Origin of the sequence: Thioclava sp. F28-4 (genome assembly GCF_002020045.1) — a bacterium.
Taxonomy (GTDB): domain Bacteria; phylum Pseudomonadota; class Alphaproteobacteria; order Rhodobacterales; family Rhodobacteraceae; genus Thioclava; species Thioclava sediminum.
The window spans coordinates 673,699-727,120 of the sequence record NZ_MPZQ01000001.1 but is presented as its reverse complement, the minus strand read 5'-3'; the positions used below and the strand labels follow the sequence as shown (position 1 = coordinate 727,120).

The window sequence follows — 53,422 nt, the reverse complement described above, 5'->3', positions numbered from 1 at the left end:
GCGCGCCCGGTGTGGGCGCGATCCGTCTGCGTCTGGTCGCCGTGAAGCAGGGCGCGCCCGAGTTCGCCTATAAGGGAGAAGACGGCAAATACCTGCCCGAGGTCCTGCTCGATCTCGACTACTGGGCGTTGATGCCGATCTGAACCCGGCTCGAGAGACTCACTCGCGGGGGCAGGGCGCCCGCGAGCGTTAACATGTGATCACGCACAGAATTTATGTGATCACAAAGCGAATTTTTCGCCGCTCTTTATGCGTAAATGACAGGTTTTCAAGCTTGCCCCCCGTGACTTGGGAGAAATTTACGCTACTAAAAGAGCCAATTCCGGCCAGCTCCGCGCCAGCGCGTGCCTCCGATTGAGGCCGACGAGAGCGCCGAGCCCAGCGAAAAGGGACCGATCATGGCTGAAGCGAAACAGGTTGAGCGTCCGCTTTCCCCGCACCTTCAAATTTACCGCCCGCAGATGACGTCTTTCTCGTCGATCATGACGCGGATCACCGGCAACGGCATCATCGTCGGTGTGCTGCTGCTCGTCTGGTGGCTTCTCGCCGCCGCGACCAGCCCCGACTACTTCAACTTCGTGAACGCGATCGCGACCTCGTGGTTCGGCGATCTCGTCTTCACCCTGTCGCTGCTGGGCGTTTGGTATCACTACCTCGCCGGCATCCGGCACCTCATCTTCGATGCGGGCAAGTACATGGACATCAAATCCGCCGAGATGCTCGGCTGGATCTGCACCATCGGTTCGGTCGTACTGACCGTGCTGACCCTCATCATCATCCAATTCTGACGGAGGCCCTCATGCGTTACCTCACCGACCGCAAGCGCGCCGTGGGCAAGGGCGCCTCGGGCACCGGCCCCGAGCATCACTGGTGGATGTCGGCCTCGGCCGTTGCTCTCGCCTTCATGATCCCGACCTGGCTCTATATCGTCGGCACCACGCTCGGCGCCGATCAGCAGACCGTGATCACGACCTTCTCGAAGCCCTTCCCGGCCATCCTGACCGCGCTGGTCGTGATCGTCGGCATGCGCCACTTCGCGAAGGGCACCGAGATCTGGATCGAGGACTACATCCACGGCACCGCCGCAAAGGCGACCAAGATCGCGATGCATTCGCTGGCTTACGTGATCATGGCGACCGCACTCTATGCACTCGGCAAGATGGTCTTCATCGGCCTTCTGCTGGGCAACTGAACGGGACGAGATAATGGCTGCTTACGAATACGAAACGCATAATTACGACGTGGTCGTGGTCGGCGCCGGTGGCTCGGGTCTGCGCGCCACGCTCGGCATGGCCGAACAGGGCCTGCGCACCGCCTGCGTGACCAAGGTCTTCCCGACCCGCTCGCACACGGTGGCCGCACAGGGCGGCATCGCCGCGTCCTTGGGCAACATGGGCCCGGACAGCTGGCAGTGGCACATGTACGACACGATCAAGGGCTCGGACTGGCTCGGCGATAATGACGCGATGGAATACCTCGCGCGGCACGCCCCCAAGGCTGTCTACGAGCTGGAACATTACGGCGTGCCGTTCTCGCGCACCGAAGAGGGCAAGATCTACCAGCGTCCCTTCGGCGGCCACACCACCGAATACGGTGAAGGCCCGCCCGTGCAGCGTACCTGTGCCGCCGCGGACCGCACCGGTCACGCGATCCTGCACACGCTCTACGGTCAGTCGCTGAAGAACAACGCCGAGTTCTACATCGAGTATTTCGCGATCGACCTGATCATGTCCGATGACGGGCAGTGTCAGGGCGTCGTCTGCTGGAAGCTCGACGACGGCACGATGCACGTCTTCAACGCGAAGATGGTGGTGCTGGCGACCGGCGGTTACGGCCGCGCCTATTTCTCGGCCACCTCGGCCCATACCTGCACCGGCGACGGTGGCGGCATGGTCGCGCGGGCCGGTCTCGCACTGCAGGACATGGAATTCGTGCAGTTCCACCCGACCGGTATCTACGGTTCGGGCTGCCTGATCACCGAAGGCGCACGCGGCGAGGGTGGTTACCTGACCAACTCCGAAGGCGAGCGCTTCATGGAGCGTTACGCCCCGACCTATAAGGATCTGGCGTCGCGCGACGTGGTGTCTCGCTGCATGACGATGGAGATCCGCGAAGGCCGCGGCGTGGGCGAGCACAAGGACCACATCTTCCTCAACCTCAGCCACCTTCCGCCGGAAGCTCTGGCCGAGCGTCTGCCGGGCATTTCGGAATCGGCGAAGATCTTCGCCGGCGTCGACGTCACGAAAGAGCCGATCCCGGTTCTGCCGACCGTTCACTACAACATGGGCGGCATTCCGACGAACTACCACGGCGAGGTCATCAACCCGAAAGAGGGCGATCCCGATGCGATCGTGCCCGGCCTGATGGCCGTGGGCGAGGCGGGTTCGGCGTCTGTGCACGGTGCGAACCGTCTGGGCTCCAACTCGCTGATCGACCTTGTGGTCTTCGGCCGCGCCGCCGCGATCCGCGCCGGTGAGGTCGTCGATCCGAACAGCTCCAACCCGGATATCCCGAAAGCCAAGATCGACGCGATCTTCGAGCGCTTCGACAAGGTGCGCTACGCCGATGGCGGCACGCCGACGGCTCAACTGCGCGACGAGATGCAGCGCACGATGCAGGCGGATGCGGCGGTGTTCCGCACCGACAAGACGCTGGCAGAGGGTGTCGAGAAGATGAAGGCGGTCGCCGCAAAGCTCGACGATCTCAAGGTCACCGACCGGTCGTTGGTCTGGAACTCGGACCTGATGGAAACGCTCGAGCTCGAGAACCTGATGCCGAACGCGCTGGCGACCATCGTCGGCGCCGAGGCGCGCAAGGAAAGCCGCGGGGCGCACGCCCACGAGGACTATCCCGATCGCGACGACACCGAATGGCGCAAGCACTCGATCATGCATGTCGAAGGCGCGAATGTCGATCTGACCTTCCGCCCGGTCCACATGGACCCGCTGACCCCCGAGGATCAGGGCGGGATCGAGATCAAGAAGATCGCGCCGAAGAAGCGGGTCTACTGATGCGTCACGCACCGGCATATGGGCTTCTCGCGGCAGGGCTTGGCCTTGCCGCCTGCGGCCCTATTCCGGTCGAGCAGGCCGAGCGCCAGTGCTACGCCCAGTTCGCGCCCAAACCGCCCATCTCGGGCGAGGCGGGCATGGGGGTGACCAATGACGGCTTCCGCTCGAACCTGAAGGTCGAGCTCAATGTCGGGGCCTATGTGCAGGGCGATCCCTCTGCGGCCTACGACTCCTGCGTTTACAGAAAATCCGGCCGAATGCCCACGCGGCCGCTCTATTCGTACTGACGGAAAGGGGACCAACCATGGTTCAGTTCACGCTTCCGAAGAATTCCAAGATCCGCGTCGGCAAGACCTGGCCGAAGCCGGATGGCAAGAATATCCGCAAGTTCCAGATCTATCGCTGGGACCCGGATACCGGGGAGAACCCGCGTCTCGACACTTATTTCATCGACATGGATAAGTGCGGTCCGATGGTTCTCGACGCGCTCTTGAAGATCAAGAACGAGATCGACCCGACGCTGACCTTCCGCCGCTCCTGCCGCGAAGGTATCTGTGGCTCCTGCGCGATGAACATCGACGGGATCAATACGCTGGCCTGTATCTACGGCCTCGACGAGATCAAGGGCGACGTGAAGATCTACCCGCTGCCGCACATGCCGGTGGTGAAAGACCTGATCCCCGACCTGACCATGTTCTACGCCCAGCACGCGTCGATCATGCCGTGGCTCGAGACCAAGACGAACCGTCCCGAGAAGGAATGGCGTCAGTCGATCGAAGACCGCAAGAAGCTCGACGGTCTGTATGAATGCGTCATGTGCGCATCCTGCTCGACCTCCTGCCCGAGCTACTGGTGGAACGGCGACAAATACCTCGGCCCGGCAGCGCTGCTGCACGCCTATCGCTGGATCATCGACTCGCGCGACGAAGCGACGGCTGAGCGTCTCGATCAGCTCGAAGACCCCTTCAAGCTCTATCGTTGCCACACGATCATGAACTGCACCAAGACCTGCCCGAAAGGTCTGAACCCCGCGAAAGCGATCGCCGAGATCAAGCGGATGCAGGTCAACCGGGTCGTCTGATCCGATGTACATATTGGGGTGAGCTTATGGTTCACCCCAACGTTTTGTGGAAAGGGCGGCGCGAGCCGCCCTTTTTGCTGCGTTGCGGCAAATGCATATCGCACATGCAGCATTTTGGGTTTGAATCCGCGCGAAAACCCCTAAATCGGGTGTCAGGGAGGAACTCGAAACGTGACTGGAGAGAGTTCCATGGTCGACATCGTCAAATTCCCCAAAGGGGCGCAACCGATCCAGGTGGCCGAAGAGCATCTGGCCTACTACACCCCTGAGAAGTCCACGCCCGTATTCATCCCGACTGCGAAGACCGAAAATACCGACGGTCTCGAAGCGGTCGAGCTGATGTACGAGTATTACACCGCGGCTTGAGCGGTGACCTCCCGAATAGTTCTGTCGTGACTACCCCGGCTTCGGTCGGGGTTTTTCTTTGCGCCTTTCGCTCTTGGCCGGGGCAGGGCAGAGTGGCCGCAACAAGGAGGGAGCCCCATGCATCCGACGCCCGAGCACGCCGCGCCCGAAGACGCCCAAGCCTGCCGCGATATCGCGCCGGTGATCTGTTACCCGACCGATGCGCTGCCTGCGCCGGACCTGTCCGCCTATCGCGCCGCGCGTGAGGGCTGGGAGAAGGTCGCCGATCTGCGCGTGCCCCCGCGCGAGGCGCTAGCCTTCGACGTGCCCGCCGGGCATTTCTTCCGCATCGCTTCGGTCGAGGGGCCGCAGGTGGGCGATCTGAACCTGTTCTCGGCGGACCTGTCCGAGCGGTTCTATTCCGGCAAGACCCGCGCGCTGCATGGCACGCATCTGAGCCGCGGCGACCGGATGTGGTCGGGCTTTCCGGCGATGCGCCCGCTGGCGACGATCACCGAGGATACGCTCGACTGGTATGGCATCGACGCATTCGGCGGCTCGCTCCATGACGTGATCGGCACGCGCTGCGATCCCTACACGCATTGCCTGCTGTCCGATGGCGGGCAGTATCACCATTGCTGCCATTCAAACCTGACCCGCGCACTGGCCGAAGCCCGCGAGCTGCCGCTGCGCGAGGCGGAGGCGCTGGTGCATGACGTGCTCAACGTCTTCATGTGCACCGGCTTCACCCGCGACACCGGGCAGTATTTCATGAAGGCGAGCCCGGTGCGCCCCGGCGATTACCTCGAATTCTTCGCGGAGTCCGATCTGCTGGGCGTGCTCTCGGCCTGTCCGGGCGGGGATTGCTCGTCCGAGCACAGCTCGGATACGGCCGCCTGCTACCCGCTGGGCGTCGAAATCTACCGTCCGAAATCAGCGCCCGAGGGCTGGGCGCCGCCTGCGCCCAACGCCTACGACCGCAGCCACGGGCTTTAACGGTTCGAGGTCAGCGAGACGAAGACTTCCTCCAGCCCCGGCTGTTCGCTCGCGATGTCGCGAATCTCGACATCGGCTGCGCGCAGCGCATCGAGGATATCCTCCGCCGAGGTGTCGGTGCGCGAATAGGAAAACGCCATCTGGCCGCCCGGGCGGGTCTCCATGGTGACGCCTTCGGGTAGGCGAATCTCTTGGCTGACCTCATTGCGCGGCTCGACCACCAGCGCCTTGCGGTCCATCCGCTTGAGCAGGTTTGGCGTGGTGTCGCGCACGATCAGCTCTCCATTGTTGATGATCGCGATCTCGTCGCACATCTCCTCGGCTTCCTCGAGGTAGTGGGTCGTGAGGATGATCGTCATGCCCTGCTCGTTGAGCTTGCGGACATTGCGCCACAGCATCGCGCGCAGCTCGATATCGACGCCTGCGGTGGGCTCGTCCAGTACTAGGATCTGCGGCCGATGCACCAGCGCCTTGGCCAGCAGAAGCCGCCGCTTCATCCCGCCTGAAAGGTTGCGCGCATAGGCCTCGGCCTTGTCCGACAGCCCCACCAGTTCGAGAATCTCATCGGTCCAGCGCTCGGATTTCGGGACGCCGTAGAGGCCTGCCTGCATCTCCAGCGCCGCGCGCGGCGTGAAGAACGGATCCATGTTCAGCTCCTGCGGCATCACCCCGATCGCGGCGCGCGACTGGCGCGGGTTCACATCCTGATCGAATCCCCATATCATGACGCGCCCGTCGGTTTTCTTCACCAGACCCGCAAGAATATTGATCAGCGTCGACTTGCCCGCCCCGTTTGGCCCAAGCAGCCCGAAGATCGAGCCTTCGGGGATCGACAGGTCGAGCCCCTTCAGCGCTTCCTTCGGTTCCTGCTTCTTGCCGCCTGCATAGGTCTTGCGCAGCCCGGTAACTTCGATTGCCTGCTGTTCCAACTTGCCCCGCCTTTCGCGATTGCTAGAATGAAGCCCAAATTCAGGGCGCGGTTTTCGTGCCTTATATAGACGGAGCATCCATGACTGCCACCCATTCGCCTAATGCCCCCGAGGCACCCGAGACCGAGGTCGTCACCACCTGGAAGGTCGCCTGCGATGGCGGCGAGGGGGCGTTGGGTCATCCGCGCGTCTGGCTGTCGATCCCGCGTGACACCGGTTTCGTCGAATGCGGCTATTGCGACAAGAAATATGTGATCGACCGCGATCACGCGCATGACGATCACTGAACCACTTTTGCCAGCAGAGCGTGCGGCGCGGGTGAAAGCCAGCGCGGCGCGGCTCGACTTCGAGGATCCGTCGCTGTTTCGCGACGCCTTCGCGCGGCTCTTCGCGGTCCATCCCGAGCTTGATCAGGTGCTGCCCAACAGCGAAGGCGGGCAGCAGCTGAAATATGCCGCGATGATGGAGGTGATCCTCTCCACGCTCGATCCACCCGAGGAGCAGGAGCTGGAACTGCCCGGCCTCGGCCAGATGCATGTGCTGTTCGGCGCCGAGCCGGACTATTACACGTGGCTGTCAGAGGCGGTGATCGCAGGCCTCGCGGCCAAGCTGGGCGATCACTGGACGCCCGAACTGGCCGCCGACTGGGCCGAGTTGTTCAGCTTAGTCTCGGCGCAGATGATGGCCGGGGCCGCGGCGCTGGAAGATCAGCTCTAGGCACCGGTCTGCCTTCCGCGCCTCACTTATCCTTCTTCGCCGCCGCCTTCATCCGTTCGAGCAGCGCAGCCTTCGGGTCTTTCTTCCCGTACGGCGTCTTGTCACTGCCATAGGCGTTGTGCTCGGCATGTTTGGGCGTGTTCTTCGGCGGCCTTGCGCCACCCATTTTGGAATAATCCATCGGTTCGATCCTTTGCGGTTGCCGCTTGAGATGGGGGATTTCAGGGGTTCTGGCAAGAGGGCGCTTCGCTATGAGGGACGCGCCCGAGCCTCGGGTGGGCGCTTTGATCCCTTGGAGCTCCGCTTCCAGCATCCCCGATCCTCTTCCCCTCCGCACCCCCCTGTGGCACAACCGGGGCCAACGCGCGAAGGAGGGCTCTCGCAATGGCATTCGGCAAAGGCTGTCACCTGCATCTTATCGACGGTTCGGCCTTCATTTTCCGCGCCTATCACGCGCTGCCGCCGCTGACGCGCAAGTCCGACGGGCTGCCGATCGGGGCGGTCGCGGGCTTTTGCAACATGCTGTGGAAGTACATCGAAGACGCCAACGGCTCGGACGCGCCGACCCATGCGGCGGTGATCTTCGACAAGGGCAGCCACACCTTCCGCAACGACCTCTACGATCAATACAAGGCCAATCGCGACGAGATGCCCGAGGAGCTGCGCCCGCAGATCCCGCTGACCCGTGACGCGACCAAGGCCTTCAACATCGCCTGCGAGGAACTGGCCGGCTACGAGGCCGACGACATTATCGCGACGCTGGCGCGGCAGGGCCGCGAGGCGGGCGGCCGCGTGACGATCATCTCCTCGGACAAGGACCTGATGCAGCTCGTCGGCGGCGGGGTCGAGATGTTCGATGCGATGAAGAACCGCGCCATCGGCGTCGAGGAGGTCGAGGCCAAGTTCGGCGTCGGCCCCGAGCGCGTGATCGACGTGCAGGCGCTGGCGGGCGACTCGGTCGACAACATCCCCGGCGCGCCCGGGATCGGCGTGAAGACGGCGGCGCTGCTGATCAACGAATATGGCGATCTGGACACGCTGCTGGAGCGCGCCTCCGAGATCAAGCAACCCAAGCGCCGCGAGACGCTGATCGAGAAGGCCGACCAGATTCGCCTCTCGAAGCAGCTGGTGACGCTCGACGATCAGACACCCATCGAGTTCACGCTCGACGATCTGGAAATCCGCGAGCCGGACGTGGACACGCTGATGGGCTTCCTCAACGAGATGGAATTCCGCACGCTGACGCGCCGTGTGGCGGAGAAATTCGGTGCCGAGCCGCCGGCCGCGCCCGAGGTCTCTGACGTGCCCGCCAGCCATGACAACGCTACGCCCGAGGTCGAGCAGCCGCCCTTCGATCCTGACAGCTATGTCTGCATCCGCGACGCCGAGACGCTGACGCAATGGCTCGATGAGGCCCGCGCGAAAGGCTGGGTTGCGGTCGATACCGAGACCACCTCGCTCAACGAGATGCAGGCCGAACTGGTGGGCGTATCGCTTGCCATCGAGGCGGGGAAAGCGGCGTATCTGCCGCTCGGGCATAGCAAAGGCGAAGGCGATCTGTTCGGCGGAGCCGAGCGCGCCGAGGGGCAGATGGACCTCAACGAGGCGCTCGCGCTGCTCAAGCCGGTGCTCGAGGATCCGGCGATCCTCAAGATCGGCCAGAACATGAAGTACGACTTTAAGATCTTCGCCCGTCACGGCATCCGCGTCGCGCCCATCGACGACACGATGCTGATGTCCTACGCGATGTTCTCGGGGCTGCACGGCCACGGGATGGATGCGCTTTCGGATCGCTACCTCAACCACCAGCCGATCCCGATCAAGGAGCTGATCGGCTCCGGCAAGAGCCAGATCACCTTCGACAAGGTCGAGATCGACAAGGCCACCCGCTACGCCGCTGAAGATGCCGATATCACGCTCCGCCTCTGGCAGCAGTTCAAGCCGCGTCTGCATCGCGAACAGGTCACCACCGTCTACGAGACGCTGGAGCGCCCGATGGTCCCGGTGCTGGCCGATATGGAAATGGCTGGCGTGAAGGTCGACGCCTCGGTGCTGTCCCGCATGTCCAACGCTTTCGCGCAGAAGATGGCGCAGCTCGAGGACGAGATCGCCGAGATCGCGGGCCAGCCCTTCAATGTCGGCTCGCCGAAACAGCTGGGCGAGATCCTGTTCGACACGATGGGCGTCGAGGGCGGCAAGAAGGGCAAGACCGGAGCCTATGGCACCGGGGCGGACGTGCTCGAAGACGTGACGACGATGGAAGACACCAACCCGCAGGCTGCGAAGCTGGCGGCGCGGGTGCTCGATTGGCGGCAGATCTCGAAGCTGAAATCGACCTATACGGATGCGCTGCAAACGCATGTGAACCCGGAGACGGGCCGCGTTCACACCTCCTATTCGATCGCGGGCGCGAATACCGGGCGTCTGGCTTCGACCGATCCGAACCTGCAGAACATCCCCGTGCGCTCCGAGGAAGGCCGCCGTATCCGCGAGGCGTTTGTCGCGCGCGACGGCTGCAAGATCGTCTCGCTCGACTATTCCCAGATCGAACTGCGCATCCTCGCCCATGTCGCGGACCTTCCCGAGATGCGCGAAGCCTTCAAGGACGGCCTGGACATTCACGCGGCCACCGCGTCGGAGATGTTCGACGTGCCGCTCGACCAGATGACGCCCGAAATCCGCCGTCAGGCGAAGGCGATCAATTTCGGGGTGATCTACGGGATTTCCGGCTTCGGTCTCGCGCGCAACCTGCGCATCCCACGCTCTGAGGCGCAGGGCTTCATCGACCGCTATTTCGAGCGCTTCCCCGGCATCCGCAAATACATGGACGACACCGTGGCCTTCGCGAAAGAGCACAAATTCGTCCAGACCCTGTTCGGGCGCAAGATCCACACGCCGGATATCGGCGCGAAGGGACCGTCGGCGGGCTTTGCCAAGCGCGCCGCGATCAACGCGCCGATCCAGGGGGCCGCGGCCGATATCATCCGCCGCGCGATGGTGCGGATGCCCGAGGCGATCGAGGGCATTCCCGCGCGGATGCTGCTACAGGTGCATGACGAATTGATCTTCGAGGTCGAGGATGCGGCCGTCGACGACCTGATCAAGACCGCCCGGGCCACGATGGAAGGCGCGGCGGAGCCTGTGATGAAACTCACGGTGCCGCTGGTCGTCGATGCGGGGCAGGGCGATAGCTGGGCCGCAGCTCACTGAGCTGCGGGCTGACGCACCAGCAGATTGGTCACGCGCCGTGCAAACGGCGCGACGATCAGCACCGATGGGTAGGAGAGCATCCAGCTGGACACCCAGCTTGCCACCCACAGCGCCGTGAAGTCTTCCACCATCCCCGTCGCGCGGTAGGTCGCGATGCCCGAGACCAGAAACGACATGATCCCCGACAGGATCAGGCTGAAAATGAAATGCGCGTAGCGGGCGGGGATCATCAGGTCTCCTCCTTGGGCCGGAAAGTCAGTCGCTCGCATTTTGGTGATTGGACGTGAGGAGGCAACGCACAAACCTGTGTGTTCATCCGCGCAGAGACACCGTCCCGCATTGACCCTGCCGTCCGGCAATGTTGAGACTGCGCATGCCTCCGGCGGGGATATTTGCGCCAAGCCGAATTGCACGCTTGGTCTTCGGCTTGGTCCAAATATCCCCCGCGGAGCGTCCCAACCGCGCCTCAGGCGCCGAGAACCGAGAAGAGCGCCCATGCCCCACGATCATCACCACCACCACAATCTGGACGATGCCAGTGACAACCGTGTGCTCTGGGCGGTGGTCGTCAATGTCGTGCTTACCTTTGCGCAGGTCTTCGGCGGGGCGATCGCGGGCTCGATGGCGCTGATCGCGGACGGGGTGCACAACTTCTCGGACGCGGCGGCGCTGGTGCTGGCCTTCGGGGCGCGCAAACTGGCCAAGCGCGGGGCGGATGCGGCGATGAGCTTCGGCTGGTCGCGCGCCGAGGTCATCGCGGCTTTCGTCAATTACATCGCGCTGATCCTGATTTCGGTCTGGCTGGTCGTCGAGGCCGTGGGGCGCATGATCCACCCGCCGCAGGTCGATGGCTGGATCGTGGTCTGGCTGGCGACGCTGGCGTTGATCATCGATCTGGCGACGGCCGCGCTGACCTATGCGCTTTCCAAGCACAGCCTGAACATCCGTGCGGCCTTCCTGCACAACCTCGCCGATGCCGGGGCCTCGGTCGCGGTGATCGTCGGCGGTATCGTGATCCTGCTTTACGATTGGCGGCTGGTCGATCCGATCCTGACCATCGGCATCTCGGTCTTCATCCTGTGGCATGTCGCGACCGATCTGAAACCGGTGCTGCGCATCCTGATGTTGGGCGCGCCGCCCGAGAAGGATTGCACGGAAGTGCAGGGCGCGCTGGGCGAGGTCGAGGGCGTTTCGAGCGTCCACCACGTCCACCTGTGGCAGATCGACGAGAAGCGTGTCTCCGTCGAGGCGCATCTGGTGCTGGACGAGGGACGGGATTACGCCACGGTCATCGCGCGGGCCAAGGATATGCTGGCGCATCAGTTCGGCATCCACCACGCGACGCTGGAGCCGGAAAGCGCGAGCCTTGGTTGCGCCGATCACGCGGACCATGACGACCACGAAGATCATGGGCACGCAGATCACGGGCACTCAGATCATGCCCACGCGGGCCATCCGGCGCATTAAGTTAGCGCGGAAGCCAGCCCAGCGTTTCGCGCGTCTCCGCCTGCGGGGTGTATTCCGCTGACGCGTAGCCGTCATAGCCATCGGCATCGAGCGTCGCGAAGACACCTTCCAGATCGATCTTGCCCGAACCGGGGCCGCCGCGCCCCGGGGCGTCGGCAAATTGCACATGGGCCGCACGGTGACCATGTTTCGCCCAAGCTCCCGCCACATCGCCGGTCAACATCTGCGCGTGATAGGCATCGAATTGCAGATGCAGGTTCGGGGCGGCGACCGCATCGAGGATATCCGCCGCGAGATCGAAACCGTTCAGGAAATAGCCCGGCATGTCGATCGGGTTGATCGGTTCGATCGTCAGGCGCCGTTTCGGTGCGCGCGCCGCCGCCCATTTCAGGTTCTCGATATAGGTCGCACGGGCCTCCGCCCCCTCGGCCTTGCCCGCCATGATGTGGATGACGCGCGGCTTCAGGATGTCGGCGAAGCGCATCGCGCGGTCGAAATCGCGGCGGAAGCGGTCTTCCAGCCCCGGCACGGCGGCAAAGCCTCGATCGCCGCCCGTATAGTTCGGCGGTGGCACGTTCATCAGCACGAAGCTCAGGTCGTGGCGGATCAACTCGTGGCGCATCTCCTGCGCGGAGGCGTCGTAGGGAAACAGCACCTCGACCGCATCGAAGCCGGCCTGTTTCGCCGCTTTGAACCGCTCCATGAAGGGAAGTTCAGTGAAGAGGAAGGTCAGGTTCGCGGCGAATTTCGGCACGTTACAGTTCCGCCGCGCGCAGGATCGGGAAAAAGCTGCCCGCGGAGATAACGCCCGTCCACGCCTCGCCCTCATGCTCGCGGGTCACGGCCAGATCGACGAGCCGGTAGAAGCTCTTGCGATCGATCAAAGCCTCCAGCCCGCGGCGCACATGCAGGTAAGGGCGGGGCTCGCCATCCTCGCTATGTTCCACCCGGATCGCGTGCTCCGCATCGGCCAGAACCACGTCGCCCACATTGGTCGTGAATCGAATCGACTGATCGTCGCCTTCGCCCTCGGTTGTGAAATCGACGGCGATGAAAGGCGCGTCCTCGACCCGGATACCGACCTTCTCGACCGGGGTGACGAGGTAGTATTTCCCGTCCTCCAGTTTCAGAATCGATGAAAACAGTCGCACCAGCGCCTCGCGCCCGATCGGAGTGCCGAGATAGAACCAAGTCCCGTCGCGGCGGATCTCCATATCGAGATCGCCACAGAAGGGCGGATCCCACAAATGCACGGGCGGGGGGCCCTTTTTGCTGGCTTTCTTGGCCGCATCGGCTAGCCCGTCTGCCGTCGGGGAATGGGTCGAAACTGTCTGTTTGTGATCCGTCATGTAAATTTGGCCGTTGGTCGGAGCGTGGATATCTGCTTTGCTGGGAAAGATAGGCATCAACGGGGAGAATGTCATGGCCGAGCCCGAAAAGCTGATGGAAGATATCGAACGACTTGGCGGCAAGCTCGCACAGGCGCGCGCGTCGATCGACCGGCGTTTCATCGGGCAGGACCAGGTGGTGGAGCTGGTTTTGGCCGCGATGCTGTCTGGCGGGCATGCGCTTCTGGTGGGCCTGCCGGGCTTGGGCAAGACGCTTCTGGTCGAGACGCTGTCCACCGTGATGGGGCTGGGCTCGAACCGCATCCAGTTCACGCCCGACCTGATGCCCGCCGATATTCTGGGCTCCGAAGTTCTGGAAACCGCGCCCGATGGCAGCCGCGCGTTCCGCTTCCTCGAAGGTCCGGTCTTCTGCCAGCTGCTGATGGCCGACGAGATCAACCGCGCCTCGCCCCGGACCCAGTCCGCGCTCTTGCAGGCGATGCAGGAGCGCGAGGTCACCATCGCGGGCGAGCATCGCCCGCTTGGCCCGCCCTTCCACGTCCTCGCCACGCAGAACCCAATCGAGCAGGAGGGCACCTATCCGCTGCCCGAAGCCCAGCTCGACCGTTTCCTTGTGCAGATCGACGTCGACTACCCGGATCGCGAGACCGAGCGCTCGATCCTGCTGGCGACCACCGGCGTCGCGGCGGAGGGCGCGCATACCGTCTTCACCCCGGCCGAGCTGATCGAGGCGCAAGGGATCGTGCGGCAAATGCCAGTGGGCGAGAAGGTCGTCGATGCGATCCTCGATCTGGTGCGGCTATGCCGCCCGCGCGAGGCCGAGGCGCCCGATTTCATCCGCGATGCGCTGGCCTGGGGGCCGGGGCCGCGGGCCGCGCAGGCGCTGATGCTGACCGTGCGGGCACGTGCTCTGATCAATGGCCGCCTCGCGCCGACGCTGGACGACGTGCAGGCGATGGCCCGCCCGGTGCTGATCCACCGCATGGCGCTGAGCTTCGCGGCCCGCGCCCGAGGCGAGACGCTGGGCGATCTGATCGACCGCGCCGTGGCAGAGGTCACCGGGCCGCGCGCCGCCGGTGCCGCCGCTTGAGCGCAACCTCCGATACCGCAGCGCCGGGGCAGGCCCCCGCGCTGAGCCTGCGCCGCGAGGCGGAAGGGGCGGCCTCTGCGCTGCCCCCGCTGCTGGTCGCGGCAGAGCATCTGGCGGCGACCGTCCAGATGGGCGCGCATGGCCGCAGGCGCGCGGGATCGGGCGAGGAATTCTGGCAATACCGTCCCGCCCATGCGGGCGACGAGCTGCGCTTCGTCGATTGGCGGCGCTCGGCGCGCTCGGACAGCCAATATGTGCGCCAGCGGGAATGGCAGCTGGCGCAATCGGTCCATCTCTGGGTCGATGATGCGGCCTCGATGCGCTTCACCGGGGCCGAGAGCGGGCGCAATGCGCGCGCCACCAAATCAGAGCGCGCCCGTGTTCTGGGCCTCGCGCTTGCGGTGCTGATGGTGCGCGGCGGCGAGCGCGTCGGGCTGACCGGCCCGCTCGCGCCGCCACGTCCGGGCCGCGCGCAGCTGATGGAGCTTGCAGGCCTTCTGTCGCGCGAGGCGGGCGTGCAGGACTACGGCGCACCCGAAATTGCTGGCGTCACGCCGCAGTCGCGGGTGGTGCTCCTGTCGGATTTCTTCGGCGATCTCGGACCGATCGAAGCCGCGCTGGGCCGTCTGGCCGATCGCGGTGTGTCGGGCGTGATGATGCAGGTGCTCGACCCCGACGAAGAGGCCTTCCCCTATGATGGGCGCACGATCTTCCAGTCGATGACCGGCTCATTAATCCATGAGACCCGCAAGGCGGGCGATCTGCGCGCGCGTTATCTGGATCGGCTGGCTGCGCGGCGCGATCAGCTCGCCCGGCTGGCGCGCAGCGCGGGCTGGCAATTCTCGACCCATCACACGGGCGATCCGGCGCAGGCTGCGCTGCTGTGGCTTTATTCCGCGCTCGAGAGGGGGCGCTGATGTGGATGCTCGGCCCCATCGGCTTCACCGCGCCCTGGCTCTTGCTGGGGCTGGCTGCGTTGCCGATCATCTGGCTGATCCTGCGCGCGGTGCCGCCCGCGCCGATCCGCAGGCGCTTTCCGGGCGTCGCGCTGCTTTTGGGCCTCAAGGACGAGGAAGTGCAGGCCGCGCGCACGCCGTGGTGGCTGCTGGCGCTGCGTCTGCTGGCGCTGGCTGCGGCGATCATCGGCTTTGCCGGGCCGGTGCTGAATCCGCAGCGGGCCGTGCCCGGCACCGGGCCGCTCCTGATCGTGGCTGACGGTAGCTGGGCCTCCGCGCGCGACTGGCCGCGCCGGGTGGAGCGGATGACGTCGGCGCTGAAGGATGCGCAACAGGCGGGACGTCCGGCGGCAGTGATCTCGCTGACCGATCCGCCGCCCACGCAGGTGAGTTTCACGGATGCGGGCGCGCTGATCCAGTCGCTGCCCGGCATCCAGCCGCAGCCTTGGGCCCCGCAGAGCTTCGACGCCGCAAACCTGCCCGAGGGGAATTTCGAGACGCTCTGGCTGTCGGACGGCTTGGCCCGCGACAGCCGCGCCGGTGTTCTGAATGCGCTGGAAGCGCGCGGTCCGGTCAAGGTCTGGCAGCCGCAATTGCCGGTCTTGGCGCTGGGGGCGGCCCGGATCGAGGATGGCGCGCTCGTCGTGCCGGCGCTCGCCTCCTCCATCCCGCCCAGCCCGCGCGATGTCGCGGCCGTGGGGCGGGACCCGGCGGGGATCGAGCGGGAACTGGCCAGCCAGCCGCTGCAATTCACCGACAGCCGCGAGACCGAGCTGCGCTTCGATCTGCCGCCCGAGCTGCGCAACCGGATCAGCCGGATCGAGATCACTGGCATGCGCTCGGCAGGCGCAGTCAGCCTGACCGACGACGCGGTGAAGCGCCGCAAGGTCGCGATCCTGTCGGGCGCGCGCGACCGCGAGGGGCTGGAGCTGCTCTCGCCCACCCATTACCTGCATCAGGCGCTCGCCCCCACGGCGGACCTGATCGAGGGTACGCTCGCCGATGTGCTGACCGCCGATCCGGACGTGATCATCCTCGCCGATATGGCCGATCTGCCGGAGCAATCGAAACTGCACGACTGGGTCGAAAAGGGCGGGCTGCTGATCCGTTTCGCAGGGCCCCGCATGGCCAATGCCGATCTCGATGCCGATACGCTTCTGCCGGTGCAGCTGCGCGCGGGCGGCCGCTCGCTGGGCGGCACGATGAGCTGGGGCGATCCGCGCGCGCTGGCACCTTTCCCGGAGAACTCGCCCTTCGCCGGGCTGCAAGTGCCCGACGATGTGACCGTGAAGGCGCAGGTCATGGCCGAGCCCACGCCGGACCTCTCCGAGCACACCATTGCCGCGCTGACCGATGGCACGCCGCTCGTGACCCGCGCCAAGATGGGGCAGGGGGCGGTCGTGCTGTTCCATGTCACCGCGAATGCCGAATGGTCGACGCTGCCGCTGTCGCTTCTGTTCCCGCAGATGTTGGAGCGGCTCGCGGTCTCTGCCCGGCCCGCCGCGCCGGAAGAGGCTGATCTCGCGGGCCAGACCTGGGTACCGCAGAAGCTGCTCGACGGGTTCGGGCGGTTGCAGGACGCAGGCGCCGCCGCGGGGGTTCCGGGCGAGGAGCTGGCCAAGGCCGAGCCGGGGCCGAAACTGCGCCCGGGCATCTACACCGCTGAGGATCGCTCAGTCGCGCTGAACGCCCTGCCGCGCGGCGCGACGCTGTCCCCGGCAAGCTGGCCCGCCAATGTCCCGGTCGAAGGGGCCTTCGAGCAGCGCGAGATGCCGCTGAAAGGCTGGCTGCTGGCCGCGGCGCTGGCGGCGCTGCTGATCGATATCCTCGCGACGCTGGCGCTCTCGGGCAAGCTTTGGGGGCCGCGCGCGATGAAGGCCGCCGCTTTTGGAGCCGCCCTGATCCTCGCCAGCTTCGCGCCGCCGCAAGCCCATGCCGAGGATATGGATCCGGCGCGCGCAATCGAGGCTGCGTCCAACGTGGTTCTGGCCGCGATGCCCACCGGCGATGCCGAGGTGGACCGGGTGTCCATGGCGGGGCTGAAGGGGCTGTCGCAGGTCCTCAATCGCCGCACCACGGTCGAGCCCTCCGCGCCGATGATGGTCGACCTCGAGAACGACGATCTGGCCGTCTTCACCTTCATCTACTGGCCGATCACCGCAGATCAGCCTGCGCCGAGCCCGATGGAATATGCCAAGCTCAACCGCTACCTGCGCGGCGGCGGCATGATCCTGTTCGACACGCGCGACGCAGATATCGCGGGCTTCGGCGAGGCGACCCCCGCGGGCAAACGCCTGCAGGCGCTGGCCGCGCCCTTGGACATTCCGCCGCTCGCGCCGATCCCCGACGATCACGTGCTGACCCGCACTTTCTACCTGCTGCAGGATTTCCCCGGCCGCTATGACGGCACGATCTGGGTGGAGGCCCCGCCCGCCGATGCCGAACGCGCCGAGGGGATGCCGTTTCGCAACCTCAATGACGGGGTGACGCCGGTGGTGATCGGCGGCAATGACTGGGCCTCGGCCTGGGCCGTCGACGATCGCGGGATGCCGATGTTCCCGGTGGGCCGTGGCCGCACCGGCGAGCGTCAGCGCGAGATCGCGGATCGCTTCGGGGTGAACCTGATCATGCATGTGCTGACCGGTAATTATAAATCCGATCAGGTCCATGTACCTGCGCTTCTCGAAAGGCTGGGGCAATGAACGGGATGTCGATCATCTTCGCACCGCTTCTGCCGTGGCCTGTGATCGCGGGCGCAGGCGTGGTGGCTGTCGTGCTGCTGGCGCTGGCGCTGTGGCGCGGGCTGAAGGGCTGGGCGCTGCGGGCCTTGGCCGCGCTGGTGCTGCTGGCCGCCATCGCGCAGCCCTCCTTGCAGCGCGAACAGACCGCGCCGCTGTCCAATATCGTGCTGCTGATCGACGACCGTTCCTCGTCGCAGAAACTCTCGGATCGTGTCGCGCAGACCGATACCGCCCTGACGCGTCTGCAGGCGCAACTCGACGCGATGCCCAATGTGGAGACACGCCGGATCACCGTTCCAGACGGGGCCGACAATGCGGGCACCGAGCTGGGCTCGACCCTGGCCGAGGCGCTCGCCGCCGAGCCCCGCGCGCGGGTCGCGGGCGCGCTGATGGTCACCGACGGGCAGGCCCATGATGCGCAGCTCGCCCCCGATCTGCCCGCGCCGCTGCAGGTGCTGCTGACCGGCAAGCGCAGCGACTGGGATCGGCGTATCCTGATCGAGACCGCGCCGTCCTTCGGGATCATCGGCGAGGAGACCGATATCCGCCTCAAGGTCGAGGATATGGGCAACGTGCCCGAAAGCGCGGGCGGCACGGCCGATCTGACCATCTCGATCGATGGCAAGGATCCGAAAAGCTACACGGTGCGCACCGACCGCGATCTGGAACTGCCGCTGACGCTGACCCATGGCGGGCAGAACGTGGTGCAGTTCACGCTGTCGCCGACCGAGGGCGAGCTGACCGATCGCAACAACGTCGCCACCGTGCAGATCAACGGCGTGCGCGACCGGCTGCGGGTGCTCTTGGTCTCCGGCCAGCCCCATGCGGGCGAGCGGACATGGCGCAACCTTTTGAAATCGGACGCAGGCGTGGACCTCGTGCATTTCACAATCCTGCGCCCGCCCGAAAAGCAAGACGGTGTGCCGGTGACGGAACTGTCGCTCATCGCCTTCCCGACGCAGGAACTGTTCGTCGACAAGATCGACGAGTTCGACCTGATCATTTTCGACCGCTACGGCGCGCGGGGCATTCTGCCGTCCGCGTATTTCGACAATATCAAGGATTACGTCGAGCGCGGGGGCGCGATCCTCGTGGCCGCCGGTCCGGAATTCGCGACCGTCGAGAGCCTCTATCAGACCAGCCTTGGCGACATCATGCCCGCGCGCCCCACGGGTCGTGTGATGTCGGAAAGCTTCCTGCCGCGTCCGACCGATCTGGGGCTGCGCCATCCGGTGACCGCGGGACTGGAAGGGGCGCCCGCGCCCGCGGGCGAGCAGGATACGGCCGCCGAGAATGACGGCCCGCATTGGGGCCACTGGCTGCGCCAGATCGAACTGACGAACCCCACGGGCGAGGTCGTGATGTCCGGCGCCGAGGGCAAGCCGCTTCTGGTGCTCTCGCGCGAAGGCGAGGGGCGCGTGGCGCTGCTGGCCTCCGATCAGGCATGGCTCTGGGATCGCGGCTATGACGGCGGCGGGCCGCAGCTCGAATTGCTGCGCCGGATCGCGCATTGGGAGATGAAAGAGCCGGAACTCGAGGAAGAGGCGCTCTATGCCGAGATCGATCCCGGCGCGCTCTCGATGCGGATCATCCGCCGCACGATGGAAGACACCGCGCCGCCGGTGACCGTGACGCTACCCGATGGCTCGACGCAAGAGGTGCCGCTGACCGAGACAGCACCCGGCCGCTTCACCGCGCGTTGGACCGCGCCCGAGGCGGGGCTCTACCGCCTCAAGGACGGCGATCTCGAACGTGTCGTGGCGTTGGGGCCTGCAAGCCCGCGCGAGTTCGAGCAGACGATCGCCAGCGGCGATCCCCTCTCCGCCGTGGTCGAGGCGTCGAATGGCGGCGTGACGCGGCTCGAGGACGGGGTGCCCGCCATCCGCGAAGTTCGCGCGGGTCGCCCGACATCGGGGCGCGGCTGGATCGGCATCACGCCGCGCGGCGCGACCGCAACCACCGACATCCGGGTGCAGCCGCTGCTGCCCGCCTGGGCCTGGCTGATCCTGGCGGCCCTGCTGACCGTGGGCGCGTGGCTGATCGAAGGGCGCAACCGGCGCGGCGGCGACAAGGGCGGGCCGACTGCAGCGTGATCCCTGCGGGGATTGCCCGGACACCGCTTCGCGTGTAGCAGGTGTTAGCGGTATCGGAATGAGGAGGCCCCCGATGATCCTGAGTTGTGGCGAAGCCCTGATCGACATGCTCCCGCGCGAAAGCGCGCAAGGCGAGGCGGCCTTTGCGCCCTATCCGGGCGGTGCGGTGTTCAACACCGCGATTGCGCTGGGGCGATTGGGAGCGCGCTCGGGGTTTCTGTCGGGGCTGTCCGAAGACCTGTTCGGCCAGATGCTCATCCGCTCGCTCTCCGATAGCGGGGTGGATGCGGGGCTTGCAGTGCGCTCGGCCCGACCCACGACGCTCGCCTTCGTCACGCTCACCGACGGCCATGCGAGTTACGCTTTCTACGACGAGAACACCGCAGGCAGGATGCTGAAGATCGAGGACATGCCCGCGATCCCGGCAGAGGTGAAGGCGATGTTCTTCGGCGGCATCTCGCTGCCGGTCGAGCCCTGCGGTGCGGCCTATGAGGCGCTGATGCTGCGCGAGGCCGAGAGCCGCGTGACGATGATCGACCCGAATATCCGCCCCGGTTTCATCGGCGACGAGGCGGCCTATCGCGCGCGGCTGGAACGGATGTTCACTGTCGCCGATATCGTGAAGGTCTCGGACGAGGATCTGCGCTGGATCGAAGGACCGGGCACCATCGCCGATCTCGCGCGCGGGCTGCTCGCGAAAGGGCCGAAGCTGGTCTTCGTCACCGAAGGTGCGACCGGCGCGCATGGCTTCTCGAAACACTGCGAGGTCTTCGTGCCCGCGCGCAAAGTCGAGGTCATCGACACGGTCGGCGCAGGCGATACTTTCAACGCAGGCGTTCTGGCCGCGCTGGACCGTGCCGAGGCGCTCGACAAAGGCGCGCTCGCACGCGCCGAGGAAGGGCTGATCTCGGATTGCCTCAAACTGGGCGTCGCCGCCGCTGCGGTGGTCGTCAGCCGGGCAGGGGCCAACCCGCCCTGGGCGGACGAACTGGCATGAGGGCGCTGATCCAGCGGGTCTCCGAGGCCTCGGTCACCGTCGACGGCAATCGCATCTCCGAGATCGGGCCGGGCCTTCTGATCCTGTGCTGCGCGATGCAGGGCGATGACGAGAAAGTGGCCGAGAAGCTGGCCGAGCGGGTCTCGAAACTGCGCATCTTCAAGGACGAGGCGGGCAAGATGAACCGCGCGGTGGGTGACATTGGCGGTGCCTGTCTGGTGGTCAGCCAGTTCACGCTGGCGGCTGATACGTCGCGCGGCAACCGCCCCGGTTTCTCTGCGGCAGCCCCGCCCGAAGAGGGCGATCGGCTGTATCAGCATTTCGCCCGTCACCTCGAATCTCTGGGCCTGCCGGTTCAGACCGGGGAGTTTGGTGCGGATATGAAAGTGGCGCTCCTGAATGACGGACCGGTCACGATCTGGATGGACAGCGCCGACCGTCCCTGAGCGCCGCGTGGGCGGTCTTGCCCCCCTGAAAAACGCGGGCTATTGCAGGCCATGGCCAAGCTCTACTTCCATTATTCCACGATGAACGCGGGCAAGAGCACGATCCTCTTGCAAGCCTCCCACAACTATATCGAACGCGGGATGGAGACCTTCCTCGTGACCGCGCGGCTCGACAATCGCGCAGGCGACGGGCGCATCGCGAGCCGGATCGGCATCGGTGCGGAGGCGGCCTGTTTTTCCGAAGAGACCGACATGTTCGCGCTGATCGAGGCGCGGCTGGCGGATGGCCCCTGTGCCTGCATCTTCGTGGACGAGGCGCAGTTCCTGACCGAGACGCAGGTCTGGCAGATCGCCCGCGCGGTCGATGACCTGCGCGTGCCGGTGATGTGCTACGGGCTGCGGGTGGATTTTCAGGGCAAGCTGTTCCCCGGCTCGGCGGCGCTGCTGGCGCTGGCCGACGAGATGCGCGAAGTCCGTACGATCTGCCATTGCGGCAAGAAGGCCACGATGGTGGTGCGGATGGGCCCGGACGGACAGGCGCTGCGCGACGGCGATCAGGTGCAGATCGGCGGCAACGAGACCTATGTCAGCCTCTGCCGCCGCCACTGGCGCAAAGCGATGGGCGAGGCGTAAGCCTCAGATCTTCTCGAGAACGACCGAGCCCACCGAATAGCCCGCCCCGAAGGAACAGATCAGCCCGATCTCGCCCGGTTTGAAATCGTCGGAATATTTCGAAAACGCGATGATCGACCCGGCGGAGGACGTGTTGGCGTAATCCTGCAGGATATTGGGCTGCTCGCCCGGCTCGGGATCGCGGCCCAAGACTTTCTTGCCGACGAAGTCGTTCATCGTCTTGTTCGCCTGATGCAGCCAGAGGCGGTGCAGATCCTCGGGTTTCACCTCCGCGTCGGCGAGATGGCCGAGGATGTGCTGCGCGACCATCGGCATCACTTCCTTGAAGACCTTCCGGCCCTCCTGCATGAACTGCATGTCGCGGCGGTCGGCCACGCCATCGGGACGTGTGCGGCGCAGGAAGCCATTGTTATTGCGGATGTTGTTGGAAAACTCCGTCGCGCAGCGGGTGGAGCGGATCAGGAAGCCATGCGGCGCATCCTCGCGCCGTTCGATCAGCGTCGCGGTCGCCACATCGCCAAAGATGAAATGGCAGTCGCGGTCACGCCATTCGAGGTGGCCCGAGGTGATCTCGGGGTTCACGACCAGCGCGCGCCGCACGGAGCCGGTGCGGATCATGTCGGCGGCGGCCTGAATGCCGAAGGTGGCCGAGGAACAGGCGACGTTCATATCGAAAGCGAACCCGCCCGCGCCGAGAAGCTTCTGGATCTCGATGGCGACGGCGGGGTAGGCGCGCTCCATATTCGAGGCCGCGCAGATCACGAGGTCTATGTCCTCGCCTTTACGCCCGGCCTGCGCCAGCGCCTTGTTGCAGGCATCGAGCGCGATCTCGGCCATGATGCCCGGCTCGTCATCCGAGCGCTGGCGCAAGCGCGGATACATGCGCGTGGGGTCCAGCACGCCTTCCTTGTCCATCACGTAGCGCTGCTCGATCCCGGAGGCTTTCAGGATGAACTCGACCGAGCTATGCGGCTTGGCCTCGATCTCGCCCGCGGCGATGGCCTCTGCGTTCTCGGCGTTGAACAGATCGGCATAGGCGTTGAACGCCTCGACCAGTTCGGCATTCGTGATGACGTGTTCCGGCGTATAGACCCCGGTCCCGGTAATGACGGCTTGATGCATCGGATCCTCCTTGGCAGAGCCTCCCGCCAAGGAGGTGAAAGGTCAAGACGACACGCGATTGGGCGGCGTGTTGCCGTCACGAAAGGCGATGAGATTGTCGACCGCCATGTGGCCCATGTCGTCACGCACCTCAAGAGCGGCGGTGCCCAGATGCGGAAGCAACGTGACGTTATCCAGCGCGCGCAGAGCCTCGGGGACCTCCGGCTCGCGCTCATAGACGTCGAGGCCCGCGCCCGCGATCACGTTGCCCTGCATTGCGGCCACCAGTGCCGCCTCGTCGACGATATCGCCGCGCGCGATGTTGATCAGATGCGCATGCGGCTGCATCTTCGCGATCTCCGCCGCGCCGATCAGGTGATGCGTAGCCGGGCTTGCGGGCACCGCAATCACCACGAAATCGGAAGTTGCGAGCAGCTCGTCCTGGCTCAGATGCGTCGCGGGGAAGCCCGGATCGACGGGGGTGCGCTTGGTGTAGGCGACCTCCATGCCGAAGCCGAAATGGCAGCGTTTCGCAATCGCAGTGCCGATGCGGCCCAGACCGATGATGCCGACCTTCTTGCCCGAGACGTGCTGGCCAAGGAATTGCGTTGGCGTCCAGCCGGTCCAGTCGCCGCGCCGCACGAAGCGCTCGCCCGCCGAGGCACGTCGCGCGCTCATCAGGATCAGCATCATCGCGATATCGGCGGTCGCATCGGTCACCGCGCCCGGCGTGTTGGTCACCGTGATGCCCTTTGCCTCGGCGGCGGCCACGTCAATATGGTTATAGCCCACCCCGAAGTTGGCCACGATCCTCGCGCGGGGGCTACCCTCGAAGGCCGCTGCCGTCACCTTGTCGCCCAAGGTCACAAGAAGCGCATCGTATTCGGCCAGCGCCTGCCGCGCCTCGTCTTCGGTCATCGGCGCGGCCCCGTTGCGGAAGGTCACGTCGAATTCCTTCGCCACACGGGCCTCGACCTCGTCCGTCAGCTTGCGGGTTACGAGGAGCTTCATCAGAACATCCTCCCGCCGATAGGCACGTCCTTGTCGGGCGTCAGCAGCACGACCTCGCCTGCCTCGTCCGGCACGCCCAAAACCAGCGCCTCGGACATGAACGGCCCGATCTGGCGCGGCGGGAAGTTGACCACGCCGAAGACCAGCTTGCCGACAAGCTCCTCGGGCGCGTAATGCACCGTGATCTGGGCGGAGCTTTTCTTCACGCCGATCTCGGGGCCGTAATCGACCCAGAGCTTGATCGCGGGCTTGCGCGCCTCGGGGAAGGGCTCGGCCTCGGTGATCCGGCCACAGCGGATGTCGACCTTCATGAAGTCGTCGAAGGAGATGGTCATTTCCCCAGCTCCCGGTTGCGCGCGATATTCGCCGCGACCGCTTTGCGCATCAGGGGCGGCATGCCGGTCTCGGGGTCCATCAGAACCTCCAGCGCCGCTGCCGTCGTCCCGCCGGGAGAGGTCACGTTCTCGCGCAGCTTCGAGGGTGTCTCGTCGCTATCCTCGGCCAGTTGCCCCGCACCGCCCACGGTCGCCTTGGCGAGCCGCAGCGCCAGATCAGGGTCGAGCCCCTCGGCCTCGCCCGCCGCCGCCATCACCTCGATCAGGTGGAAGACATAGGCCGGGCCCGAGCCGGAGACGCCGATCACGGCGTTCATCTGTTCCTCATCGTCGAGCCGCACGACCTGACCCACGCCGGTCATCAGCGCATCCGCGGTGTCCAGATCGTCGTTGGTCGCGTTCGGATTGCCGACGATCGCGGTCACGCCGCGGCCGATCGCGGCAGGCGTGTTGGGCATCGCGCGCACGAGTCGGGCCTGCTTGCCCAGCATCTTCTCGTAGCCCTCGATGGTGATCCCGGCGGCGACGGTGACAAACAGCGTATCGCCCTCGGCCATGGCCGAGAGTTGCGGCAGCGCGTCGGCCATCATCTGCGGCTTCACCGCGACCAGAACGACAGCCGGATTCTCGGGCAGATCGGCGTTGAGATTCACGCCGGCCTCTTTCAGCCAGTCGGACGGATTCGGATCGACCACCCAGACCGAGGCTGCGGGCAGGCCGCCCTTCAACAGCCCCTGAAGGATCGCGCCGCCCATGCGTCCGCAGCCCAGAATGACGAGGCCGCGGTCGGAAATCTTGTCAAAGCTCATGCTTCCCCCTTTTGGTTCGGGGGGAGATTAGGCGCGCCCGTAGGCCTCCGCAATGGCCACCTGCATCGCGTCTTCGGGATCGCGCTCGCCCCAGGTCGCCAGCTGGAAGGCCGGGTAGAACCGCTCGGAGGAGACGACAGCCGCGCCGATCAGCCGGTCGATCTGCTCCGGCCCGGGCAGCTGCCCGCCCGAGAGCACCAGCCCGTGCCGCCAGACCATCAGCCGCTGATCGGGCCAGAAGGTGAAGGCGCCGGTCCAGACCCGGTCGTTGATGCGGTTGAGAAGCTCGTAAAGCGCGCCTTCGCGGGCCGGCGGCGGGTCCATCTCGAAGGTGCAGATCAGCCGCAGGGTTTCGTCCATCGGCGACCAGGCCAGCGTGATCGAATAGGTCCGCCACTGACCCTCGACCGCCATTGCGATCTGGTCATCGGTGACCCGGTCGAATTCCCATTCATGGGCTTCGGCCAGCGTCTCGACGATGTCGATCGGGTGGAGTTCCTCGGCGTACAGATAGTCTTCGCTCAGTGCCATGCTCGTATCCCCCTGCCTTTTTAGATGCCCGGGGTGCAGCTCCCCTAGGGCTTGTCGGCTTTACAAGGAACGGCGGTAGCAGCCGCCTGTCCCTACAAGATATCGTGTAGGCAGGTTGCTATTGTGTAAAGCAATTTCTGGTGGATAAGCCGGGTGGCCCCCACGAAATCTGGGGATAGTTCATCCACAATGCGGGGCGGATTGCGGATTGCTACACGCTAAGCATTTGAGATTGTTCGGAAACGCAAAGAGCGCCCGAAGAACGGGCGCTTTTTGAGGCGGTTTGGTGGAGCCTAGGGGGATCGAACCCCTGACCTCGTCATTGCGAACGACGCGCTCTCCCAGCTGAGCTAAGGCCCCGAACCGTGGCGTGGTATTTCGCGCAAGGCGCGGGCGTTGTCAAGCGGCCCGCCCGCGCCCCGCGCGAAATTTTCTGCCGATCCGCGTTATGCGGGCACCGAGATTTTCGACTTCACGAAATTCACCAGATCGCCTGCCGGGCGGGCGCCTGCGGCGCGGGCGACCTCGCGGCCCTTGGCGAACAGGATGAAGGCGGGAATGCCCTGAATCCGGTAGCGCTGAGTCGCGGTGGGGTTCACCTGCGTGCTGATCTTCGCCAGCCGCACATGCGGTGTCAGCTTCTCGGCGGCCATGTTGAACTGCGGCGCCATCGCCTTGCACGGGCCGCACCACGGCGCCCAGAAATCGACCAGCAGCGGCAGATCGTCCTTTTCGGCCTTGGCGAGCGTCTTGAAGTCGACTTCGGTCACCTTGTGCGAGACGAGCCAGCCGCCGCAGGTGCCGCATTTCGGGTTCGCGCCCAGCTTCTCGGCGGGAACGCGGTTGGCCTGCCCGCAATCGAGGCAGGTCACACGGTAGCTTTGAGAGGATTGGGTCATGTCACCCCTCCTTTACATTGGGTTGCAAGATATATCGGGAACCCACTTCGGCTTTGCAAGGAGACGACATGACGCGCTGGAAAGAGCTGAGCCCCGAACGCCAGATGGACCTTCGCGCCGCCTATGACATCGAGATGGCGCGGCAAACCAATACCTGTTCGCTCGACGAGAAGATCGCGCGCTTCGCCGAATGGCTCGCCCCGCAGGGCATCGCCTTCGGGATGGACGATCTCGCGAAAGGCTGACTCGCTCAGCGGCTCTTCAGGTAGAAGAGCGTTCCCCCGACGATCACCGCAGCGAGCACCGCCAGCGCGATCTTCCATGCCGACCACGGACGATCCCCGCGCACGCGGCCCGTCTGGGCGTTCACGACGAAGCGGTAGGAGCGGCCACGGAACTTGTAGGCGGCGGTCCAGATCGGCAGCAGGATATGCTTGAAGGTCTCGGCCGAGAACTGCGGGTCCATCGCGCCGATCCGCTGTTCGTCGCCGCCGATATCGCGGCGAATGTCGGTCTGGATGACGCGGATCATCTCGGCCTGGGCTGCGTGATGGCCCTCCTGCAGTTGCACGGTGTAGCCCTCGGCGGTGAAGCCCGCGAGATAGTCGCGCCGATAGGGTTCGAGCGCGGTCAGGTCCCACGGGCGCAGCGCCTGCACGTATTCGGGCGGCAGCGAGCGCGCGGCGTAGATCACCACATCGTCGAAATCGCGCGCCACCTGACCCGAGACCGGCGTCCAGCGGATGCGGCGGACCTGTTCGGTGCGCGGGCCTTTGTCGGTCTGCACGGTGCGGGTCTCGTAATAGGCATCGCCCCGCTGGCCGGAATAGCGCGTGCGGGTCGCGGCGTCGAAGGTCCAGAAGGGCGCGTAGATGCCGGTCATGCGCCGCCCCTTGCGGGCATATTGCGACAGCCCGTTGGGCGCGAACCAGAGCGAGCCGAGCCATTTCGAGAGCGCCGCGCGCGCTTGGTCCTCGGTCAGCTGGAAGGGCAGCACCCCTTGCGGCTTGATCAGCCGCGTCGTGCCGGTATCGACCACCACGGGCGTCGCGCAGAACGGACATTCGGTTGCGTGCTCACCGTTTTGTAGCTCGATCGAGGCGCCGCAATTGGGGCAGGAGACGGTGCGGTGCTCTTCCATCTCCTGCGCGGGCAATTCGCGGGTCAGCGCATCGTCGAGCGGCAATTCGCGCAAGCGCGCCTCTCCGCGCCCGGTGGCGGAGGGAATGTCCTGCACATGGCCGCAATGGTCGCAGACGAGTCGCGTCTGGCCCGGCGCAAACCGCAGATCGGCGCCGCAGCTTTCGCAGTGATAGTGGCTCTCGCCGCGTGGGTCGGCAGGGGCGGCAGCCGCGCTCCGCCCCACTTTCGGGAAACCCAGCATCGGATCAGCTCGCAGCAGGCGGGGGCGGCGGCGGCGCGATGGTGAAGAGCTGCGCCAGTTCGGTCACGTCCTCGGCGCGCATCCAGCCGTTCTGACCCGGCGTCCAGACGAGGCTGTCGCGGGTGAGCGAGCCTTCCGAGACCATCCGCCCCAGATGTCCGCGCCCGAAGGGCCCCTGCGTCTGGCCGTTGACCGCGAGATGCCAGACCTTCTCGACCGGCGGCGGGGGAGGGGGCGGCGGCGCGGCGGCAGCGGGTTGTTGGGCGATCTGCCCCCACGGCCCCATCTGCTGGCCCATTGCCATGCCCATCCCGGCGCCTATGCCCGCGCCCATCGCGGCGCCCATCCCGGCGGAGGCGCCCGAGCCCGGCTGGCCCATCGCCTCGGCGGCATTGTATTGCATGTATTTGTTCAGATCGCCCACGATCCCCATCGAGGTGCGCTTGTCGAGAACCGCCTCCACCGCTTCGGGCAGCGAGACGTTCTCGATGTAGAATTCGGGCAGCTCCAGCCCGTAATTCGCGATGGTGGGTGCGATCGCCTTGGTGATCAGCTTGCCCATGTCGGCGGTGTTCGCGGCCATGTCCAGGATCGGGATGCCCGAGCTGGCAATAGCGCGCGAGAACTCCTGCACGATCACGTTGCGCAGCTGGTAGCTGATCTCGTCCGAGGTAAATTCGCCATCGGTGCCGACGATCTCGGTCAGGAACTTGCCCGGATCGGTGACGCGCATCGAATAGGTGCCGAAAGCGCGGATGCGCACCGGGCCGAATTCCGGATCGCGCGCCATGACCGGGTTTTTCGTGCCCCATTTGAGGTCGTTGAACCGGGTGGTGTTGACGAAATAGATCTCGGACTGGAAGGGCGATTTGAACCCGTGATCCCAGTGCTGAAGCGTCGTCAGGATCGGCAGGTTGTTGGTCTCGAGCATATAGAGCCCGGGCCCGAAGATATCGGCCAGCTGCCCCTCATGGACGAAGATCGCGGCCTGCCCCTCGCGCACGGTCAGCTTCGCGCCGTATTTGATCGCGTGACCCTCGCGCTCGAACCGCCAGACCATCGTGTCGCGGGTGTCGTCGGTCCAGCCGATGACGTCGATGAATTCGCCGGAGAGGAAATCGAGAATGCCCATGGATGCGGTTCCTTCTTGGTTCTCAGCTTGCGCCGCCCAGCAATTCGGAGGCGATGGTGGTGACGATCGGGCGGGCCTCGCGTTCGGTCATGCCGGGCGTCAGGCGCGGGTCGTAAAGCATCTGCAGCAGCAACTCGTCATGCTTGGTCAGCAGCGAGAATTCCTCATCATCGTTGAAGATCGAGGGCCGCGCGCGCGGATAGTCATTGGCGAGACCCAGCCCCTGGGCCAGTTCCTCATGGATGCAGCTGGTGCGCAGTTCCGGCGGGTGCTCGCCCCGGATCACCGCGACCGCGTCGGTATAGATCGGACTGTCGCCCTGCGAGAAGGCGAAGACCACGCAATAGGTCGAGAGCGGCAGATTGGTGATCGCCTCGACCGAGCTGTCATCGATCCCCGGCACCAATTGGCGCAGGCGCGGACCGATCGCCCGGCGCTCGTCCTCGTTCAGGAACAGCACGTGGAAATTGCCGCCGCGGTTCACCACGCTGACCGGATGGCGCGAGGCGCGCGCAAGCTTGCCCGCATAGGCGCGCACTTCGGCGATATCCGAGGCGCGGTCGGCCTTGGGGATCGAGGCGCCGAAGTCGATATCCATCCGCACCGGCTTGTCCCAGCGCCGCAGGCGTGAGGGGGTCTGACGGGCGACGAACCCGCCGCCCTGCGCCGCGTATTCGTCGTAAAGCGCGATATGGATGAAGTCCTGCACCAGTTGCCGCTGGTTGAACGGCGCATCGCGCGGCGCGACATCGGTGCGCAACTGGCCGCGCGCCTCCATCTCGGCTGCGGTCTTGGCGAAATAGGCCGACATCTCCCGCGAGAGCGCGCTTTGCTTGGTGGTGTCCGAGCGATCGAGACCGGCCGGTGCGCTGGGCGGGCGCGCGGTCTTGTCCGGTGCAAGCGGCGAGCCGCCCAAGCCCGGCGCGCAGGCCGAAAGGGCCAGCGCCGCCAGCCCTGCAAGAACCGGAAAGGCCGCACGCATCCGTGTCATCCCGCAGCCCCGCCAGCCTGTGCGGAGGATTTCGCCGCCGACAGGGTGTCGCGCAGCTTGTCTTCCATCTCCACCAGATCATGCTCTGCTGCGGCGCGCTTGCGCTTGCCCTCATCCGCGATGCGCAGGGAGTCCTCGATCGTGGCGACCAGATCGGCATTCGCCGCCTTCACCGCCTCGATGTCGAAGACGCCGCGCTCCATCTCGGTGCGGATCTCGGCATTGGCTTCGCGCAGATTCTTGGCATTCGATTTCAGAAGCTCGTTGGTCAGATCATTGGCCTCGCGCACAGCGCCTGCCGCCTCGCGCGAGCGTTGGATCGTGACCGCCTGCGCCAGCTGGGTCTCCCACAGCGGCACGGTGTTCACCAGCGTCGAGTTGATCTTGGTCACAAGGCTCTTGTCGTTCTCCTGAACCAGCCGGATCGAGGGCAGCGACTGCATCGTCACCTGACGGGTCAGTTTCAGATCATGCACCCGGCGCTCCAGATCGTCACGGGCTGCGCGCAGATCGCGGATTTCCTGCGCCTTGAGCACTTTCTGATCCTCGGACGCGGCTTCCATCGCCGCCTCTTTCGCAGGGATTTCCTCGCGGTCGAGCTGGGCCAGCTTTTCCTCGCCCGCCGCGATATAGAGCGCGAGTTCGTCATAGAAATGCAGCGTCTTGTCGTAGAGCATGTCGAGCGATTTGATGTCCTTGAGCAGCTTGTGCTCGTGGCTCAGCAACTCGTCGGTGACGCGGTCGATCTGGCCCTGCACCTCTTCGAACCGGGCGATGAAGTTGCCAAACGGCGCGGCGCGGCCCAGCAGCTTTTCCCACCAGCTCCGCTTGCGGCGCACGTCGAGCTCCGAGACCGAGAACCCGCGGATCGTGGTGACGATCTGGCGCAGGCTGTCCCCGGCGGGGCCGACATCCTTGTTCTTGACGCCCGAGAGCATCTCCTGGCTGATCGATTGTAGATCGACCTGCGCGCGCGAGCCGAACTGCACAATCGAATTCGAGTCGCCCATGTCCAGCTCGGCCATGCGCTTGCGGATTTCCTCGGCGGTCTCGGGCGGGGCCTGATCGAGCGGCGTCACCGCCTCTGCCGGGCCCGGCTCGGGCAGCAGCGAACCGCTGACACCTTCCACTTCGGTCATCAGCTCGGTTGCCTTTTGGCGGGTCGTCTCGGTCATCTCAGGGCCTCCTTGCGCCTGTCGGGGCAGTTCCCGGTGTCACTTGTCACGTCACGCTTCGTCAATTCTCGCGGGTCGTCGGCACGACCCCTTCGCGCGCCAGCCGGTCGCGCAGCACGTCGATCTCGATCTCCAGCCCCTCGCGGCCATCTTCCAGCATCTTGCGGGTGCGGGCGGTGAAATTCGCCTCCAGATCATCGAGCAGCGCCGCGTAATCGTCGCGTGCCTTGTGATCGCGTGTGTTGCGCCACAGATCGGCGAACTTGATCGTCGCGTCGCGCGCGCCCTCCAGATAAACGGTCATGTAGCGCCGCGCCTGCGCCAGATCGCCGGGATCTTCCTCGACCGCCCGGAACAGATCGCGCGCGGTGGTCGCGAATTGCTCGACGCGGGTGATCAACACTCGCTCGCCCGAGGGGGTGATCGCCCTGCGCATCTCGGTCAGATAGGCCTCGCCTTCCTTGACCACGCGGGCCACGCGCTCTTGCTGAAACTCGTCTACGCCGTCCATCCCCTTGTCTTTCAGCGGGTCGAGACCGAAGGCCACAAGCGAGACCACCGTGCCGATAGCCCCGATCCCGGCCGCGCCGATCACGCCAAGTTCGGGGGCCTGCGCACCCAGTGCAAGCCCCAGACCATAGGCGACGGAGCCCAGAATTTTCCGCGGAAAGGCCGGGCGCTTGGCCGAACTGCGCGCCACATAGGCGAACTCGGCCCGCAGGCCCTCGCGGATCGTCCAGGCGGCGCCTGCGATCAGCGCGAAGGCGCCAAGCGCGCGGGCCAGTGCAAATGGGCCTTCGCCGAAGGCGCCCAGCAGGAAGGGCAGCGCGGCGGCCACGATCCAGAACGGACGGCCTTCTTCGGGGTGGCGGGCATCGGGACGACGATGGGGCGGCACGCTGCGGGGATCGCGCAGGTCGGGCCCGCTGGTCGGGCCTTGGGGCGAGTATTTTCCGCCATAGCGTTGAGCCATCACACGCTCCCGGTGAGCGCGACCGACAGCGTCAGCGCGATCATCAGCCAGAAAGCGATTCTCTTTTGCGCCTCGCGCGACATCGCCAGCCCCTGCCATCGGACGCGAATTTCGACGTCCTCAGGGGAATTTATAAGCAGGCTGGCGGGTCTATGCCAGAGAGACGGTGTGAAATTCGCGTAAACTCGCCGAGGAAAAAGAAGAGGGGAAAACCACAGCGGTTTTCCCCTCTCTCAAAGCGCGTTTTCGCCGGTCAGTCGCGATTGCCACCGAAGGGCTTGCCACCGGGTTTCCCGCCCGGTTTGCCCGAATGCGACTTGAAGCCGCCGGAGCGTGCGGGCCGGTCGCCGCGCGCGTCGCCGTGGGACTTGAACCCGCCCGAGCGCGGCTTGCCGCCCGGCTTTCCGCCATGCGATTTGAAGCCGCCCGAACGGGGCTTGTCGCCACCACGGTCGTCACGGCCACCTTCGTCGCGGTCGCGGTCGCGGTTGAAGCTGGGCTTGTCGCCGCGCGGCCCACGATCCGGACGGTCGCCGCGATCTTTCGAGAAACGCGGGCCACGATCGCCGCGCTCACCCTCATCGCGATGCGATTTGAACCCACCGGTGCGCGGCTTGCGCGGCCCGTCGCGGAACGGGCGATCCTCGCGGCCGCCCTCTTCGCGGTCCTTGCGGAAACGCGGTTTGTCGTCGCGACCGCCCTCGTCGCGGTCGCGGTTGAAGCGCGGCTTGTCGCCACGCGGCCCGCGATCCGGGCGCTCGCCCCGGTCCTTCGAGAAGCGCGGGCCACGATCGCCGCGCTCGCCCCGATCACCGCGCTCGCCCTCGTCACGATGCGATTTGAAGCCGCCCGTGCGCGGCTTGCGCGGACGATCCTCACGACCGCCTTCGTCGCGATCCTTGCGGAAGCGCGGCTTGTCCTCACGGCCGCCCTCATCGCGATCGCGCTTGAAACGCGGCTTGTCGCCCCGATCCTTGCGCTCGCCGCGCTCAGGGCGATCCCCACGCTCCTTGCGCTCGGGCTTCGCCTCGCCGCCTGCGGGCTTGTCGTCGAGCAACCCGCCCAACTGGTCGCGCAGCATCCGGCGCTTCACTTCCATCACGTCGCCCGCCTTCATATCGATCAGGCGGAACGGGCCGTAGCTGATCCGGATCAGGCGGTTCACCTGGAAGCCGATCTCGGTCATCGCGCGACGGATTTCGCGGTTGCGGCCTTCGCGGATGCCCACGGTCAGCCACGCATTCGCGCCTTGCTGACGGTCGAGCGAGACCTCCATCGGCAGGAATTCCTCGCCCTCGATGGTGATGCCCTGACGCAGCGGCTCGAAAGACTGCTCGGTCGGGCGGCCATTCACGCGCACGCGGTATTTGCGCAGCCAACCGGTCTCGGGCAGCTCCAGACGGCGCTTCAACCCGCCATCATTGGTCAAGAGCAGCAGGCCTTCGGAGTTGATGTCGAGGCGGCCCACGTTCAGCACGCGCGGCATGCCTTCGGGCATCTCGTCGAAGATCGTGCGGCGGCCCTGTTCGTCTTTCTCGGTCGTGACCAGACCCAGCGGCTTGTAATAGAGCCAAAGCCGCGTTTCCTGCGGCGCGTCGATCGGCTTGCCGTCGATGGTGATCTTGTCGGACGCCGCCACGTCGAGCGCGGGCGAGGCGATCTGCTTGCCGTTCACCGCGACCTTGCCGGCGAGGATCATCTTCTCGGCGTCACGACGCGAAGCCACGCCGGAGCGCGCGATCACCTTGGCGATGCGCTCTTTCGCGCCGGATTTGTCGGCGGATTTCGAAACGGAATTTTCGGGGGAGTTGTCGGGAGTGTCGGTCATGTCCGGTTCCTTCTAGGGGAGGGGGCGCGCGAGTCGCTCGGGCGCGAAAGATGGCGATCTACACCTTTCTGCTGCGCGTGGGAAGCGTCTTGATAAGCGCGGATTTGCAAGCGATGAAGAGCCATGGAATTCCGGTCTTTCATGCAACAGGCGCTCGCAGAGGCGCGCGAGGCGGCCAAGCGCGGCGAGGTGCCCGTGGGCGCAGTCGTCGTCTCTCCTGACGGTAGGGTGGTGGCCGCCGCTGGCAACCGCACCCGCGAGCTGGGCGATCCGACCGCCCATGCGGAGATCCTCGCGATGCGCGAGGCCTGTGCGCAGATCGGCTCGGAGCGGCTTCCGGGCTATGACTTCTACGTCACGCTCGAGCCCTGCCCGATGTGCGCCTCGGCGATCTCTCAGGCCCGGATCTCGCGGCTTTATTACGGCGCGGCCGATCCGAAATCGGGCGGCGTCGCGCAGGGGCCGCGCGTCTTCTCGCATCCGCAAAGCCACCACGTGCCGGAAATCTACGACGGTATCGGGGCGGCGGAGGCCGAGGCGCTTTTGAAGGATTTCTTCGCCGCGCGCCGCTGAGCGACGCCCGTCTGGACGGATTGCCTTTCCTGTGGCATATCAATCGCATCGCAGGCCCCAAGGGCCGCGATCCCCGACATTGGTATCAGTCAGAAGGAGCGGGCATGCGTCCGGCACTGCGTCTGCGCGAAGGTGGCCTTGCGGCCTATCAGCAAGAGATGAAATGGGTCGCTCTGGCCCTCGGCATCGCCTCGACCATCGCCATCGTGCAGAACTGGTATCCGCTCAATCTCTTTCTCAGCCTGCCGTTCTGCCTGATCTGGGCCTATCACGCCTGGCTCCATACCGAACGTCAGCTGAAATATCTCAACATCATGTTCACCGGTTTCTACCTTTACGGGATCGTGCGCTATTTCCTTGTGTCGCAGGGTCAGGGCTGAGGCGCGGGTCTTGTAACCCCGTCGGCCAGCGGGGATAGTCGCGCAAGATATTCGGGGATGATTTCATGAGCGACCAGAACGACAAGATACTCGAACAGGCCCGCCAGTTCATCGAGGCGATCCCGCATTCCCGCGCGCTGGGGATGCAGATGGACGAGATCAGCCCGGGCTGCGCGACCCTGTCGATGCCCTATGACACGCGCTTCGTGGGCGATCCGCGCACCGGCGTGATCCATGGCGGCGCGGTCTCGGCGCTGATGGATACCTGCGCGGGCGCCGCCGTGATGAGCCATCCGCAGGCCGGGGCCTCCACCGCGACGCTTGATCTGCGCATCGATTACATGCGGCCCGCGACGCCCGGTCAGCGGATCACCGCGCGGGCCGAATGCTACCACGTCACCCGCTCGGTGGCCTTCGTACGCGCCACCACCCATGACGAGGATGCCGAGCGGCCCGTGGCGACCGCCACCGGCGCCTTCACCGTCTCGCGCCCCGAAAAACCCAAATCGGAGGGGCAAGCATGAGCCGTCCCAAGCCCGAACCCGTCCAGCAGGTCAAGCAGCGCCGCGACGGCGCGCTCAAGATGCTCGTCGAGGGCATTCCCTATGCGCAGTTCCTCGGCATCGGCTTCGACCGGCGCGGCGACGAGCTGACCGGCGTTCTGTCCTATGACGACAAGCTGATCGGCAACCCGATGCTGCCCGCGATCCATGGCGGGGTGACGGCGGCCTTTCTCGAGGTCACCGCGATCATCGAACTCAGCTGGTCCTACCTGTGGGACGATATCGAGGCGGGGCGGATCGATTTCGACGCGCTCACGCCGGAGAGCCTGCCGCGGCTGCCCAAGACGATCGATTTCACCGTGGACTACCTGCGCTCCGGCCTGCCGCGCGACGCCTATGCGCGCGCCCGCGTCAATCGTTCGGGGCGGCGTTACGCCAGCGTCCATGTCGAGGCGTGGCAGGACAACCGGACCCGGATTTTCGCCCAAGCGACGGGCCATTTTCTGATGCCCGCGCGGGACGATACCTCCGCCAATGGCTGAGATTACCCATGCGCGGGTCCTGAAGATCGCGCTGCCCATCGTCCTCTCGAACGCCACGATCCCGATCCTCGGCGCGGTCGACACGGCCGTCGTCGGCCAGATCGGCCTGCCCGCACCGATCGGGGCGGTGGGGATCGGCGCGGTAATCCTGTCCTCGCTCTACTGGATATTCGGCTTCCTGCGGATGGGCACGACCGGGCTCGTGAGCCAGGCGCATGGGACGGGCGATACCGGCGAGGTCTCTGCCGGGCTGATGCGCGCGCTGATCATTGCAGGCATCGCCGGGCTGAGCCTGATCGTGCTGCAAATTCCGCTGTTCTGGGCCGCGTTTCAGCTTGCCCCGGCGAGCGACGAGGTCGAACGCCTTGCCCGCGACTACCTGCAGATCCGCATCTGGGGTGCGCCGCTGACGATCTCGCTTTACGCCTTCACCGGCTGGCTGATCGCGTTGGAGCGCACCCGCGGGGTTCTTTTGCTGCAAGTGACGATGAACGCGCTGAACGTGGGACTGGATCTGTTCTTCGTGCTGGGCCTCGGCTGGGGCGTGCAAGGCGTCGCCGGCGCCACGCTGATCTCCGAGATTAGCGGTGTGGTGCTGGCGCTGTGGCTGTGTCGCGCGGCCTTCGTAAACGGCTTGTGGCGCGCGCGCGCAATCTTCGACCGGGTGAAACTGGCGACTATGGCGCGGGTGAATACCGACATCATGCTGCGCTCGATCCTACTGCAGGCGAGCTTCACCAGCTTCCTGTTCCTCGGCGCGGGGCAGGGCGATGTGACGCTCGCGGCCAATCAGGTGTTGCTGCAATTCCTGCAGATTACCGCCTTCGCGCTGGACGGGTTTGCCTTCTCCGCCGAGAGCCTCGTGGGCCAGGCCGTGGGCGCCCATTCGGCGGCACGGCTGCGCCGGGCGAGCATCGTGTCTTCGCAATGGGGGATCGGTGGCGCGCTCGCGCTGGGCGCGGTCTTCCTGCTCGCGGGGCCCGCGATCATCGACCTGATGACCACCGCCCCGAATGTCCGCATCGAGGCGCGCAACTATCTGATCTGGATCGCCGCCGCGCCGCTGATCGGTGGACCGGCCTGGATGCTCGACGGCATCTTCATCGGCGCGACCCTGACGCGCGAGATGCGCAACGCGATGGTGATCTCGGTCGCGATCTACACGGCCGCGCTTTTCGTGCTGATCCCCCTTTTCGGCAATCACGGGCTCTGGGCGGGGCTGATGATCCTCAACGCCACGCGCGGCCTGACGATGGCGCGGCTCTATCCAAGGGCCGAGGCGAAAGCGGCAGCCGGGTAGGGGCGCGGCCCCTCTGGCTGCGCCCCGCCTGTCCCTTCCCCTTGGGAGAAATATCCCGGGGGTGAGGGCGAAGCCCGAGGGGGCAGCGCCCCCTTCAGACGGTATCCAGATAAAGCTCGGTCTGTTCCTGATCCGACAGCTCGGCCATGTAATGCAGCTCCTGCCGCTTGGTCATGGCGAAATTGGTGATCAGGTCGCGGTCGAAGATGCGCGGCATGATCTCGCAATTCTGGAAGGCGTCGATCGCCGCTTCCCAATCGGTCGGCATCTGCGGCAGGTCCAGCGCATAGGCGTTGCCCTTGATCGGCTCGGGCGCTTCCATTTTGTCCTCGATCCCGATCAGGGCGGCACCCAGAATCGCTGCGATCATCAGGTAGGGGTTCACGTCGCCGCCCGCCACGCGATGCTCGATCCGCCGCGCCTGCGGGCCCGAAGCGGGGATGCGCAGCGCCGCGGTGCGGTTCTCATAGGCCCAGGCGATGCCGGTCGGCGCATGGGCGTCGGGCACGAGCCGGTCATAGCTGTTCTCATGCGGCGCGAAGATCAGGCCCGAGCCCTCCATCGCGGCCAGACACCCGGCCACCGCGTGGCGCATCTGGTCCGAGCCTTGCGGCGTGCCGTCGTTGAAGATGTTGTTGCCCTCGGCGTCGAGCACCGAGAAATGCATATGCATCCCGTTGCCGGGCCATTCGTCGTAGGGTTTCGCCATGAAGGACGCGGCGAAGCCATGCGCGCGCGCCAGACCCTTCACCAGCATCTTGAACAGCCAGCTGTCATCGGCGGCCTTCAGCGGGTCGGGCTGGTGCGAAAGGTTGATCTCGAACTGGCCCGGACCCGCTTCGGAGATCGCGGTATCGGCAGGAATATCCATCGCCTCGCAGGCGTCGTAGAGCTGGCTGAAGAAGATGTCGAACGCGTCGAGCGCGCGGAGCGAGAGGACCTCACCGCCGGTGCGGCGCTTACCCGAGCGGGGCGAGGGCGGCACGCGCAGCGTCTTGCCGCTGTCGTCGATCAGGAAAAATTCCAGCTCGGTCGCGACCACCGGGGTCAGCCCCAGCGCCTTGTAGCGTTCCACCACGCGCGCGAGCGCCTGCCGGGGATCGCCCGCATAGGGCTTGCCGTCCATATGGAACATCCAGATCGGCAGCAGCGCAGTCGGCGCCGAGAGCCACGGCATCGGCAGGAAGCCCCGCTCGGTCGGCATCAAAAGCCCGTCGGCATCGCCGGATTCGAACACGAGCGGGCTGTCTTCGACATCCTCGCCCCAGATGTCGAGATTCATCACCGAATAGGGAAAGCGCGTCCCTTCGGTGAAGACCTTATCGGCGAAGCGGGCCGGCAGGCGCTTGCCGCGCGCCACCCCGTTGAGATCGGCCGCCGCCACGCGGATCGTGCGAACGTCGGGATGGTCGTGCAGCCAGTTCATGTGTCACCTGATAATCTGCGGCCTGAACCGGAAGCGCTTGCGGCTTTCCTGCGGCAGATGGCGGTTCAGGCGGCGGTTGATCACCCCGAAGACCGCGATGACGCAGAGCGTGAGCAGAATGAAGTAGAACGCCGCGATCGGGTAGGGGATGAAGGGATTGAAGGTCTTGTCCGCGAAATATTTCGCGTAATAGAGCGCGTCGCCCTCCTGCCGGAACGCCGGGAAGCCCGAGAAGAAGACGAGCGTGGTGGCGTGGAACAGGAAGATCGCCTCGTTGGTGTAGGACGGCCAGCCGAGCCGGAGCATCGTGGGCCATGTCACGCGGCGGAACTTGGTCCAGCCGGTCATGCCGTAGGCGTCGGCCGCTTCCATGTCGCCTTTCGGCACGGAGCGCAGCGCGCCGTAGAAAATCTCGGCGGCATAGGCGGAGGTGTTGAAGAACAGCACAATCAGTGCGCCTGCCCAGGCCCGCGTGATCCAGTCCGTCGCGACCGTGATCCCGAGGATCGGGAAGCCTGCACGGGGCAGCATCGCGAAGGCCTCGTAGGCGAGGAAGAACTGGATGAAGAGGGGCGAGCCGCGGAACAGGAAGATGAACCATTCGGCCGGTTTGCGGAAGATCGCGCGATCGGAGTTCTTCGCGACCGCCAGCGTCGTCGCGAGGAAGAACCCCGCCAGAAGCGCGAGAATGCCGAAATAGAGGTTCCAGATCATCCCCGAGCCGATCAGGGTGAATTGCTGGCACATGGTGAAATCCGAGCGCGGCAGCAGTCGCTCGCCGATGCCCACGGAGCGCAGCCCGTAATCCGCGATGGTCTGAATGCAGCTCATGCGTCCGCCTTTCTCAGCGCTTCACCAGCAGCCGTGGCCTGCCCGAAGGCGAGGCGGCGGTTGATGCGGGCCAGCACGATCTCGGAGAGCTTGGTCATCACCAGATAGAAGACCAGCAGCACGAGGAAGTAATAGAGACGCCAGTCGGGATGCGGATAGGCGTAGATGCTCGACTTGGTCGCGCCCAGTTCGCGCGCCCAATAGACGATGTCTTCGATGCCCAGAAGGAACAGCAGGGGCGTCGCCTTGATGAGGATCATCCAGAGGTTCGACAGGCCGGGGATCGCATAGGCCCACATCTGCGGGATCAGCACCCGACGGTTCACCTGCGCGCGGGTCATGCCGTAAGCCTCGGCAGTCTCCAGCTGCGCACGCGGTACCGCCTGCATCGCACCGAACAGTACGTTGGCGGCGAAGGCGCCGTAGACGATGGAGAAGGCCACCACGGCCAGCGCGAAGCCATAGGCCTCGTGATAGAATTGCGGGGCCGTGCCGAGCGGGATTTTCGCGGAGGCACAGACGTGGAATTCGTTACCCGTCCAGGCCGGGCCGGGATCGGGGCAGACCGCGCGTGACTTCAGGTATTCGAGGCCCTGGTCCATCGCGATCGGCACGAAAAGGAAGAAGATGATATCGGGCACACCGCGCACCATCGCGATGTAGCCGCGTCCGAGAAAGCGCAGCGGGGCGGCGCTCGACCGGGCGGCCAGCGCCCCGCCGAAGCCGAAGATCAGCGCCACCGGCGCGGTCACGGCCAGCAGGATCAGCACGATGCCGAACGAGCCATAGAACATGATCTGCTTACCTGTGGTCAGGTAGCAGAGCAGCCAGCCAAGCCCGTGAAGGGCAGAGGGATCGGAACAGCTTTCGAACATCGGACTTTCGGTCGGGACCGGAGCGGCTCATGCCGCCCCGGCCTCGTTTTCTGGATCAGTTCTTGAAGGTCAGGGCGTCGTCGCCGAAATACTTCTTGAGCAGTTCGTTGAGCGTGCCATCGGCTTTCAGCTTGGAAATGCCGTCGTTGAACTTGTCCTTCAGCTCGGTGTCGGACTTGCGCAGGCCGATGCCGATGCCTTTGCCGAGCTGCACGTCGTCGCCCACGAATTCCATGTTGTCCTGGCCCGCGAAGGGCTTGAGCGCGTCCTTGTCGGCGAAGACCGCGTCGGCCTCACCGTTCTTCACGGCGGCGATCGTGTCGTCGAGGGTCGCGTATTCGGCCAGCGTTGCGCCGGTTTCAGCGACATGGGCCGCCTGAATGGTGCCGGTCTGCGCCGCGATCACGCCGCCCTTGAGGTCCGCGCCCGGGTCCATCGACATGTAGGACGAAGCCGCCGGCGGGTAATAGGCCTGGGTGAAGTCGATGGTCTTCTCACGCTCAGCGGTGATCGACATGCCAGCCATGATCGTGTCGTAGTTGCCCGAGAGCAGGTTCGGGATGATCGAATCCCAGTCATTGGTGACCCAAGTGCAGTCGAGGCTCTCCATCTCGCAGAGCTTGTCGCCGAGTTCGCGCTCGAAGCCCGCGACTTCACCGTTATCGTCGATGAAGTTGTAGGGAGGGTAGGCGCCCTCGGTGCCCATGCGGACGGTCTGTGCCGCAGCGACGCCGGCCGAAAGGCCGAGGATGGCAGCGGTCAGGATCAGTTTTTTCATTTTGGTTCCCCGTTGTTAATTCTTGGGTTGGTTCACGCCGGCGCGGTGGCCGACAGGAATTGTTGCAGGCGCGTCGATTTCGGCGCGCCGAACAGAGCCTCTGGCGGGCCCTCTTCCTCGATCTTGCCCTGATGCAGGAAGACGACGTGGTCGGAGACGTCACGCGCCAGCCGCATGTCGTGGGTGACGAGGATCATGGTGCGGTGTTCGGCGGCGAGGTCCTTGATGACCTTCACCACCTCTTGCTGCAATTCCGGGTCGAGCGCCGAGGTGGGCTCGTCGAAGAGAAGCGCCTTGGGCTCCATGCACAGCGCCCGCGCGATCGCCGCGCGCTGCTGCTGGCCGCCCGAGAGCTGCGCGGGCCAGGCGTCGCATTTGTCGCCGATGCCGACCTTGTCGAGCAATTGGCGCGCCAGCGGTTCGACCTCTGCCTTGTCGCGGCCCAGCACCGTCACCGGCGCTTCCATCACGTTCTGCAGGATCGTCATGTGGGCCCAGAGATTGAACTGCTGGAACACCATCGACAGGTTGGTGCGGAAACGGGTGACCTGCGCGCGGTCGGCAGGGCGACGATTGAGCCCCTCGCCACGCCAATGCACAGACTCGCCCTCGAAGATCACATCGCCCTTCTGGCTGTCTTCAAGAAGGTTGCAGCATCGCAAGAGGGTCGATTTGCCCGAGCCGGAGGAGCCGATCAACGACACCACATGGCCGCGCGGCGCGGTGATCGAGACGCCCTTGAGCACCTCAAGCGAGCCGTAGCTCTTGTAAAGGTCACGGATTTCGATGACGGGCGCGTCTTTGGGCGCAGGCTCGTTTCGGGTCACGCAGGCAGCTTCTCTTTGTCCATCCGCGCAATCTGGCGCGATTTGACCGGTGAATGCAACTGCGTCTGCCCGGTTGACGATGGGGAAGGGGCCGAAATCACGAGCATCTGAGGAAAAAATGGGCGCGGAGCGGTCGCGCCCCGCGCTGCCTTGCCCGTCGAATTCAGGTGCGGCGGGCCTCGACGCGTTGCCGCGCCACCGCCGAATCGACGTCGTTAACGCCCAGAAGCTTCGCCGCGAGCCGGATCAACGCATCCTCATGGGCATCGCGCACGCCATCTGCCAGCGCCACGTCCCACAGCGCCTCGATCACGCCGGTGCGGTCCTCATAGGCGACCTTGTCTTTCAGCGCGCGCGTGAAGCGGACCGTGTCGGGCGCGCCCGCCTCGACCTCTTCGGCGCGCTTGCGCATCTCGGTCGCCTCGAAGCCCGAGAGACCGTTGCGCTGCGCGAGAACCCGGTCGATCCGGATTTTCTCCTCTTCGGTATAGTTTTCATCCGACCGCGCGAGCCGCACCAGAAGTGCCGCCAGCGCCAATTCGCGATCTTCCCCCTCCATCGGATCGGGGGCGGGATCGTTGAGCATATCGAAAAGGCGTCCAAACATAGGGATAGAGATAAGCGATGCGCGGCGCAGGGCAAGTCACGGATGCGAAAGCCCTGCGCGCGTGCCTCGCTTTTAGCCGACTTTCACGACCATCTTGCCGAAATTGCGGCCCTCCAGCAGGTCGTAGAGCCCCTGCGGCGCGGCCTCGAGGCCTTCCACCACCTGCTCCTTGTACTGAACCTTGCCCTCTTTCAGCCAGCCGGTCATCGCCTCGGAGAATTCCTGATAAAGCTCGATCGGGAAGCTGTCGAAGATGATGAAGCCCTGCACCTTCACCTTCATGCGCAGGATCGTCGAGAGGATCTGCGGGCCGTGATCGGGCCCCTCGGGCAGGCCTTGCAGGTTATACCACGCGACCATGCCGCAGACCGGCATCCGCGCGAAGGGGTTGAGAAGCGGCAGCACGCCGTAGAGCACCTTGCCGCCGACATTTTCGAAATAGACGTCGATCCCGTCGGTGCAGGCCGCGGCCAGTTGCTCGGCGAAATCCGCGGCGCGGTGGTCGATGCAGGCGTCAAACCCGAGCGTGTCGGTGACATGGGCGCATTTCTCGGCCCCGCCCGCGACCCCGACGACGCGGCAGCCCTTGATCTTGGCGATCTGGCCGACCGTCGCGCCGACTGGCCCGGAGGCGGCCGCAACCACCACCGTCTCGCCCGGTTTCGGCTCGCCGATCTTCAGCAGGCCCGCATAGGCCGTGTAGCCCGGCATCCCCAGAATACCCAAGGCCCAGCTCGGGTTCTCCGGCTCCGGCCCGAGATTGAGCACTTGCGTGCCATCCGAGACGAAGAAGTCCTGCCAGCCCGAGGGCGAGAGCACGTAATCACCCTTCGAGAACCCGTCGACATCGCTCTCCATGACCTCGGCCACGACCTGACCGGTCATCACGCCGCCGATCTCGACCGGGGTCGCGTAGGATTTCGCATCCGACATCCGCCCGCGCATATAGGGGTCGAGCGACAGATAGACGGTGCGCAGCAGCATCTCGCCCTTGCCGGGTTGCGGCACGGCCTCGGTCTCGAGCTTCAGCGTGTTCTCGTTCGGCGCGCCTTTCGGGCGTTCGGCGAGGATAATCTTGCGGTTGGTATTGGTGGTCTGTGCCATGAAAGCCTCCTGTTTGAGAGGCCAGCTAGCACGCGGTCCGCGCGGGGAAAGGGGCGCTGCCCCCTCGGGCGCGGCCCTCACCCCCAGGATATTTCGGCAAGAGCGAAGGCAGGCACGGGCCGCCCCTTCGCTCTTGGAAAATATCCCGGGGTGAATGCCGTAAGGCAGAGGGGCAGCGCCCCTTAACTGCGGGCCGCTTTCTCGGCGATGCCGGACGTCCCTTCGCGGCGCTCCAGTTCGGCCAGCACATCGGCCAGCTTCACGTCGCGCGCCGCCAGCATCACCAAGAGGTGATAGAGCACATCCGCCGCCTCATAGGTCAGGTTCTCGCGGTCGTTTTTCGCCGCGGCGATGATCGCTTCCACCGCTTCCTCACCGAATTTCTCGGCGCATTTCTCCGGGCCCTTGGCCAGCAGCTTCGCGGTCCACGACGTGTCGGGATCGGCGCCCTTGCGGCTCTCGATGGTCGCGGCGAGTTGGTCCAGAATGCTCATTGCAGCCTCATCGGAATGCCCGCGGCGGCCATGTATTCCTTGGCCTCGCGGATCGTGTATTCGCCGAAGTGGAAGATCGAGGCGGCGAGAACGGCCGAAGCCCCGCCCTTGGTCACGCCTTCCACCAGATGATCGAGATTGCCGACGCCGCCGGAGGCAATCACCGGCACGTCGACCGCGTCCGAGATCGCCTTCGTCAGCTCCAGATTGAAGCCCGCGCGGGTGCCGTCGCGATCCATCGAGGTCAGCAGGATTTCCCCCGCACCCTTCGCGGTCACGGTGCGCGCGAATTCCACCGCGTCGATACCGGTGGATTTGCGCCCGCCATGGGTAAAGATCTCCCAGCGGCCCGGCTCCACGGTCTTCGCGTCGATCGCGCAGACGATGCACTGGCTGCCGAAGCGGTCGGCAGCCTCGGTGATGACGTTCGGATCGGCCACAGCCGCCGAGTTGAACGAGACCTTGTCGGCCCCTGCCAGCAGCAACGCGCGCACGTCCTCATGGGTGCGCACACCGCCGCCCACGGTGAGCGGCATGAAACATTGCTCGGCGGTGCGGGTCACCAGATCGAACATCGTGCCACGGTTCTCATGCGTCGCGTGGATGTCGAGGAAGCAAAGCTCGTCGGCGCCGGCCGCGTCATAGGCCTTGGCGGCTTCGACCGGGTCGCCCGCGTCGATCAGGTTCACGAAATTGACGCCTTTCACGACGCGGCCATCGGCGACGTCGAGACAGGGAATGATGCGGGTCTTCAGCATGGGCGGCGCTCCTTTGGCGCTTTCATAACGCGCAGGTGCCGCGAGGCAAAGGGGCAGAGTGCTCAGACCGGCTCGACCGGGCAATGCGGCAGAAGACGGCGCACCATCGCGGCGGAACACAGATCGGTCGCAGGTGTCGTCACGGCGGCCGCTGCGCCCGCGGCGCCGTGCTGTAACGCCTCGCGGAAGGTCTTGCCGCGGGAAAGCGCCAGCGTGAAGGCCCCCACGAAACTGTCGCCCGCGCCCACTTTCGACACGACGTCGACCTTCGGCGCCACAGCGAACCAGCGCGCGTCCTTGGTGGCCAGCACATTGCCGTCCGCGCCGCGCGCGACGATCACCGCATGGGCCAGCCCGCGCTGCACGAGGCCTTGGGCGAAATCGGCGCTATCCCGGCGTTCGGGCAGTTTGCGACCCGCCAGCCCCTCGGCCTCCAGCTCGTCCATCCGCAGCACATCGGCGGGTTGCGCCTCGCTTTCCATCAGCTGGTGCAGCGCCTCGCCGGAGGTGTCGAGGAAGAGCCGCGCCTTGGTCCGCGCCATCTTCGTCGCCAGACGCGCGGGGAAATCCTCGGGCACGCCGGGCGGTTGCGAGCCGGACAGCACCACGATCCCACCTTCGGGCGCGGCCCGCGCGATCCGGCTGAGCGCCTTCGCGACATCGCGCGCGCCCCAGTCCGGTCCCGGCATCACGAAGCGATATTGCGCGCCCGTGCTTTGATCCGTGGCGGTCAGGCTCATCCGCGTCTCGCCCGGCGCGGGGAAGGGGAAGACGGCGATCCCGGCCTCGGCCAGAAGCCGCATCACCCGGTCGCCGGTGGTCCCGCCAAGAGCCACGAAAGCTGTGGAATTGCCCCCCAGAGCGGCGATCGCGCGGCTGACATTCAGGCCGCCGCCGCCCGGATCCGTGAGCGGCCGCGTGCAGCGCAGCTTGCGCTCGGGGGCGACCTCGGGGGTCTCGATCGACAGATCGACCGTCGGGTTGAGCGTGATCGTGAGGATCGAGGTCATCGCGTCTCCTTTTGGCCCAGAGCCCGACTTTGCGGCGCGGAGCGCGCGCCTGTCAACGCAGTGTTAAGGGATGGTGCGCTATGACCTCACCCGTGCTGTTTCAAAGGAGTGTGAGGATGGTTCCGGGTGCCGATGATCCGCGATGGAAGAGGGTTTTGACGAGTCAGAGCGATTTGAGTGCCGCGTCGCTGGCGACGAAGATCTTGATTGCGCGCTTGCGTCGCGAGGTGGCCGCGCGCCCGGCCTCGCTTGGCGACAAGATCGCGGAGCTGCGTGAGTTCGTGACGAAAAATGCTTTTGCCGCCGGCGATGTCGCGGCGTTCTAGGCTCGAGAGGGGATCCGGTATGAAAAATGAGATGTTGGGCGTGGCCGAGGCCGCCGCGCGGATCGAGGCGGGCGACGTCATGGTCGTGGCGGGGGACGAGGCGCTTCTGGCGCAGCTCCCGCGCGGCAAATGGATCGGCGGCACCACCGTTTATTTCGTCACCGAAGAGGGCGGGGCGGTGGTGCGCGACAAGCTGTTCTGCACCCGGTTCGAGCGGACGACGGGCGCGGTGCCGCGTTGGCTCGAGGTGGGCGATCTGCCGAAGATCTCCGAAGGCTACGCCGAAAATGGCTTCACCATGATCATGATCCCCGCCTTCTCGGTGGCGCATTCCGACTTTGCGGTGGAAGGGCAGGGCTATCCCGGTCTCTTCGATCAGCCGCTTGCGGGCTGGATCACCGGGGTACATCTCGACGAGCTGGGCAAACGCGCGCCGAAGGTGTTCGACGGCGCGACGGGGGTGGCGCATGACGAAGGGGCGGTGCTGCTGCATGTCGAGCTGCCCGATGGCGTCGCGGCCGATCTCGACATCCTCAACATCTTCGCCCAAGGCGAGGCCGAGGCGCTGACCTTCACCTTCCCTAAGGCGGGGTTCGAAGCCGAGGTGGCGACGGTCGAGGGGCGAGAGGTCAATCTCGCCCGCTACATCGCCGAGCACGAGATCGACACGCGCCTGCCGCTGGTCGCAAATTACGCAGGCACGCTCGTCAATGTCTCGATCCAGGAGGTCGATGCCGAAGCAGGCAAGGTGAAATTCTACGCCCCCGTTGTCGAAGGGGTCGAATACCGTCTGGCGCAGGCGCTGGGCTCCTACGCGCAGGCTTTCGCTGAAGGCGCGGGGGGCAAAGGCGCCAACGAATATTCGTGCAACTGTATTCTGAACTATCTCTACGGCGAGCTGGAAGGACAGCGCACCGGCGGCTTCACCGGCCCCGTCACGTTCGGCGAGATCGCCTATATCCTGCTCAACCAGACCCTCGTGCGCATGAAGTTGCATGAGGGCGATGCCGCCGCCTGACGGGTGGGGCGCAGCCAGTCGCGGCCCTTACAGGCGTGCCCCTCTCAGAGCAGGGTGACATAAGAAAAACGCGCGCCGGTCGGGCGCGCGCTTGAAATATCTCGGCGCAGGCTTGGCCCGCACGCATCACGGATCAAACGTTGAGCTGATAGGTGATGGGATGGAAGTGGAAGCCGGTGTCCAGCGCCTCGAGATGGCCGACGCCGGGGAAGGGCATATGGTAGCCGATGAAGGCCAGCTTGTCGGCGGCGACACGGCCGAGAAGCTCCTTGCGGGTCTTCGCGGCCATCTCCTTGTCCATGTCGTATTTCACTTCCCAATCGGGACGCTGAAGCGACCAGACATAGTGGTTGGACGTATCGGCGGCGAGCATCAGCCCCTTGCCACCCGACTCCACCATAAAGGCCATATGACCAGGCGTGTGGCCGAACGCCTCGACCGCCGAGATGCCGGAGACGACCGAATCGCCGCCCTTGAGATAGCTCATCTTCTCGGCCAGCGGACGGACCTTGGCTTCGAACGTGTCGTTGCCCGCATTCGACCAATGGTCGAATTCTTTCTGGCCGGTAATATAGGCGGCATTGGCGAAGGTCTCGCCGCCATCGCCCATCAGCCCGCCGATATGGTCGCCATGCATATGGGTGATCACGACATGGGTGATGTCCTCGGGCGCGTGTCCGGCGGCGGAAAGTGCTGAGGTGATCCCCTCCGGCGACAGGCCGGTGTCGAAGAGGATCTTCTCCGATCCGGTCTCGATCAGCGTCGGCGTGAAGAAATTCAACGACTTGTCGGCGGGGATATAGGCGGCTTCCGAGACGGCCGCGAAATCCTCGGGGCTGGCATTCATGCCGAAAATCGTCTGCGGGTTTTCCAGCTCGCGCGATCCGGCGAGCAGCGTGGTGATCGTCAGGTCGCCCATCTGCATCCGGCGATAGCGCGGGATCGCGGGCGGGGCTTCGTTCGAGCTTTGCGCGGCGGCGCCGGTCCCGGTCAGAAGCGCGGGGGCGGCGGGCAGGAAAGCGGCGGTTTTCAGGGCAGTACGGCGGGTCATGAAGGTCCTGGTCATCGGGTCTCTCCCTCTCGATGGTTGATCTTCGCAGGTCGAAGTCTAGCGCATCGCGCCGCTTCCACGAAGTCGTGAACGTTGCGTGAGCCGCTTCGGTTCACTCCCACCAGCGATCGATCGACGAAATATCCGCGTCGGACCACCCGAGGTGATGCGCCAGTTCATGCACGAAAATATGGGTGACGAGGGACCCGAGGGGCTCGTTGCCGCGCGAGACCCACTCGTCGAGGATCGGCCGACGGAAGAGCCAGATCACATCCGGATGACCGCCGGGGTCCATCACAGATTTCTCGGTGAGCGGGATACCGTCATAGAGCCCGGTCAGCTCGAAAGGGTCCTCGATGCCGAGATCGGCGAGCATCGCCTCGGAGGCGAAGTCTTCCACCCGGATCGCGACGCCCTGCGCCGCGCGGGCGAATTCCGGCGGAAGCGCCGCGCGTGCGGCCTCGGCCAGCGCCTCGATCTCCTCGATGCCCGGCGCCATGACCTCCGCCCAGTCGTAACCCTCGCTCATCGCCCCCTCCAAGCCGCTCTGCACGCGCCGCATGGCCCCTCATATGGACAAACGGGCCGCCTTGTGAAAGAGCAGGCGCCAACAGGAGTTTGCCAAGATGACCACCGTTACCCGTTTTGCCCCGTCGCCCACCGGCTATATCCATGTCGGCAACCTGCGCACCGCGCTGATGAACTACCTGATCGCCCGCAAGACCGGCGGTCAATTCATCCTGCGCCTAGACGATACCGATCAGGAGCGTTCGAAGCAGGAATATATCGACGCGCTGAAGCAGGACCTCGAATGGCTCGGCATCGAATGGGATCGCGAGGAACGCCAGTCGCTGCGTCTGGACCGCTATGCCGAGGTGGCCGAGAAGCTGAAGGCCGACGGTAAGCTTTATGAATGTTTCGAGAGCCCGACCGAGCTGGACCTCAAGCGCAAGAAGCAGCTCAACATGGGCAAACCGCCGGTCTATGACCGCGCATCGATGCATCTGTCGGATGCCGAAAAAGACGCGATGCGCGCGGAAGGCAAGGAAGGTTACTGGCGCTTCAAGCTCGAGCTTGAGCGGATCGAGTGGAAAGACGGCATCCTCGGCGATCTGTCGATCGACGCGGCGAGCGTGTCCGATCCGGTGCTGATCAAGGCCTCGGGGCAGGTGCTTTACACCTTCGCCTCGCCGGTCGATGACGCGGATATGGGCATCACCCATATCGTGCGCGGCGGCGACCACGTCACCAACACCGCGACGCAGATCCAGATCATCGAGGCGATCGGCGGCAAGGTGCCTAGCTTCGCGCACCATTCGCTGCTGACCGGCCCGCAGGGCGAGGAACTGTCGAAGCGCCTTGGCGCGCTCTCGATCCGCGATCTGCGCGCCGAAGGCATCGCCCCCGAGGCGCTTTTGTCGATGATGGCGCGTCTGGGCTCGAGCCAGCCGATCGAGCTGAAGATGTCGATCGACGAACTGGCCGACGGGTTCGATCTGAACCATTTCGGCTCGGCGCCGACGAAATTCGACCCGGCGGACCTGATCCCGCTGACCCGTGCGCGCAACCAGCACCTGCCGTTCTCGGCCGTGGCGGATCGCATTGCCGAACTCGGCATCCCCGAGGATCAGCGCGAGCGCTTCTGGAAGGTCGCTTCGCAGAATATCGACAAGCTCGACGATCTGAAGGGCTGGGCCGATCTGTGTCTGAACGGCGCGGAGCCGGTGATCGACGAGGAAGATCGCGACTTCATCGCGCAGGCCATGACGATGCTGCCCGCGCCGCCCTATTCCGACACCACGTGGAAGGACTGGACCTCGGAGGTGAAAGAGGCGACCGGGCGCAAGGGCAAGGGGCTGTTCATGCCGCTGCGCAAGGCCGTGACCGGCATGGCGCACGGGCCCGATATGGGCGAACTGATGCCGCTTCTGCACAAGGTTCCGGCGCGCGGCTGACGGCTCCGCCGCAGGATCGGACAACCAATTCGAGAGGCGCGAGGGGTGACTCCCTCGCGCTTTTTGTTTGGGCAGTTCGCGACCTCGTGAGGTCGTTTTCGGCGGTAAAGCGGCGCTTTTGGCGATTGGGGCTTGTCAGTCGCGCGCGGGCTCAGGTAATCGGGAAGGGTCGGATACGGGAGAATCCGGGGGAAACCTCGGTGCCGAAGGAGCAACCGCCCCGGTAAACTCTCAGGCAAAAGGACCGTGCCCGACGAAGGACTCTGGAGAGTGATGCGGCGCGCAATCGCGGCATCCGCCGAAGGGATAACGATCTCAGGCGTCTGCATCGCAGGCACGGACAGAGGGGGCATCGGGCGAGCCGGAAGGCTCATGAATCGATGCCGGATCATCCGGCTGAAGGGGAGGCCGCGATGAGCGAGTTGAAACGCACACCGCTATACGATCTGCATGTGGAACTGGGTGCCAAGATGGTGCCTTTCGCGGGCTACGAGATGCCTGTGCAATACCCGCTGGGCGTGATGAAAGAGCACCTGCACACGCGCGCCATGGCGGGGCTGTTCGATGTCAGCCACATGGGGCAGGTGATCGTGCCGGGCGAAGGCGCTGCCGAGGCGTTCGAGGCGCTGGTGCCGGTCAGCCTGATGGGCCTGAAAGAGGGCCGCCAGCGCTATGCGATGTTCACAGATGAGAATGGCTGCATTCTCGATGACCTGATGGTGGCGAACCGTGGCGATCATCTCTTCGTCGTGGTGAACGCGGCCTGCAAGGAAAACGACATCGCCCATATGCGGGCGCATCTGGAATCGGTCGAGGAACTCACCGACCGCGCGCTCTTGGCGCTGCAAGGGCCTGCCGCGGAGGGTGTGCTCGAGGCTCTGGTGCCCGGCACCGCCAAGATGCGCTTCATGGACGTGGGCGTCTATCACTGGAACGGCGCGGAGCTTTGGATTTCGCGCTCGGGCTATACCGGTGAAGACGGCTACGAGATTTCCGTGCCCGCGGACCGCGCGGTGGAATTTGCCCGCAAACTGCTCGCCGATGAGGCGGTGGAGCCGATCGGTCTGGGCGCGCGCGACAGCCTGCGGCTCGAAGCGGGGCTTTGCCTCTACGGCCACGATATCGACACGACCACGACCCCGGTCGAGGGCAACATCGCCTGGGCGATCCAGAAGGTGCGCCGCAAGGGTGGGGAGCGCGAAGGCGGCTTCCCCGGCGCGGATCGCATCCTGAGCGAATTGGAAAACGGCCCGAGCCGCCTGCGCATGGGCCTGCGCCCCGAGGGCCGCGCGCCGATGCGCGAGGGCGTCGAGATTTTCGCCGGACCCGAGGGCGGCGATCCGATCGGCCGCGTGACCTCGGGCGGCTTCGGTCCTTCGATCGAGGCGCCGATGGCGATGGCCTATCTGCCCGCGGGCACCGAGGAAGGCACCACCGTCTATGGCGAGGTGCGCGGCAAGCGTCTGCCCGCCAAGGTCGTGCCGATGCCTTTCCGCCCTGCCACTTACAAACGCTGAACAACCAATCGGGAGACGTTACATGAAATTCACCGAAGACCACGAATGGCTCAAAACTGAAGGCGATGTTGTGATCGTCGGCATCACCGGACACGCCTCCGAGCAACTTGGCGATGTCGTCTTCGTCGAACTGCCCGATGTGGGCGACACGGTCGAAAAGGGCGACGAGATCTGCGTGATCGAGTCGGTCAAGGCCGCCTCCGACATCCTCGCGCCGCTGGGTGGCGAGATCGTCGAGATCAACGAGGATCTGGCAGACAATCCGGGCCTCGTGAACGAAGACCCGCTGGGCAAGGCGTGGTTCTTCAAGATGAAACTCACCGACGCCTCCGCGCTCGACGGCTTCATGGACGAGGCCGCTTACAAAGACTTCATCGGGTAATATCCATGACCTTCACCCCCACGACTTACGACAGTTACGATTTCGCCAATCGCCGCCATATCGGGCCCTCACCGGCCGAGATGGAGGAGATGCTCAAAGCCGTGGGGGCGCCGGACCTCGACGCGCTGATCGCCGAGACGGTGCCGAAAAGCATCCGTCAGGCCGAGCCGCTGGGCTGGGCGCCGCTGACCGAATACGGCCTCCTGCAGAAGATGGAAGGCGTCGCGAAGAAGAACCGCGTGATGACCAGCCTGATCGGGCAGGGCTATTACGGCACCGTCACGCCGCCCGCGATCCAGCGCAATATCCTCGAGAACCCGGCCTGGTACACGGCCTACACGCCCTATCAACCCGAGATCGCGCAGGGGCGTCTTGAGGCGCTTCTGAACTTCCAGACGATGGTGTCGGACCTGACCGGGCTGCCGGTCGCCAATGCTTCGTTGCTCGATGAGGCGACGGCGGCGGCGGAAGCCATGGCGATGGCGCAGCGCGTGTCGAAATCGAAGGCCAGTGCCTTCTTCGTGGACGAAAACTGCCACCCGCAGACCATCGGCGTGATCCAGACCCGCGCCGAGCCGCTCGGGATCGAGGTGATCGTGGGCGCGCCCGAGACGCTGGAGGCCGAGAAGGTCTTCGGCGCGATCTTCCAATATCCGGGCACCTATGGCCATGTCCGCGACTTCACCGCCGAATGCGAGGCGCTCCATGCCGCGAAAGCCGTGGCCGTGGTCGCGACCGATCTTCTGGCGCTGTGCCTGCTCAAGGAGCCGGGCGCGATGGGCGCGGATATCGCGGTGGGCTCGGCGCAACGCTTCGGCGTGCCGATGGGCTATGGCGGCCCGCATGCGGCCTTCATGTCCTCCACCGACAAGATGAAGCGCGCGATGCCGGGCCGGATCGTCGGTGTGTCGATCGACAGCCACGGCAACCGCGCG

At 65.4% G+C, this 53,422-nt stretch carries 60 protein-coding genes, 1 tRNA gene and 1 riboswitch (2 of these 62 running past the window's edge); of the genes, 31 read left to right on the top strand and 30 right to left on the bottom strand.

Annotated elements, in window-relative coordinates; all coding sequences use genetic code 11:
• The 8 genes from BMI87_RS03290 to BMI87_RS03260 all read left to right on the top strand — a co-directional run.
• Nucleotides 1-143: the end of a MaoC family dehydratase gene (locus BMI87_RS03290; protein ID WP_078519715.1), read on the top strand. The gene continues 892 nt to the left of window position 1, outside the view; the window shows 143 of its 1,035 coding nt (coding positions 893-1,035); the start codon falls outside the window, past its left edge; the stop codon is at nucleotides 141-143.
• A gap of 255 nt (nucleotides 144-398) precedes the next feature.
• Complete coding sequence (gene sdhC, locus BMI87_RS03285) at nucleotides 399-788, top strand: succinate dehydrogenase, cytochrome b556 subunit (protein WP_075776227.1); 390 nt, start codon at nucleotides 399-401, stop codon at nucleotides 786-788.
• Nucleotides 789-799: 11 nt separating this feature from the next.
• The gene (locus tag BMI87_RS03280; RefSeq protein ID WP_075776184.1) at nucleotides 800-1,192 is read left to right on the top strand and encodes a succinate dehydrogenase, hydrophobic membrane anchor protein; all 393 of its coding nucleotides are present in this window, start codon (nucleotides 800-802) and stop codon (nucleotides 1,190-1,192) included.
• Between the two features lie 13 nt (nucleotides 1,193-1,205).
• A complete protein-coding gene (gene sdhA / locus BMI87_RS03275) occupies nucleotides 1,206-3,011 on the top strand; it encodes a succinate dehydrogenase flavoprotein subunit (protein ID WP_078519714.1) in 1,806 nt (601 codons plus the stop codon).
• Nucleotides 3,011-3,298, top strand: a complete 288-nt coding sequence (locus BMI87_RS03270) for a hypothetical protein (protein ID WP_078519713.1) — start codon at nucleotides 3,011-3,013, stop codon at nucleotides 3,296-3,298. The genes sdhA and BMI87_RS03270 overlap by 1 nt, the downstream gene beginning before the upstream one ends.
• Nucleotides 3,299-3,315: 17 nt before the next feature.
• Nucleotides 3,316-4,092, top strand: a complete 777-nt coding sequence (locus BMI87_RS03265; protein WP_075776181.1) for a succinate dehydrogenase iron-sulfur subunit — start codon at nucleotides 3,316-3,318, stop codon at nucleotides 4,090-4,092.
• A gap of 189 nt (nucleotides 4,093-4,281) precedes the next feature.
• Nucleotides 4,282-4,458, top strand: coding sequence for a hypothetical protein (locus BMI87_RS22455; RefSeq protein WP_158522076.1), 177 nt, complete (start codon nucleotides 4,282-4,284; stop codon nucleotides 4,456-4,458).
• A gap of 117 nt (nucleotides 4,459-4,575) precedes the next feature.
• Entirely contained in the window at nucleotides 4,576-5,433 is an 858-nt protein-coding gene (locus BMI87_RS03260) for a DUF1989 domain-containing protein (protein ID WP_078519712.1), read from the top strand.
• Here BMI87_RS03260 and BMI87_RS03255 read toward each other — a convergent pair.
• A complete protein-coding gene (locus tag BMI87_RS03255; RefSeq protein WP_246832634.1) occupies nucleotides 5,430-6,362 on the bottom strand; it encodes an ABC transporter ATP-binding protein in 933 nt (310 codons plus the stop codon). The two genes, BMI87_RS03260 and BMI87_RS03255, sit on opposite strands and share 4 nt — an antisense overlap.
• An 80-nt stretch (nucleotides 6,363-6,442) precedes the next feature.
• Between BMI87_RS03255 and BMI87_RS03250 the strand changes: the two genes are divergently transcribed.
• Both BMI87_RS03250 and BMI87_RS03245 read left to right on the top strand, forming a co-directional pair.
• On the top strand, nucleotides 6,443-6,649 hold the full coding sequence (locus BMI87_RS03250) for a zinc-finger domain-containing protein (RefSeq protein ID WP_078519710.1): 207 nt from the start codon (nucleotides 6,443-6,445) through the stop codon (nucleotides 6,647-6,649).
• The gene (locus BMI87_RS03245; RefSeq protein WP_078519709.1) at nucleotides 6,636-7,079 is read left to right on the top strand and encodes a globin domain-containing protein; all 444 of its coding nucleotides are present in this window, start codon (nucleotides 6,636-6,638) and stop codon (nucleotides 7,077-7,079) included. Before BMI87_RS03250 ends, BMI87_RS03245 begins: the two co-directional genes overlap by 14 nt.
• 22 nt (nucleotides 7,080-7,101) lie before the next feature.
• On the opposite strand, the gene BMI87_RS21950 is transcribed toward BMI87_RS03245, so the two are convergent.
• Nucleotides 7,102-7,392 carry a hypothetical protein gene (locus tag BMI87_RS21950; protein ID WP_146681489.1) on the bottom strand — a complete coding sequence of 97 codons (291 nt, stop codon included), beginning with the start codon at nucleotides 7,390-7,392 and terminating at the stop codon, nucleotides 7,102-7,104.
• A gap of 71 nt (nucleotides 7,393-7,463) precedes the next feature.
• Between BMI87_RS21950 and polA the strand changes: the two genes are divergently transcribed.
• The gene (polA, locus tag BMI87_RS03240; RefSeq protein WP_078519708.1) at nucleotides 7,464-10,289 is read left to right on the top strand and encodes a DNA polymerase I; all 2,826 of its coding nucleotides are present in this window, start codon (nucleotides 7,464-7,466) and stop codon (nucleotides 10,287-10,289) included.
• Here polA and BMI87_RS03235 read toward each other — a convergent pair.
• Entirely contained in the window at nucleotides 10,283-10,519 is a 237-nt protein-coding gene (locus BMI87_RS03235; protein ID WP_078519707.1) for a DUF2798 domain-containing protein, read from the bottom strand. The two genes, polA and BMI87_RS03235, sit on opposite strands and share 7 nt — an antisense overlap.
• Before the next feature lie 265 nt (nucleotides 10,520-10,784).
• On the opposite strand from BMI87_RS03235, the gene BMI87_RS03230 reads away from it, so the two are divergent.
• Complete coding sequence (locus BMI87_RS03230) at nucleotides 10,785-11,756, top strand: cation diffusion facilitator family transporter (RefSeq protein ID WP_078519706.1); 972 nt, start codon at nucleotides 10,785-10,787, stop codon at nucleotides 11,754-11,756.
• Between the two features lies 1 nt (nucleotide 11,757).
• On the opposite strand, the gene BMI87_RS03225 is transcribed toward BMI87_RS03230, so the two are convergent.
• Nucleotides 11,758-12,510, bottom strand: coding sequence for a hydroxypyruvate isomerase family protein (locus tag BMI87_RS03225; protein WP_078519705.1), 753 nt, complete (start codon nucleotides 12,508-12,510; stop codon nucleotides 11,758-11,760).
• Nucleotide 12,511: 1 nt separating this feature from the next.
• A complete protein-coding gene (locus BMI87_RS03220) occupies nucleotides 12,512-13,105 on the bottom strand; it encodes a DUF1285 domain-containing protein (protein WP_078520027.1) in 594 nt (197 codons plus the stop codon).
• Nucleotides 13,106-13,178: 73 nt separating this feature from the next.
• Between BMI87_RS03220 and BMI87_RS03215 the strand changes: the two genes are divergently transcribed.
• The 7 genes from BMI87_RS03215 (at nucleotide 13,179) to BMI87_RS03185 (ending at nucleotide 22,061) form a co-directional block, all read left to right on the top strand.
• Complete coding sequence (locus BMI87_RS03215) at nucleotides 13,179-14,195, top strand: MoxR family ATPase (RefSeq protein WP_078519704.1); 1,017 nt, start codon at nucleotides 13,179-13,181, stop codon at nucleotides 14,193-14,195.
• Entirely contained in the window at nucleotides 14,192-15,112 is a 921-nt protein-coding gene (locus BMI87_RS03210; RefSeq protein ID WP_246832633.1) for a DUF58 domain-containing protein, read from the top strand. Before BMI87_RS03215 ends, BMI87_RS03210 begins: the two co-directional genes overlap by 4 nt.
• Nucleotides 15,112-17,853 carry a DUF4159 domain-containing protein gene (locus tag BMI87_RS03205; protein ID WP_078519703.1) on the top strand — a complete coding sequence of 914 codons (2,742 nt, stop codon included), beginning with the start codon at nucleotides 15,112-15,114 and terminating at the stop codon, nucleotides 17,851-17,853. Before BMI87_RS03210 ends, BMI87_RS03205 begins: the two co-directional genes overlap by 1 nt.
• A complete protein-coding gene (locus BMI87_RS03200; RefSeq protein WP_078519702.1) occupies nucleotides 17,850-19,985 on the top strand; it encodes a hypothetical protein in 2,136 nt (711 codons plus the stop codon). Before BMI87_RS03205 ends, BMI87_RS03200 begins: the two co-directional genes overlap by 4 nt.
• Nucleotides 19,986-20,058: 73 nt before the next feature.
• Nucleotides 20,059-20,982 (top strand): carbohydrate kinase, encoded by a 924-nt coding sequence (locus BMI87_RS03195; RefSeq protein ID WP_078519701.1) that lies wholly within the window; start codon nucleotides 20,059-20,061, stop codon nucleotides 20,980-20,982.
• Nucleotides 20,979-21,428, top strand: a complete 450-nt coding sequence (dtd, locus tag BMI87_RS03190; protein ID WP_078519700.1) for a D-aminoacyl-tRNA deacylase — start codon at nucleotides 20,979-20,981, stop codon at nucleotides 21,426-21,428. Before BMI87_RS03195 ends, dtd begins: the two co-directional genes overlap by 4 nt.
• A gap of 51 nt (nucleotides 21,429-21,479) precedes the next feature.
• Nucleotides 21,480-22,061 carry a thymidine kinase gene (locus BMI87_RS03185; protein ID WP_078519699.1) on the top strand — a complete coding sequence of 194 codons (582 nt, stop codon included), beginning with the start codon at nucleotides 21,480-21,482 and terminating at the stop codon, nucleotides 22,059-22,061.
• A 3-nt stretch (nucleotides 22,062-22,064) separates the two neighbouring features.
• On the opposite strand, the gene BMI87_RS03180 is transcribed toward BMI87_RS03185, so the two are convergent.
• The 7 genes from BMI87_RS03180 to BMI87_RS03150 form a co-directional block, all read right to left on the bottom strand.
• Nucleotides 22,065-23,183, bottom strand: coding sequence for a beta-ketoacyl-ACP synthase III (locus BMI87_RS03180; RefSeq protein ID WP_078519698.1), 1,119 nt, complete (start codon nucleotides 23,181-23,183; stop codon nucleotides 22,065-22,067).
• Between the two features lie 42 nt (nucleotides 23,184-23,225).
• A complete protein-coding gene (locus BMI87_RS03175; RefSeq protein ID WP_078519697.1) occupies nucleotides 23,226-24,173 on the bottom strand; it encodes a D-glycerate dehydrogenase in 948 nt (315 codons plus the stop codon).
• Complete coding sequence (locus tag BMI87_RS03170) at nucleotides 24,173-24,508, bottom strand: tRNA-binding protein (protein WP_078519696.1); 336 nt, start codon at nucleotides 24,506-24,508, stop codon at nucleotides 24,173-24,175. Before BMI87_RS03170 ends, BMI87_RS03175 begins: the two co-directional genes overlap by 1 nt.
• A complete protein-coding gene (gene proC / locus BMI87_RS03165; protein ID WP_078519695.1) occupies nucleotides 24,505-25,317 on the bottom strand; it encodes a pyrroline-5-carboxylate reductase in 813 nt (270 codons plus the stop codon). Before proC ends, BMI87_RS03170 begins: the two co-directional genes overlap by 4 nt.
• Nucleotides 25,318-25,344: 27 nt before the next feature.
• On the bottom strand, nucleotides 25,345-25,848 hold the full coding sequence (locus BMI87_RS03160) for a YbjN domain-containing protein (RefSeq protein ID WP_078519694.1): 504 nt from the start codon (nucleotides 25,846-25,848) through the stop codon (nucleotides 25,345-25,347).
• A gap of 284 nt (nucleotides 25,849-26,132) precedes the next feature.
• Nucleotides 26,133-26,208, bottom strand: a tRNA-Ala gene (locus tag BMI87_RS03155).
• An 86-nt stretch (nucleotides 26,209-26,294) separates the two neighbouring features.
• Entirely contained in the window at nucleotides 26,295-26,747 is a 453-nt protein-coding gene (locus BMI87_RS03150; RefSeq protein ID WP_078519693.1) for a thioredoxin domain-containing protein, read from the bottom strand.
• Between the two features lie 68 nt (nucleotides 26,748-26,815).
• Here BMI87_RS03150 and BMI87_RS22450 point away from each other — a divergent pair, with 68 nt between their 5' ends.
• The gene (locus tag BMI87_RS22450) at nucleotides 26,816-26,992 is read left to right on the top strand and encodes a hypothetical protein (RefSeq protein ID WP_158522074.1); all 177 of its coding nucleotides are present in this window, start codon (nucleotides 26,816-26,818) and stop codon (nucleotides 26,990-26,992) included.
• A gap of 5 nt (nucleotides 26,993-26,997) precedes the next feature.
• On the opposite strand, the gene BMI87_RS03145 is transcribed toward BMI87_RS22450, so the two are convergent.
• The 6 genes from BMI87_RS03145 to BMI87_RS03120 all read right to left on the bottom strand — a co-directional run bounded on the left by BMI87_RS03145 (nucleotide 26,998) and on the right by BMI87_RS03120 (nucleotide 34,230).
• On the bottom strand, nucleotides 26,998-28,131 hold the full coding sequence (locus BMI87_RS03145; protein ID WP_246832632.1) for a zinc ribbon domain-containing protein: 1,134 nt from the start codon (nucleotides 28,129-28,131) through the stop codon (nucleotides 26,998-27,000).
• Between the two features lie 4 nt (nucleotides 28,132-28,135).
• On the bottom strand, nucleotides 28,136-29,263 hold the full coding sequence (locus BMI87_RS03140; RefSeq protein WP_078519692.1) for an SPFH domain-containing protein: 1,128 nt from the start codon (nucleotides 29,261-29,263) through the stop codon (nucleotides 28,136-28,138).
• Between the two features lie 22 nt (nucleotides 29,264-29,285).
• Nucleotides 29,286-30,254 (bottom strand): DUF2927 domain-containing protein, encoded by a 969-nt coding sequence (locus BMI87_RS03135; protein ID WP_078519691.1) that lies wholly within the window; start codon nucleotides 30,252-30,254, stop codon nucleotides 29,286-29,288.
• A complete protein-coding gene (locus BMI87_RS03130; protein ID WP_078519690.1) occupies nucleotides 30,251-31,429 on the bottom strand; it encodes a toxic anion resistance protein in 1,179 nt (392 codons plus the stop codon). The genes BMI87_RS03135 and BMI87_RS03130 overlap by 4 nt, the downstream gene beginning before the upstream one ends.
• A 61-nt stretch (nucleotides 31,430-31,490) precedes the next feature.
• Nucleotides 31,491-32,402, bottom strand: coding sequence for a 5-bromo-4-chloroindolyl phosphate hydrolysis family protein (locus BMI87_RS03125; protein ID WP_078519689.1), 912 nt, complete (start codon nucleotides 32,400-32,402; stop codon nucleotides 31,491-31,493).
• A gap of 253 nt (nucleotides 32,403-32,655) precedes the next feature.
• Nucleotides 32,656-34,230 carry a pseudouridine synthase gene (locus BMI87_RS03120; RefSeq protein ID WP_078519688.1) on the bottom strand — a complete coding sequence of 525 codons (1,575 nt, stop codon included), beginning with the start codon at nucleotides 34,228-34,230 and terminating at the stop codon, nucleotides 32,656-32,658.
• A gap of 123 nt (nucleotides 34,231-34,353) precedes the next feature.
• Between BMI87_RS03120 and BMI87_RS03115 the strand changes: the two genes are divergently transcribed.
• From BMI87_RS03115 to BMI87_RS03095, 5 genes are all read left to right on the top strand, one after another.
• On the top strand, nucleotides 34,354-34,803 hold the full coding sequence (locus BMI87_RS03115) for a nucleoside deaminase (RefSeq protein WP_078519687.1): 450 nt from the start codon (nucleotides 34,354-34,356) through the stop codon (nucleotides 34,801-34,803).
• Between the two features lie 104 nt (nucleotides 34,804-34,907).
• Complete coding sequence (locus BMI87_RS03110) at nucleotides 34,908-35,183, top strand: peptidase (protein ID WP_078519686.1); 276 nt, start codon at nucleotides 34,908-34,910, stop codon at nucleotides 35,181-35,183.
• Between the two features lie 65 nt (nucleotides 35,184-35,248).
• The gene (locus tag BMI87_RS03105; protein WP_078519685.1) at nucleotides 35,249-35,707 is read left to right on the top strand and encodes a PaaI family thioesterase; all 459 of its coding nucleotides are present in this window, start codon (nucleotides 35,249-35,251) and stop codon (nucleotides 35,705-35,707) included.
• Nucleotides 35,704-36,228: a PaaI family thioesterase gene (locus BMI87_RS03100; protein ID WP_075776152.1), complete on the top strand. Its 525-nt coding sequence runs from the start codon at nucleotides 35,704-35,706 to the stop codon at nucleotides 36,226-36,228. The genes BMI87_RS03105 and BMI87_RS03100 overlap by 4 nt, the downstream gene beginning before the upstream one ends.
• Complete coding sequence (locus tag BMI87_RS03095) at nucleotides 36,221-37,528, top strand: MATE family efflux transporter (protein ID WP_078519684.1); 1,308 nt, start codon at nucleotides 36,221-36,223, stop codon at nucleotides 37,526-37,528. The genes BMI87_RS03100 and BMI87_RS03095 overlap by 8 nt, the downstream gene beginning before the upstream one ends.
• Before the next feature lie 94 nt (nucleotides 37,529-37,622).
• On the opposite strand, the gene BMI87_RS03090 is transcribed toward BMI87_RS03095, so the two are convergent.
• The 10 genes from BMI87_RS03090 to BMI87_RS03045 form a co-directional block, all read right to left on the bottom strand.
• The gene (locus BMI87_RS03090) at nucleotides 37,623-38,954 is read right to left on the bottom strand and encodes a glutamine synthetase family protein (RefSeq protein WP_078519683.1); all 1,332 of its coding nucleotides are present in this window, start codon (nucleotides 38,952-38,954) and stop codon (nucleotides 37,623-37,625) included.
• Between the two features lie 3 nt (nucleotides 38,955-38,957).
• Nucleotides 38,958-39,785: an ABC transporter permease gene (locus BMI87_RS03085; protein WP_078519682.1), complete on the bottom strand. Its 828-nt coding sequence runs from the start codon at nucleotides 39,783-39,785 to the stop codon at nucleotides 38,958-38,960.
• Nucleotides 39,782-40,660 (bottom strand): ABC transporter permease, encoded by an 879-nt coding sequence (locus tag BMI87_RS03080; RefSeq protein ID WP_078519681.1) that lies wholly within the window; start codon nucleotides 40,658-40,660, stop codon nucleotides 39,782-39,784. The genes BMI87_RS03085 and BMI87_RS03080 overlap by 4 nt, the downstream gene beginning before the upstream one ends.
• Before the next feature lie 55 nt (nucleotides 40,661-40,715).
• Entirely contained in the window at nucleotides 40,716-41,438 is a 723-nt protein-coding gene (locus BMI87_RS03075; RefSeq protein ID WP_078519680.1) for a transporter substrate-binding domain-containing protein, read from the bottom strand.
• Nucleotides 41,439-41,470: 32 nt separating this feature from the next.
• Nucleotides 41,471-42,265 carry an ABC transporter ATP-binding protein gene (locus BMI87_RS03070; protein ID WP_078519679.1) on the bottom strand — a complete coding sequence of 265 codons (795 nt, stop codon included), beginning with the start codon at nucleotides 42,263-42,265 and terminating at the stop codon, nucleotides 41,471-41,473.
• A 163-nt stretch (nucleotides 42,266-42,428) separates the two neighbouring features.
• Nucleotides 42,429-42,872, bottom strand: coding sequence for a TerB family tellurite resistance protein (locus tag BMI87_RS03065; protein ID WP_078519678.1), 444 nt, complete (start codon nucleotides 42,870-42,872; stop codon nucleotides 42,429-42,431).
• 72 nt (nucleotides 42,873-42,944) lie between these two features.
• Nucleotides 42,945-43,976 (bottom strand): NADP-dependent oxidoreductase, encoded by a 1,032-nt coding sequence (locus BMI87_RS03060; RefSeq protein WP_078519677.1) that lies wholly within the window; start codon nucleotides 43,974-43,976, stop codon nucleotides 42,945-42,947.
• Nucleotides 43,977-44,158: 182 nt separating this feature from the next.
• On the bottom strand, nucleotides 44,159-44,470 hold the full coding sequence (locus BMI87_RS03055; protein ID WP_078519676.1) for a phosphoribosyl-ATP diphosphatase: 312 nt from the start codon (nucleotides 44,468-44,470) through the stop codon (nucleotides 44,159-44,161).
• Nucleotides 44,467-45,228: an imidazole glycerol phosphate synthase subunit HisF gene (gene hisF, locus BMI87_RS03050; RefSeq protein WP_078519675.1), complete on the bottom strand. Its 762-nt coding sequence runs from the start codon at nucleotides 45,226-45,228 to the stop codon at nucleotides 44,467-44,469. Before hisF ends, BMI87_RS03055 begins: the two co-directional genes overlap by 4 nt.
• 62 nt (nucleotides 45,229-45,290) lie before the next feature.
• Entirely contained in the window at nucleotides 45,291-46,238 is a 948-nt protein-coding gene (locus BMI87_RS03045; RefSeq protein WP_078519674.1) for a 1-phosphofructokinase family hexose kinase, read from the bottom strand.
• A gap of 116 nt (nucleotides 46,239-46,354) precedes the next feature.
• Between BMI87_RS03045 and BMI87_RS03040 the strand changes: the two genes are divergently transcribed.
• The gene (locus tag BMI87_RS03040; RefSeq protein WP_078519673.1) at nucleotides 46,355-46,564 is read left to right on the top strand and encodes a hypothetical protein; all 210 of its coding nucleotides are present in this window, start codon (nucleotides 46,355-46,357) and stop codon (nucleotides 46,562-46,564) included.
• 19 nt (nucleotides 46,565-46,583) lie between these two features.
• Nucleotides 46,584-47,582: a hypothetical protein gene (locus BMI87_RS03035; protein ID WP_078519672.1), complete on the top strand. Its 999-nt coding sequence runs from the start codon at nucleotides 46,584-46,586 to the stop codon at nucleotides 47,580-47,582.
• 133 nt (nucleotides 47,583-47,715) lie between these two features.
• Here BMI87_RS03035 and BMI87_RS03030 read toward each other — a convergent pair whose 3' ends face one another.
• Nucleotides 47,716-48,648, bottom strand: a complete 933-nt coding sequence (locus tag BMI87_RS03030; protein ID WP_078519671.1) for an MBL fold metallo-hydrolase — start codon at nucleotides 48,646-48,648, stop codon at nucleotides 47,716-47,718.
• 97 nt (nucleotides 48,649-48,745) lie between these two features.
• A complete protein-coding gene (locus tag BMI87_RS03025; protein ID WP_078520024.1) occupies nucleotides 48,746-49,162 on the bottom strand; it encodes a metallopeptidase family protein in 417 nt (138 codons plus the stop codon).
• 97 nt (nucleotides 49,163-49,259) lie between these two features.
• Between BMI87_RS03025 and gltX the strand changes: the two genes are divergently transcribed.
• The 4 genes from gltX to gcvP all read left to right on the top strand — a co-directional run.
• Nucleotides 49,260-50,588, top strand: coding sequence for a glutamate--tRNA ligase (gene gltX / locus BMI87_RS03020; protein WP_078519670.1), 1,329 nt, complete (start codon nucleotides 49,260-49,262; stop codon nucleotides 50,586-50,588).
• Between the two features lie 166 nt (nucleotides 50,589-50,754).
• Nucleotides 50,755-50,845, top strand: a riboswitch (glycine riboswitch).
• 156 nt (nucleotides 50,846-51,001) lie between these two features.
• Nucleotides 51,002-52,105, top strand: a complete 1,104-nt coding sequence (gene gcvT / locus BMI87_RS03015) for a glycine cleavage system aminomethyltransferase GcvT (protein ID WP_078520023.1) — start codon at nucleotides 51,002-51,004, stop codon at nucleotides 52,103-52,105.
• Between the two features lie 22 nt (nucleotides 52,106-52,127).
• Nucleotides 52,128-52,487 carry a glycine cleavage system protein GcvH gene (gene gcvH / locus BMI87_RS03010; RefSeq protein ID WP_078519669.1) on the top strand — a complete coding sequence of 120 codons (360 nt, stop codon included), beginning with the start codon at nucleotides 52,128-52,130 and terminating at the stop codon, nucleotides 52,485-52,487.
• Nucleotides 52,488-52,492: 5 nt separating this feature from the next.
• A protein-coding gene (gcvP, locus tag BMI87_RS03005) for an aminomethyl-transferring glycine dehydrogenase (RefSeq protein WP_078519668.1) crosses the window boundary here: on the top strand, nucleotides 52,493-53,422 show its 5' portion. Its footprint extends 1,911 nt past the window's final position; only the first 930 of its 2,841 coding nucleotides appear in the window; it begins with the start codon at nucleotides 52,493-52,495; its stop codon lies off the right edge, out of view.

Coding starts and splice junctions, on each gene's coding strand:
- BMI87_RS03060 (WP_078519677.1), bottom strand. CDS start 43,976: ATGGCACAGACCACCAATACCAACCGCAAGATTATCCTCGCCGAACGC.
- BMI87_RS03035 (WP_078519672.1), top strand. CDS start 46,584: ATGAAAAATGAGATGTTGGGCGTGGCCGAGGCCGCCGCGCGGATCGAG.
- BMI87_RS03075 (WP_078519680.1), bottom strand. CDS start 41,438: ATGAAAAAACTGATCCTGACCGCTGCCATCCTCGGCCTTTCGGCCGGC.
- BMI87_RS03260 (WP_078519712.1), top strand. CDS start 4,576: ATGCATCCGACGCCCGAGCACGCCGCGCCCGAAGACGCCCAAGCCTGC.
- BMI87_RS03150 (WP_078519693.1), bottom strand. CDS start 26,747: ATGACCCAATCCTCTCAAAGCTACCGTGTGACCTGCCTCGATTGCGGG.
- BMI87_RS03185 (WP_078519699.1), top strand. CDS start 21,480: ATGGCCAAGCTCTACTTCCATTATTCCACGATGAACGCGGGCAAGAGC.
- BMI87_RS03215 (WP_078519704.1), top strand. CDS start 13,179: ATGGCCGAGCCCGAAAAGCTGATGGAAGATATCGAACGACTTGGCGGC.
- gcvH (WP_078519669.1), top strand. CDS start 52,128: ATGAAATTCACCGAAGACCACGAATGGCTCAAAACTGAAGGCGATGTT.
- BMI87_RS03180 (WP_078519698.1), bottom strand. CDS start 23,183: ATGCATCAAGCCGTCATTACCGGGACCGGGGTCTATACGCCGGAACAC.
- BMI87_RS03090 (WP_078519683.1), bottom strand. CDS start 38,954: ATGAACTGGCTGCACGACCATCCCGACGTTCGCACGATCCGCGTGGCG.
- BMI87_RS03270 (WP_078519713.1), top strand. CDS start 3,011: ATGCGTCACGCACCGGCATATGGGCTTCTCGCGGCAGGGCTTGGCCTT.
- BMI87_RS03195 (WP_078519701.1), top strand. CDS start 20,059: ATGATCCTGAGTTGTGGCGAAGCCCTGATCGACATGCTCCCGCGCGAA.
- BMI87_RS03200 (WP_078519702.1), top strand. CDS start 17,850: ATGAACGGGATGTCGATCATCTTCGCACCGCTTCTGCCGTGGCCTGTG.
- BMI87_RS03085 (WP_078519682.1), bottom strand. CDS start 39,785: ATGAGCTGCATTCAGACCATCGCGGATTACGGGCTGCGCTCCGTGGGC.
- BMI87_RS03065 (WP_078519678.1), bottom strand. CDS start 42,872: ATGTTTGGACGCCTTTTCGATATGCTCAACGATCCCGCCCCCGATCCG.
- BMI87_RS03230 (WP_078519706.1), top strand. CDS start 10,785: ATGCCCCACGATCATCACCACCACCACAATCTGGACGATGCCAGTGAC.
- dtd (WP_078519700.1), top strand. CDS start 20,979: ATGAGGGCGCTGATCCAGCGGGTCTCCGAGGCCTCGGTCACCGTCGAC.
- proC (WP_078519695.1), bottom strand. CDS start 25,317: ATGAGCTTTGACAAGATTTCCGACCGCGGCCTCGTCATTCTGGGCTGC.
- BMI87_RS03080 (WP_078519681.1), bottom strand. CDS start 40,660: ATGTTCGAAAGCTGTTCCGATCCCTCTGCCCTTCACGGGCTTGGCTGG.
- BMI87_RS03100 (WP_075776152.1), top strand. CDS start 35,704: ATGAGCCGTCCCAAGCCCGAACCCGTCCAGCAGGTCAAGCAGCGCCGC.
- sdhA (WP_078519714.1), top strand. CDS start 1,206: ATGGCTGCTTACGAATACGAAACGCATAATTACGACGTGGTCGTGGTC.
- BMI87_RS03220 (WP_078520027.1), bottom strand. CDS start 13,105: ATGACGGATCACAAACAGACAGTTTCGACCCATTCCCCGACGGCAGAC.
- gcvT (WP_078520023.1), top strand. CDS start 51,002: ATGAGCGAGTTGAAACGCACACCGCTATACGATCTGCATGTGGAACTG.
- BMI87_RS03170 (WP_078519696.1), bottom strand. CDS start 24,508: ATGACCATCTCCTTCGACGACTTCATGAAGGTCGACATCCGCTGTGGC.
- BMI87_RS03250 (WP_078519710.1), top strand. CDS start 6,443: ATGACTGCCACCCATTCGCCTAATGCCCCCGAGGCACCCGAGACCGAG.
- BMI87_RS03105 (WP_078519685.1), top strand. CDS start 35,249: ATGAGCGACCAGAACGACAAGATACTCGAACAGGCCCGCCAGTTCATC.
- BMI87_RS03095 (WP_078519684.1), top strand. CDS start 36,221: ATGGCTGAGATTACCCATGCGCGGGTCCTGAAGATCGCGCTGCCCATC.
- BMI87_RS22455 (WP_158522076.1), top strand. CDS start 4,282: ATGGTCGACATCGTCAAATTCCCCAAAGGGGCGCAACCGATCCAGGTG.
- BMI87_RS03040 (WP_078519673.1), top strand. CDS start 46,355: ATGGTTCCGGGTGCCGATGATCCGCGATGGAAGAGGGTTTTGACGAGT.
- BMI87_RS03055 (WP_078519676.1), bottom strand. CDS start 44,470: ATGAGCATTCTGGACCAACTCGCCGCGACCATCGAGAGCCGCAAGGGC.
- BMI87_RS03265 (WP_075776181.1), top strand. CDS start 3,316: ATGGTTCAGTTCACGCTTCCGAAGAATTCCAAGATCCGCGTCGGCAAG.
- BMI87_RS22450 (WP_158522074.1), top strand. CDS start 26,816: ATGACGCGCTGGAAAGAGCTGAGCCCCGAACGCCAGATGGACCTTCGC.
- BMI87_RS21950 (WP_146681489.1), bottom strand. CDS start 7,392: ATGCTGGAAGCGGAGCTCCAAGGGATCAAAGCGCCCACCCGAGGCTCG.
- sdhC (WP_075776227.1), top strand. CDS start 399: ATGGCTGAAGCGAAACAGGTTGAGCGTCCGCTTTCCCCGCACCTTCAA.
- BMI87_RS03030 (WP_078519671.1), bottom strand. CDS start 48,648: ATGACCAGGACCTTCATGACCCGCCGTACTGCCCTGAAAACCGCCGCT.
- polA (WP_078519708.1), top strand. CDS start 7,464: ATGGCATTCGGCAAAGGCTGTCACCTGCATCTTATCGACGGTTCGGCC.
- BMI87_RS03245 (WP_078519709.1), top strand. CDS start 6,636: ATGACGATCACTGAACCACTTTTGCCAGCAGAGCGTGCGGCGCGGGTG.
- BMI87_RS03115 (WP_078519687.1), top strand. CDS start 34,354: ATGGAATTCCGGTCTTTCATGCAACAGGCGCTCGCAGAGGCGCGCGAG.
- BMI87_RS03140 (WP_078519692.1), bottom strand. CDS start 29,263: ATGGGCATTCTCGATTTCCTCTCCGGCGAATTCATCGACGTCATCGGC.
- BMI87_RS03280 (WP_075776184.1), top strand. CDS start 800: ATGCGTTACCTCACCGACCGCAAGCGCGCCGTGGGCAAGGGCGCCTCG.
- BMI87_RS03175 (WP_078519697.1), bottom strand. CDS start 24,173: ATGAAGCTCCTCGTAACCCGCAAGCTGACGGACGAGGTCGAGGCCCGT.
- hisF (WP_078519675.1), bottom strand. CDS start 45,228: ATGCTGAAGACCCGCATCATTCCCTGTCTCGACGTCGCCGATGGCCGC.
- BMI87_RS03110 (WP_078519686.1), top strand. CDS start 34,908: ATGCGTCCGGCACTGCGTCTGCGCGAAGGTGGCCTTGCGGCCTATCAG.
- BMI87_RS03125 (WP_078519689.1), bottom strand. CDS start 32,402: ATGGCTCAACGCTATGGCGGAAAATACTCGCCCCAAGGCCCGACCAGC.
- BMI87_RS03130 (WP_078519690.1), bottom strand. CDS start 31,429: ATGACCGAGACGACCCGCCAAAAGGCAACCGAGCTGATGACCGAAGTG.
- BMI87_RS03025 (WP_078520024.1), bottom strand. CDS start 49,162: ATGAGCGAGGGTTACGACTGGGCGGAGGTCATGGCGCCGGGCATCGAG.
- BMI87_RS03205 (WP_078519703.1), top strand. CDS start 15,112: ATGTGGATGCTCGGCCCCATCGGCTTCACCGCGCCCTGGCTCTTGCTG.
- BMI87_RS03235 (WP_078519707.1), bottom strand. CDS start 10,519: ATGATCCCCGCCCGCTACGCGCATTTCATTTTCAGCCTGATCCTGTCG.
- BMI87_RS03120 (WP_078519688.1), bottom strand. CDS start 34,230: ATGACCGACACTCCCGACAACTCCCCCGAAAATTCCGTTTCGAAATCC.
- BMI87_RS03160 (WP_078519694.1), bottom strand. CDS start 25,848: ATGGCACTGAGCGAAGACTATCTGTACGCCGAGGAACTCCACCCGATC.
- BMI87_RS03045 (WP_078519674.1), bottom strand. CDS start 46,238: ATGACCTCGATCCTCACGATCACGCTCAACCCGACGGTCGATCTGTCG.
- BMI87_RS03135 (WP_078519691.1), bottom strand. CDS start 30,254: ATGACACGGATGCGTGCGGCCTTTCCGGTTCTTGCAGGGCTGGCGGCG.
- gltX (WP_078519670.1), top strand. CDS start 49,260: ATGACCACCGTTACCCGTTTTGCCCCGTCGCCCACCGGCTATATCCAT.
- BMI87_RS03145 (WP_246832632.1), bottom strand. CDS start 28,131: ATGCTGGGTTTCCCGAAAGTGGGGCGGAGCGCGGCTGCCGCCCCTGCC.